The organism is Desulfobotulus sp. (genome assembly GCF_034006065.1).
In the GTDB taxonomy this organism is placed as follows: Bacteria; Desulfobacterota; Desulfobacteria; order Desulfobacterales; family ASO4-4; genus Desulfobotulus.
The window spans coordinates 1-48,973 of sequence record NZ_JAVETM010000027.1; the positions used below are offsets into that span (position 1 = coordinate 1).

Annotated in this window: 55 protein-coding genes, 1 tRNA gene and 1 rRNA gene; 17 read left to right on the forward strand and 40 right to left on the reverse strand. The window is 54.4% G+C overall.

Annotated elements, in window-relative coordinates; genetic code table 11:
• The 9 genes from RBR60_RS10780 to RBR60_RS10820 form a co-directional block, all read right to left on the reverse strand.
• Positions 1 to 118, reverse strand: a 16S ribosomal RNA gene (locus RBR60_RS10780); the annotation flags it as partial.
• A gap of 249 nt (positions 119 to 367) precedes the next feature.
• The gene (locus RBR60_RS10785; RefSeq protein WP_320356604.1) at positions 368 to 1,219 is read right to left on the reverse strand and encodes a prephenate dehydrogenase/arogenate dehydrogenase family protein; all 852 of its coding nucleotides are present in this window, start codon (positions 1,217 to 1,219) and stop codon (positions 368 to 370) included.
• Entirely contained in the window at positions 1,216 to 2,253 is a 1,038-nt protein-coding gene (gene aroC, locus RBR60_RS10790; RefSeq protein ID WP_320356606.1) for a chorismate synthase, read from the reverse strand. The genes RBR60_RS10785 and aroC overlap by 4 nt, the downstream gene beginning before the upstream one ends.
• Positions 2,254 to 2,355: 102 nt before the next feature.
• Entirely contained in the window at positions 2,356 to 2,871 is a 516-nt protein-coding gene (locus RBR60_RS10795; protein WP_320356607.1) for a shikimate kinase, read from the reverse strand.
• On the reverse strand, positions 2,868 to 4,145 hold the full coding sequence (gene aroA, locus RBR60_RS10800; RefSeq protein WP_320356609.1) for a 3-phosphoshikimate 1-carboxyvinyltransferase: 1,278 nt from the start codon (positions 4,143 to 4,145) through the stop codon (positions 2,868 to 2,870). The genes RBR60_RS10795 and aroA overlap by 4 nt, the downstream gene beginning before the upstream one ends.
• A 58-nt stretch (positions 4,146 to 4,203) precedes the next feature.
• Positions 4,204 to 5,010: a shikimate dehydrogenase gene (locus RBR60_RS10805; protein WP_320356611.1), complete on the reverse strand. Its 807-nt coding sequence runs from the start codon at positions 5,008 to 5,010 to the stop codon at positions 4,204 to 4,206.
• A gap of 10 nt (positions 5,011 to 5,020) precedes the next feature.
• Positions 5,021 to 6,118 (reverse strand): prephenate dehydratase, encoded by a 1,098-nt coding sequence (gene pheA / locus RBR60_RS10810; protein ID WP_320356613.1) that lies wholly within the window; start codon positions 6,116 to 6,118, stop codon positions 5,021 to 5,023.
• A gap of 12 nt (positions 6,119 to 6,130) precedes the next feature.
• Positions 6,131 to 7,123, reverse strand: coding sequence for a 3-dehydroquinate synthase II (locus RBR60_RS10815; RefSeq protein WP_320356615.1), 993 nt, complete (start codon positions 7,121 to 7,123; stop codon positions 6,131 to 6,133).
• Positions 7,124 to 7,233: 110 nt separating this feature from the next.
• The gene (locus RBR60_RS10820; RefSeq protein WP_320356616.1) at positions 7,234 to 8,046 is read right to left on the reverse strand and encodes a 2-amino-3,7-dideoxy-D-threo-hept-6-ulosonate synthase; all 813 of its coding nucleotides are present in this window, start codon (positions 8,044 to 8,046) and stop codon (positions 7,234 to 7,236) included.
• Positions 8,047 to 8,795: 749 nt separating this feature from the next.
• On the opposite strand from RBR60_RS10820, the gene RBR60_RS10825 reads away from it, so the two are divergent.
• The 6 genes from RBR60_RS10825 to RBR60_RS10850 all read left to right on the forward strand — a co-directional run bounded on the left by RBR60_RS10825 (position 8,796) and on the right by RBR60_RS10850 (position 13,875).
• Positions 8,796 to 9,065 (forward strand): HU family DNA-binding protein, encoded by a 270-nt coding sequence (locus RBR60_RS10825; protein WP_320356618.1) that lies wholly within the window; start codon positions 8,796 to 8,798, stop codon positions 9,063 to 9,065.
• Positions 9,066 to 9,396: 331 nt separating this feature from the next.
• Positions 9,397 to 9,663, forward strand: a complete 267-nt coding sequence (locus RBR60_RS10830; RefSeq protein WP_320356620.1) for an HPr family phosphocarrier protein — start codon at positions 9,397 to 9,399, stop codon at positions 9,661 to 9,663.
• A 3-nt stretch (positions 9,664 to 9,666) separates the two neighbouring features.
• Positions 9,667 to 11,430 carry a phosphoenolpyruvate--protein phosphotransferase gene (gene ptsP, locus RBR60_RS10835; protein WP_320356622.1) on the forward strand — a complete coding sequence of 588 codons (1,764 nt, stop codon included), beginning with the start codon at positions 9,667 to 9,669 and terminating at the stop codon, positions 11,428 to 11,430.
• Positions 11,431 to 11,514: 84 nt separating this feature from the next.
• Positions 11,515 to 11,973 carry an SsrA-binding protein SmpB gene (gene smpB, locus RBR60_RS10840; RefSeq protein WP_320356624.1) on the forward strand — a complete coding sequence of 153 codons (459 nt, stop codon included), beginning with the start codon at positions 11,515 to 11,517 and terminating at the stop codon, positions 11,971 to 11,973.
• 110 nt (positions 11,974 to 12,083) lie between these two features.
• Positions 12,084 to 12,593 (forward strand): chemotaxis protein CheD, encoded by a 510-nt coding sequence (locus tag RBR60_RS10845; protein WP_320356626.1) that lies wholly within the window; start codon positions 12,084 to 12,086, stop codon positions 12,591 to 12,593.
• 58 nt (positions 12,594 to 12,651) lie between these two features.
• Positions 12,652 to 13,875 carry an HD domain-containing phosphohydrolase gene (locus tag RBR60_RS10850; RefSeq protein WP_320356628.1) on the forward strand — a complete coding sequence of 408 codons (1,224 nt, stop codon included), beginning with the start codon at positions 12,652 to 12,654 and terminating at the stop codon, positions 13,873 to 13,875.
• Between the two features lie 41 nt (positions 13,876 to 13,916).
• Here RBR60_RS10850 and RBR60_RS10855 read toward each other — a convergent pair whose 3' ends face one another.
• Together RBR60_RS10855 and tsaA are read right to left on the reverse strand one after the other, a co-directional pair.
• Positions 13,917 to 14,996: a ParM/StbA family protein gene (locus RBR60_RS10855; RefSeq protein WP_320356630.1), complete on the reverse strand. Its 1,080-nt coding sequence runs from the start codon at positions 14,994 to 14,996 to the stop codon at positions 13,917 to 13,919.
• Between the two features lie 144 nt (positions 14,997 to 15,140).
• The gene (gene tsaA, locus RBR60_RS10860; RefSeq protein ID WP_320356713.1) at positions 15,141 to 15,863 is read right to left on the reverse strand and encodes a tRNA (N6-threonylcarbamoyladenosine(37)-N6)-methyltransferase TrmO; all 723 of its coding nucleotides are present in this window, start codon (positions 15,861 to 15,863) and stop codon (positions 15,141 to 15,143) included.
• Between the two features lie 145 nt (positions 15,864 to 16,008).
• On the opposite strand from tsaA, the gene RBR60_RS10865 reads away from it, so the two are divergent.
• A complete protein-coding gene (locus RBR60_RS10865; RefSeq protein ID WP_320356632.1) occupies positions 16,009 to 16,668 on the forward strand; it encodes a TIGR04211 family SH3 domain-containing protein in 660 nt (219 codons plus the stop codon).
• 72 nt (positions 16,669 to 16,740) lie between these two features.
• Here RBR60_RS10865 and RBR60_RS10870 read toward each other — a convergent pair whose 3' ends face one another.
• From RBR60_RS10870 to rplM, 7 genes are all read right to left on the reverse strand, one after another.
• Positions 16,741 to 17,145 (reverse strand): hypothetical protein, encoded by a 405-nt coding sequence (locus RBR60_RS10870; protein WP_320356634.1) that lies wholly within the window; start codon positions 17,143 to 17,145, stop codon positions 16,741 to 16,743.
• Between the two features lie 40 nt (positions 17,146 to 17,185).
• A complete protein-coding gene (locus RBR60_RS10875; RefSeq protein WP_320356636.1) occupies positions 17,186 to 17,956 on the reverse strand; it encodes a ParA family protein in 771 nt (256 codons plus the stop codon).
• Between the two features lie 73 nt (positions 17,957 to 18,029).
• Positions 18,030 to 18,278: a hypothetical protein gene (locus RBR60_RS10880; protein WP_320356638.1), complete on the reverse strand. Its 249-nt coding sequence runs from the start codon at positions 18,276 to 18,278 to the stop codon at positions 18,030 to 18,032.
• Between the two features lie 44 nt (positions 18,279 to 18,322).
• Positions 18,323 to 18,844 (reverse strand): hypothetical protein, encoded by a 522-nt coding sequence (locus tag RBR60_RS10885; protein ID WP_320356640.1) that lies wholly within the window; start codon positions 18,842 to 18,844, stop codon positions 18,323 to 18,325.
• A 103-nt stretch (positions 18,845 to 18,947) separates the two neighbouring features.
• Positions 18,948 to 19,973 (reverse strand): type I glyceraldehyde-3-phosphate dehydrogenase, encoded by a 1,026-nt coding sequence (locus RBR60_RS10890; protein ID WP_320356642.1) that lies wholly within the window; start codon positions 19,971 to 19,973, stop codon positions 18,948 to 18,950.
• Positions 19,974 to 20,112: 139 nt separating this feature from the next.
• Positions 20,113 to 20,505, reverse strand: a complete 393-nt coding sequence (gene rpsI / locus RBR60_RS10895) for a 30S ribosomal protein S9 (RefSeq protein WP_320356645.1) — start codon at positions 20,503 to 20,505, stop codon at positions 20,113 to 20,115.
• A 23-nt stretch (positions 20,506 to 20,528) separates the two neighbouring features.
• Entirely contained in the window at positions 20,529 to 20,966 is a 438-nt protein-coding gene (rplM, locus tag RBR60_RS10900; protein WP_320356647.1) for a 50S ribosomal protein L13, read from the reverse strand.
• 205 nt (positions 20,967 to 21,171) lie between these two features.
• Between rplM and RBR60_RS10905 the strand changes: the two genes are divergently transcribed.
• Positions 21,172 to 21,774 (forward strand): class IV adenylate cyclase, encoded by a 603-nt coding sequence (locus RBR60_RS10905; RefSeq protein WP_320356649.1) that lies wholly within the window; start codon positions 21,172 to 21,174, stop codon positions 21,772 to 21,774.
• A 30-nt stretch (positions 21,775 to 21,804) separates the two neighbouring features.
• Here the strand turns inward: RBR60_RS10905 and RBR60_RS10910 are convergent, their stop codons facing one another.
• The 17 genes from RBR60_RS10910 to RBR60_RS10990 all read right to left on the reverse strand — a co-directional run bounded on the left by RBR60_RS10910 (position 21,805) and on the right by RBR60_RS10990 (position 37,025).
• Positions 21,805 to 22,347: a polymer-forming cytoskeletal protein gene (locus tag RBR60_RS10910; protein WP_320356651.1), complete on the reverse strand. Its 543-nt coding sequence runs from the start codon at positions 22,345 to 22,347 to the stop codon at positions 21,805 to 21,807.
• 136 nt (positions 22,348 to 22,483) lie between these two features.
• Positions 22,484 to 24,073: a M14/M99 family metallopeptidase gene (locus RBR60_RS10915; RefSeq protein ID WP_320356653.1), complete on the reverse strand. Its 1,590-nt coding sequence runs from the start codon at positions 24,071 to 24,073 to the stop codon at positions 22,484 to 22,486.
• Positions 24,074 to 24,163: 90 nt separating this feature from the next.
• Positions 24,164 to 24,982, reverse strand: coding sequence for a hypothetical protein (locus RBR60_RS10920; RefSeq protein WP_320356654.1), 819 nt, complete (start codon positions 24,980 to 24,982; stop codon positions 24,164 to 24,166).
• Complete coding sequence (locus RBR60_RS10925) at positions 24,979 to 26,349, reverse strand: L,D-transpeptidase family protein (RefSeq protein WP_320356656.1); 1,371 nt, start codon at positions 26,347 to 26,349, stop codon at positions 24,979 to 24,981. The genes RBR60_RS10920 and RBR60_RS10925 overlap by 4 nt, the downstream gene beginning before the upstream one ends.
• Before the next feature lie 36 nt (positions 26,350 to 26,385).
• Positions 26,386 to 27,441 (reverse strand): Holliday junction branch migration DNA helicase RuvB, encoded by a 1,056-nt coding sequence (gene ruvB / locus RBR60_RS10930; protein ID WP_320356658.1) that lies wholly within the window; start codon positions 27,439 to 27,441, stop codon positions 26,386 to 26,388.
• Positions 27,431 to 28,075, reverse strand: a complete 645-nt coding sequence (gene ruvA, locus RBR60_RS10935) for a Holliday junction branch migration protein RuvA (RefSeq protein WP_320356660.1) — start codon at positions 28,073 to 28,075, stop codon at positions 27,431 to 27,433. The genes ruvB and ruvA overlap by 11 nt, the downstream gene beginning before the upstream one ends.
• 33 nt (positions 28,076 to 28,108) lie before the next feature.
• Positions 28,109 to 28,585, reverse strand: a complete 477-nt coding sequence (locus RBR60_RS10940) for a crossover junction endodeoxyribonuclease RuvC (RefSeq protein WP_320356662.1) — start codon at positions 28,583 to 28,585, stop codon at positions 28,109 to 28,111.
• A gap of 1 nt (position 28,586) precedes the next feature.
• Entirely contained in the window at positions 28,587 to 29,462 is an 876-nt protein-coding gene (gene ybgF / locus RBR60_RS10945; protein WP_320356664.1) for a tol-pal system protein YbgF, read from the reverse strand.
• Positions 29,463 to 29,528: 66 nt separating this feature from the next.
• Positions 29,529 to 30,131, reverse strand: a complete 603-nt coding sequence (gene pal / locus RBR60_RS10950) for a peptidoglycan-associated lipoprotein Pal (protein ID WP_320356666.1) — start codon at positions 30,129 to 30,131, stop codon at positions 29,529 to 29,531.
• 20 nt (positions 30,132 to 30,151) lie between these two features.
• Positions 30,152 to 31,417 carry a Tol-Pal system beta propeller repeat protein TolB gene (tolB, locus tag RBR60_RS10955; RefSeq protein WP_320356668.1) on the reverse strand — a complete coding sequence of 422 codons (1,266 nt, stop codon included), beginning with the start codon at positions 31,415 to 31,417 and terminating at the stop codon, positions 30,152 to 30,154.
• A 103-nt stretch (positions 31,418 to 31,520) separates the two neighbouring features.
• On the reverse strand, positions 31,521 to 32,390 hold the full coding sequence (locus RBR60_RS10960; RefSeq protein ID WP_320356670.1) for a TonB family protein: 870 nt from the start codon (positions 32,388 to 32,390) through the stop codon (positions 31,521 to 31,523).
• Between the two features lie 5 nt (positions 32,391 to 32,395).
• Positions 32,396 to 32,812, reverse strand: coding sequence for a biopolymer transporter ExbD (locus tag RBR60_RS10965; RefSeq protein WP_320356672.1), 417 nt, complete (start codon positions 32,810 to 32,812; stop codon positions 32,396 to 32,398).
• On the reverse strand, positions 32,812 to 33,510 hold the full coding sequence (gene tolQ, locus RBR60_RS10970) for a protein TolQ (RefSeq protein ID WP_320356674.1): 699 nt from the start codon (positions 33,508 to 33,510) through the stop codon (positions 32,812 to 32,814). Before tolQ ends, RBR60_RS10965 begins: the two co-directional genes overlap by 1 nt.
• A gap of 224 nt (positions 33,511 to 33,734) precedes the next feature.
• On the reverse strand, positions 33,735 to 35,378 hold the full coding sequence (gene groL, locus RBR60_RS10975) for a chaperonin GroEL (protein ID WP_320356677.1): 1,644 nt from the start codon (positions 35,376 to 35,378) through the stop codon (positions 33,735 to 33,737).
• 224 nt (positions 35,379 to 35,602) lie between these two features.
• On the reverse strand, positions 35,603 to 35,896 hold the full coding sequence (gene groES / locus RBR60_RS10980) for a co-chaperone GroES (protein WP_320356679.1): 294 nt from the start codon (positions 35,894 to 35,896) through the stop codon (positions 35,603 to 35,605).
• Between the two features lie 181 nt (positions 35,897 to 36,077).
• The gene (locus RBR60_RS10985; protein ID WP_320356681.1) at positions 36,078 to 36,317 is read right to left on the reverse strand and encodes a zinc ribbon domain-containing protein; all 240 of its coding nucleotides are present in this window, start codon (positions 36,315 to 36,317) and stop codon (positions 36,078 to 36,080) included.
• A 165-nt stretch (positions 36,318 to 36,482) separates the two neighbouring features.
• Positions 36,483 to 37,025 carry a hypothetical protein gene (locus RBR60_RS10990; RefSeq protein WP_320356683.1) on the reverse strand — a complete coding sequence of 181 codons (543 nt, stop codon included), beginning with the start codon at positions 37,023 to 37,025 and terminating at the stop codon, positions 36,483 to 36,485.
• Between the two features lie 142 nt (positions 37,026 to 37,167).
• On the opposite strand from RBR60_RS10990, the gene RBR60_RS10995 reads away from it, so the two are divergent.
• The gene (locus tag RBR60_RS10995; protein WP_139447551.1) at positions 37,168 to 37,263 is read left to right on the forward strand and encodes a 30S ribosomal protein bS22; all 96 of its coding nucleotides are present in this window, start codon (positions 37,168 to 37,170) and stop codon (positions 37,261 to 37,263) included.
• 66 nt (positions 37,264 to 37,329) lie between these two features.
• Here RBR60_RS10995 and hflC read toward each other — a convergent pair whose 3' ends face one another.
• Complete coding sequence (gene hflC, locus RBR60_RS11000; protein WP_320356689.1) at positions 37,330 to 38,322, reverse strand: protease modulator HflC; 993 nt, start codon at positions 38,320 to 38,322, stop codon at positions 37,330 to 37,332.
• Positions 38,319 to 39,368 carry an FtsH protease activity modulator HflK gene (gene hflK / locus RBR60_RS11005; RefSeq protein WP_320356691.1) on the reverse strand — a complete coding sequence of 350 codons (1,050 nt, stop codon included), beginning with the start codon at positions 39,366 to 39,368 and terminating at the stop codon, positions 38,319 to 38,321. Before hflK ends, hflC begins: the two co-directional genes overlap by 4 nt.
• A 738-nt stretch (positions 39,369 to 40,106) precedes the next feature.
• Here hflK and RBR60_RS11010 point away from each other — a divergent pair.
• From RBR60_RS11010 to RBR60_RS11040, 7 genes are all read left to right on the forward strand, one after another.
• Positions 40,107 to 40,427 carry a DUF721 domain-containing protein gene (locus RBR60_RS11010; protein WP_320356693.1) on the forward strand — a complete coding sequence of 107 codons (321 nt, stop codon included), beginning with the start codon at positions 40,107 to 40,109 and terminating at the stop codon, positions 40,425 to 40,427.
• Complete coding sequence (locus RBR60_RS11015; RefSeq protein ID WP_320356695.1) at positions 40,424 to 41,182, forward strand: tRNA1(Val) (adenine(37)-N6)-methyltransferase; 759 nt, start codon at positions 40,424 to 40,426, stop codon at positions 41,180 to 41,182. Before RBR60_RS11010 ends, RBR60_RS11015 begins: the two co-directional genes overlap by 4 nt.
• A 178-nt stretch (positions 41,183 to 41,360) precedes the next feature.
• A tRNA-Ser gene (locus RBR60_RS11020) sits at positions 41,361 to 41,452 on the forward strand.
• Positions 41,453 to 41,869: 417 nt separating this feature from the next.
• On the forward strand, positions 41,870 to 43,852 hold the full coding sequence (gene dnaX, locus RBR60_RS11025; protein WP_320356697.1) for a DNA polymerase III subunit gamma/tau: 1,983 nt from the start codon (positions 41,870 to 41,872) through the stop codon (positions 43,850 to 43,852).
• Complete coding sequence (locus RBR60_RS11030) at positions 43,849 to 44,172, forward strand: YbaB/EbfC family nucleoid-associated protein (protein ID WP_320356699.1); 324 nt, start codon at positions 43,849 to 43,851, stop codon at positions 44,170 to 44,172. Before dnaX ends, RBR60_RS11030 begins: the two co-directional genes overlap by 4 nt.
• 83 nt (positions 44,173 to 44,255) lie before the next feature.
• Positions 44,256 to 44,855, forward strand: coding sequence for a recombination mediator RecR (recR, locus tag RBR60_RS11035; RefSeq protein ID WP_320356701.1), 600 nt, complete (start codon positions 44,256 to 44,258; stop codon positions 44,853 to 44,855).
• Entirely contained in the window at positions 44,848 to 45,312 is a 465-nt protein-coding gene (locus RBR60_RS11040; RefSeq protein WP_320356703.1) for a YkgJ family cysteine cluster protein, read from the forward strand. The genes recR and RBR60_RS11040 overlap by 8 nt, the downstream gene beginning before the upstream one ends.
• Here RBR60_RS11040 and RBR60_RS11045 read toward each other — a convergent pair.
• Positions 45,248 to 45,517: a hypothetical protein gene (locus RBR60_RS11045; protein ID WP_320356705.1), complete on the reverse strand. Its 270-nt coding sequence runs from the start codon at positions 45,515 to 45,517 to the stop codon at positions 45,248 to 45,250. The two genes, RBR60_RS11040 and RBR60_RS11045, sit on opposite strands and share 65 nt — an antisense overlap.
• 35 nt (positions 45,518 to 45,552) lie before the next feature.
• Here RBR60_RS11045 and murI point away from each other — a divergent pair, with 35 nt between their 5' ends.
• Positions 45,553 to 46,377: a glutamate racemase gene (murI, locus tag RBR60_RS11050; RefSeq protein ID WP_320356707.1), complete on the forward strand. Its 825-nt coding sequence runs from the start codon at positions 45,553 to 45,555 to the stop codon at positions 46,375 to 46,377.
• Here the strand turns inward: murI and RBR60_RS11055 are convergent.
• On the reverse strand, positions 46,358 to 47,179 hold the full coding sequence (locus RBR60_RS11055; protein WP_320356709.1) for a hypothetical protein: 822 nt from the start codon (positions 47,177 to 47,179) through the stop codon (positions 46,358 to 46,360). The genes murI and RBR60_RS11055 overlap by 20 nt on opposite strands.
• On the reverse strand, positions 47,179 to 48,921 hold the full coding sequence (locus RBR60_RS11060; protein ID WP_320356711.1) for a chloride channel protein: 1,743 nt from the start codon (positions 48,919 to 48,921) through the stop codon (positions 47,179 to 47,181). Before RBR60_RS11060 ends, RBR60_RS11055 begins: the two co-directional genes overlap by 1 nt.
• Positions 48,922 to 48,973 lie beyond the last annotated feature (52 nt).

Genomic DNA, 48,973 nt, shown 5'->3' on the forward strand with positions numbered 1-48,973 from the left:
GCGTTACTCACCCGTGCGCCACTTTACTCATCCCCCGAAGGGAACTTTCTCGTTCGACTTGCATGTGTTAAGCACGCCGCCAGCGTTCATTCTGAGCCAGGATCAAACTCTCCGTTGAATCTCTGTAACGTCTCAAAAAAGAGACTTACTCAGGGGCATGTTCTTATCTTTCACTGTCCGATTTTCAAAGATCGATCTTTACTTTCCCATCCAAGCTCTATTTCCTACTGCTCTGTCCGGAGCCAAACACGCTCAAGACCCGCGCTTTCTATGCGAGACCGGCCGACATGTCAAGAACTTTTTTTAAAGCTTTTTTCAGGGTCATCTTCTTTTCTGACAAATGGCGTCCGACATTCCGGATAAAACTTCAGGATAATTCAGAAAAAACATCCAGAATGCGATTGCTTTCCCGCAGAGCCTCGCCACAGAAAGGCCCCAGAAAATCCCGCAGCTCCTCCATCCACTGCCTCCGTGAATTCCCCTCAACCGCCAACATTTTTTCCGCCGTATCCGCCAGAACCTCCGAAAAAAGACCGCTGACCTCCCGCGCATAAGGGTTTCTCGCAATGAGATCCTCATAAAGCCCCAGATCCAACGCAAACAGACGACCCACACAGTCAAGGTTCAGACGGAAAATCAGGGTAGCCACGCTTTTGGCCGTATCCGTATCCAGCCCCTCCCTTTTCATATAAGCCGCTGTGGCAATGGTAACAAGGTGGGTAACACTCTGCACAAAAGCCATATGCCGGTCATGGTCTGCGGGAGGCATCACGGAAACCCGTGCGCCGGCCTCTTCAAAGAGAATACGGAAAGGCGCTGTCCAAGTCTCTCCCCGCCCTGGGGTCAGAATCACATTCTGCCCCTGCATGGTCACCGTATATTGTCCGAACATGGGGTGAATGCCCAGCACCTCCGCAGAAGAGGCCTCCAGCATGGCGGTGATCACCTCTTCTTTCAGGGAGGAAAAATCCACAAAGAGCTGCTCTTCTGAAAAAAGGGGACCCAGCTCCCGGGCAAGGCGTACGGCTGTGGCCATGGGCGTTGACAGGATCACAATGTCCGAGCTCTGCACCAGGGCTTCGTTCGTCATCTCCGTACCCAGATCCGACACCGTCACAAAAAGCCCCCGCTCCCGGAAAAAAACCGAAAACCAGCGCCCCATGCCTCCGTTGCCACCGATAATGCCGATTCTTTTACCCTGAAAGATCTCCGGAATCATCGGATGGCCCTCCAACGCAGAAGATGATCCGCCACCACAAGCTTTGCCATGGCCTCGGCCACGGGCAGAATACGGGGAATGGCCGCCACATCATGCCGTCCACGGGTCACAATGCTTCTCGGATTCCCATGGATGTCCACGGTCTGCTGGGGAATGGTGATGGAGGGAATGGGTTTCACCGCAAGACGCAGCACCACCCGCGCACCACTACTAATACCCGCAAGAATGCCGCCGCTGTGGTTGGAAAGAAAACCCTCTGGTGTCATGGCATCATTGGACATGCTGCCCTGCATGGCGGTCACGGCAAAACCGGCCCCGATCTCCACCCCCTTGACCGCGCCAATTCCCATCATGGCTGCGGCAAGGTCTGCATCCAACTTGTCGAACACAGGATCCCCCAGACCCGCAGGAAGGCCGTCGATCCAGAGCTCCACAAGACCGCCGATGGAATCCCCCGCAGCCCGCACCTCCGCCACACGGACCTCCATGGCCGCTGCAGCATCGGGATCAGGGCACTGGTAAGCATTGGTGGCAACAGCCGCCATATCCCGCTTTTTCACCTCAACTCCTCCCAGGGCCAGAGTGAAGGCCTTGACGGAAATCCCTTCCTTTTCCAGAAGAAGTCCGGCCACAGCCCCGGCCGCCACCCTTCCAATGGTTTCGCGGGCCGAAGCCCGCCCCCCGCCCCGCCAGTCCCGGATGCCATAGCGGGCCTGATAGGTGACATCCCCATGGCCTGGACGAAAAAGATCCTGGATGGATGTATAAGCCTCGGACTTGGCATCTTTGTTCCACACCAGAATGGAAATGGGGGTGCCTGTGGTTCTGCCCTCGAACACCCCGGAAAGAATCTCGCAGAGATCCGCCTCCCTGCGGGTGGTGCTGGTTTTTGCCTGTCCGGGTTTTCTCCTGTCCAGCTCCCGCTGCACAAGGGCTTCATCCAGCGCCAACCCCGGCGGGCAGCCGTCAATCACGCACCCTACGGCCGGGCCGTGGGATTCCCCCCAGGTGGTGACACGAAACATATGACCCATGGTGCTTCCTGGCATCCCAAACCTTCCTTTTTCATAAAATGGGGCTTCTCTGCCCTGAACAGGAAACCGTTTTTTTACCCCGCCCCTTTTTTTTAAGGGGCCTCATTGCAGGGAAAGAATCTTCAGGGCCAGGGCTTCCGGTGTCAGAAGATCCGTATCCACCGTGTCATGGGCCGCCGCCGCATACAGGGTCTCCCGGGCCGCCATCACATCCCGCACCTCATCCAGGGCCGATGTTCCCGTAAGGGAGGGCCGCACAGCCCCCCTTGCCAGATCCTCCTCCATGCGCTGCACCACTGTTTCGGCAAGGGCGCTGAGACGCACCACCCGACCCGCATCCCGCATTTTCCGGATATTGTCCGGCCGGGTTACAATACCGCCGCCCGTGGCAATGACACCAAAGCCTTCCGCAATCACCTGCTCCAGAGCGAGGCTTTCCCGATCCCGGAATGCTTCCCAGCCTTCCTCCGCCACCAGGGTTCCGATGGGCCGCCCCGCGTCCTCCTCAATGCGGACATCCAGATCCACCCAGGAGCACGCGAGCATACGGGCCAGATGACGGGCCACCGTACTTTTCCCCACGCAGCGGTATCCCACAAGAAAAATACGCGATCTCATCCCATGACCCCTGAAAACACTTCAAAAAAATTCGGGAAGGATTTGGCCACACAGCCGGGATCCGTAATCTCCACACCCTGCACCTTCAGGCCCGCAACGGCAAAACACATGGCCATCCGGTGGTCATCATAGGTGTGAATTCTTGCCCCGTGCAGGGGCTGCCCCCCCGTGATTTCCAGATCATCACCCACAATACGCACCACCCCGCCCATGCGGGTAAGCTCCGTTGCCACGGCACTCAGGCGGTCACATTCCTTTTCCCGCAGATGGGCCACATTGCGGATGCGGCTTGTCCCCTCGGCAAAGGCCGCCACCACCCCAAGGGTGGGCACCATGTCCGGCATGTCTCCCATATCCACGTCAATGGCCTGCAATTTGCCGCCCTTCACCGTGATGCCCCGGATGTCACTGGCCACCGTACAGCCCATGCGCTCCAGAATGCCCAGAAGTCCCAGATCTCCCTGGGCTGAACCCAGAGAAAGTCCTTCCACGCTTACGGAACCTCCCGTAATGGCAGCGGCGGCAAAAAAATAACTGGCATTGGAAGCATCCGGTTCCACAAGATAACTTCCCGCCCTGTAGGTCTGGCCTCCGGGAACAATATAGTGGGTGTCCCCTTCCCGGCTGAAGGCAATACCCATCTTTTCGAGAATCTCCAGGGTCATGAGGATATAGGGCCTTGAGACCGGCCCACGGGTCACGGTGATGTCCAGCCCCTTTTCCAGGCAGGGTGCCATGAGCAGCAGCCCGGAAAGGTACTGACTGCTCAGATGGCAGGCAATGGAAAGGGCCCCTCCCCTGCGGCTGCCCCCGCCGATGACCACGGGCGGACAGCCCGTATCCTCAACACTGCGTGCGGGGATGTCCACCTGGGCCAGGGCATCCAGAAGATCTCCCAGAGGACGCTGGCGCATCCGCGCATTGCCATCCAGGGTGCTGGCCTTTTCTCCAAGCCCCGCCACAGCGGAAAGAAGCCGCATGGAAGTCCCTGAGTTCCCAAGAAAGACGGAACTTTCCGAACCCTGAAGCCTGCCTCCTTTTCCTTCCACAGTCATGCGGCCGTCACCATGGTCTGTGATGGGAATGCCCATCTGTCTGAGGGCCTGGGTCGTGAGCAGGGTGTCCTCACTGCGCAGACAGCCCGACACTTCCGAAGGTCCGCCCGCCAGCGCGGCTGCAATGAGGAGCCTGTGGGTGTAACTTTTGGATCCCGGAACCCGGACGCGCACACCTTCCGGACGATGGGGCCGCACCGTAAACGGAGCTTCGGACATCTTTCCTCCTTACTTTTAAAAATTCAGCCATCTGGGTTTCATGGCAGACCAAAATGTCTCACAGACTGGCCTCCACCGCCCTGCGCATCACATCCAGGGGGGCGGGCTGTCCTGTCCAGGTCTCAAACTGTAAGGCCCCCTGACGGATGAACATTTCAAGACCATCCACCACCCTGCAACCACAGGCTTCCGCAGCGGCCAGAAGCCGGGTTTTCCGGGGCGCATACACAATGTCCATCACCACCATGCCCGGATGCAGTACCCCTGCCTCCACGGGCATGGCATCAGGAAAAGGGTGCATCCCCACGGAGGTGGTGTTCACCAGCACCGCCACATCCTCTCCGGAAAAATCCGACAGAGGACAGAAAGGGGCTTCCAGTTCCCGGGCCAGGGCTTCCCCCCGCTCCCGGCTCCGGTTCACCACCAGGGGCTCTCCGCCCGCATCGCGGATACCATAGGCCACGGCCCTGCCTGCGCCTCCCGCACCAATGACGGCCACCCGCTTTCCCTCAAGGGATGTGACCGACAGGAGCGCATCCCGTGCGCCGCACCAGTCCGTGTTCATGCCGGAAATCCGGCCATCCTCCCCAAGACAGAGGGTGTTGACCGCACCCATGGCTTCCGCCATGGGATCCAGCGCATCCACAAGGGAAAGAAAGGCCTCCTTGTGGGGCAAAGTCACACTCATGCCCCGGATGCCCAGGGTGCGCATGGCTTCGGGCACGCCTTCCGGATTTTTCACATCAAAGGCAAGGTAGGCGGCATTGATGCAAAGGGCAGAAAAGGCCGCGTTGTGCATCACAGGGCTGCGGCTGTGTCCCACAGGATGTCCCAGCACTCCGAAAAGCCGGGTTCCGCTGTCCATGGCATCTCCTTTAAGAAGGGCAGCGGGCATAGGAGCCCACAATTTTCAGAAACAGACAGTTGGGCCGCATACGGGCCACAGCCTCCCGCACACCCTCATCCTCATGGTGTCCCTCCAGATCCGCAATGAAAAAATAGCTCCAGTTTTCCTGGCGGGTGGGACGGGACTCCAGTTTCACAAGGTTGATCCCCAGATCCGCAATGGGCTTCAGGCTGCTGAACAGGGCACCCGGCACATGGGCCGTCACGAACATGAGGGTGGTCTTGTCCATGCCCGTGGGCTGGGTTTCCTCCCTGCCGATCACAAGGAAACGGGTGGTGTTGCGGCCGCTGTCCTCAATGTGGGAGGCCAGCACCTGAAGGTTGTAAATGGCTGCGGCCTGATTGCCCGCCACAGCCGCTGCTCCCGGCTCCATGGCCGCCTTTCTCGCCGCCGCCGCCGTGCTGGCCATTTCCACAAGCCGCGCGTGGGGAAGGTGCTGGGCCAGCCAACCCCGGCTCTGGGCCAGGGCCTGGGGATGGGAATACACCACGGACACGGCCTTGAGATCCGTTTCCCTGGAAAGCAGATCATGGGAAATGGCAAGGCAGGTTTCCGCACAGATTTTTAAGGGAGAAAGAAAAAGCAGATCCAGGGTATGGTTCACCGCCCCTTCCAGGGAGTTTTCCACAGGCACCACCCCAAAGTCACAGCTTCCCTTTTCCACCTCCTCAAAAACCTCGGCAATGGTGGTTCTCGGAACAAACTGCCCTGCGTACTCAAAGTGCTGGAGGGCTGCGATGTGGGTGTTGGTGGCTTCCGGCCCCAGATAGGCGATGGTGCGAGAACGCTGCACCTCCCGCGTGGCCGCCATGATGGTGCCGTAAAGATGGTAGATGAGGGTATCCGACACGGCCCGGCCCGCGCTGCGGCTCACCAGGCGGTCAAAAATACTTTTTTCCCTGGATCGGTCCAGAACCTGAAGCCCCGCCGCCTCCTTGATGGCTCCGATCTCCCGGCCCAGATCCAGACGTTCGTTGAGCAGATCCAGAATGCTGTCGTCAATCGTGTCAATGCGGGTACGGAGTGCTTCCAGGGCCCGTCGAACCGCTTCCATGTCCGCTGTCATCCGGCCTCCCGCCTATTTCTCCGTTATGGTTTCTTCCACAGCATGACCGAAATGACGGCCCCCCTCTTCGAGACAGACCAGAACCCGGTCTCCGGGATTCAGGGTCACAACGGATACGGGTCTGCCTCCAGGTGCTGTCAGGCGGATGGTTTCCGCATTCTGCACAATGGTATGCACGCCCTTGCCCGCCACCTCGGCGCGGATCAGAAGAAGTGGCCTTTTTTCAATCTTCACCCGGCCCACCACAGCGGGGCTGGTATTCCCCTCGCTGTCCACCAGCATCACCGTGTCTCCGGCGCTGAGCTCCGCCAGATACCGGGTACGGCCTCCGTCCACACGGGTATAGGCGTGCACCGCCCCGGCGTTCACCCGAAAGGGTCTGGGTGCCACATAGGGATTGGACTCCGTTTCCGCATGCACAAGGAAAAGGGCCGAAGAGCTGTCCCCCACCAGCATGCCCTGCCCGGGCACCATGGAAGTGCAGGTATCCACGCAGACCCGGTCGCCCATACCCAAAGACCGAACCTCCGTGACCACAGCCTCTTCCAGTGCCTCCCTGCCGCCTTGAACCTGAAGTCCTTCCAGGGCCGCCTGAAGGACCAGAGGCTCCTGGATGTCCAGCATCACACGCCGCACCCCCACCTCGAGAATGCCAAAGGCCGTGCGGGCTGCATCCAGGCTTTTCACCACAGGCATGACATCCACTTTTTTGGCAATGAGATTTTCCAGGGGAATGATGGTCCAGTCCGTACATTCCAGCACCACAAGGCGGCTTGCGGCGAGGCCCGCCACCTCTTCCTCCTGCTTTCCGTCCGAAATCCTGAAAATCTCCGCCGTCTCTCCGGGAACATAGTCCCCGTCCGAAGCCAGTACCGGAATCCTTGCCAGCGCTTTCACCGCCTCGCCCCTGCCGTCCTCCACCCAGAGTCCCTGGGCTCCGCCCTCCAGGGCGGTGAGCACCAGTTCCTTGTTCCAGGGGGCTATCTTTACCCAGACTTCCTGCATGAATGACCTCTTTTCTTCCTTAAAAAGGGGGGTTATCCCCATTGCTGACATTCTGACTTTCTTCAAGCACGCCGCCCTTTTTCAAGCCATAAAAAAAGGGCGACCTGCCTTCAAGCCTCCCCTTTTTCCACAGCACGCATGATTTCCATGGCCGCATCCACAGAAGCCCCTTCGTTGATGATGGCCGAAAAAGCCTTCACCAGAGCTGTGGGATTTTTGTGCTGGAACACATTCCGACCCATGGAAACCCCAGCCCCCCCTGCATCCGCTGCACCTTTCACCATCTCCAACACATCCCGGTCCGAATCCATTTTAGGCCCTCCTGCGATGACCACAGGCCGGAAGCAACCTTCCACCACCTCGCGGAAACTCTCCGCAGACCCGGTGTAGGAGACTTTCACAATGTCTGCCCCCATCTCCGCCCCCACGCGGGCTGCATGCTTGATCACCTCCTTATCATATTCATTGGTGATCTTCTCCCCCCTGGGGTACATCATAGCCAGAAGTGGCATGCCCCAACTGCGGGCCTCATAGCTGATGCGGCCAAAATCATTGAGCATCTGTTTTTCGTCTCCGTTACCCAGGTTCACATGAACACTGACCGCATCTGCCCCCAGGCGGATGGCCTCCTCCACGGAACACACGATGGTTTTGGCATTGGGTTTGGGGGAAAGATTGGTGGAAGCGGAAAGGTGAATGATGAGGCCGATGTCCGGGCCGCTGCCCCGCAGCCCGTCCTCCACAAGGCCCTTGTGTTCCACAATGGCATTGGCTCCGCCTTCGGCCACCTTCTGAATGGTAGATCTCAGATTGCGGATACCGTCAATGGGACCTACGGAAATTCCATGGTCAAGGGGAACAATGATGGTTTTTCCTGTCGTCCGGTTAATAATACGTTCCATGCGAATCTGTTTGCCGATCATGACTGCCTGTCTCCCGTAACGTTTTTTCGATATAAAAAGGGCCGTGAAGAGGTCTCTCCACGGCCCTTGTCTCATCTGTTTTTTTCAGGGGGTACCGTGGGGAGTCTTTTGGCGACCCGCCCTCGGTACGTGTGCTTTTTTAAAGGTTTTGCTGTGGCGCACACGCAGGCAGGTCGATACTAAAATAATAGTACCACCAATAATAGCTGTTAAAGCTGCCTGCAAATGTGTTCTTCACTGCGCCAAACCTTTCCCAAAAAATTACAATTGAAAGAACGCTACACAATCAATGACCCAAGGTCAAGTTTTTTTTGCATCTGCACCACAGTGGGATACTTGGCCTTAGAATTCGAGGAAAAAAGTCCGGACTCCTTAAAATACGGGAAATCGTGGTTGCACAGAACTCTGCTTGCTGCTATAGATTAACGGCATAAAACAATGTTCACATTGATTTTTATGGTAAAAAATCAGACCTCTGTCTTTTCCCGATGAAAATCCGGGACGGATGTTTATACAAATTTTGCGGTAACATTTTAATTTTCAAACGGAATTTTATAAAGTTCCCCCTTGACAGCCCCCAGGCAAGCACGTAATTTGAGCGCCGTATATGCAATTCTTTTCCACCGAGGGCAACATGTTCCGGAAACACCCGGCGCCCCCCCTTTGCTGTCTTTCATACCCGCTGTATCGATTATATCATAACCCCTTCACCACAAGCTGATGATTAACATTCTTTAAGGAGGTTCTGCATGAACAAGGGTGATTTGGTCGCAGAAGTTGCAAAGGTTGTAAGCTCAAAAAAAGACGCGCAGGCTGCCGTGGACTGTGTCTTTGCCACCATCACCAAGGCGCTGGCGGACAACGAACCCGTGACCCTCGTGGGTTTTGGTACCTTCAAAGCCATGGAGCGCCAGGCCAGAAAAGGGCGCAACCCCCAGACCGGAGAAGAAATCGAAATCGGTGCCCGGAAAACTCCCAAATTCATTCCGGGAAAAGCCCTCAAAGACTCCATGAAATAGCACACGCCTTCCCCTCATGTGCCAACGGGAAGGCATGCTGCCCAAAGAACCCATGCTTTGGATCATCCGGATCAAGCGGAACCAGACAAGACACCCAGGGCGTGATGGAGCCGGAAAAACACTCACCGTCTTCCATCACGCCTTATTTCCCTGCATCTCCAAGCCCTATTCCAAAAACCCGAACCTCTGAATTTTCACCTTCCACAAAAACAACAGATTCCAAATTCGCCGTTGCAATCCACACAAAAGCGTATACAATTTATGCGTTTTAGCTTTTTTTGCTGGATGCATCCCGCAGATAACCCCCAGATACCGGCATTCGCATACGATCGTGGACCAAAAAATAGAACTCATCATTAAAAATCCCTTGGGCCTGCACGCCAGACCTGCTGCGTCCATCGCGCGTATTGCGCAGTCTGCAAAGGGGGGGATATGGATCTGTCGTGAGAAAACGGAGGTGGACGCCTCGAGTATCATTGACATCCTGACCCTGGCCTGTGAGCAGGGCAGCCGCATCACGATCTACGCAGAAGACCCCCACGACCGTCCCCTTCTCGACAGCATCGCCCAGCTCGTCGAAGGCGGATTTGGAGAATAAGCGATGCCTACGGGAGAAAAAAAAGAGACCCTCCTCCAAGGGATCAGCGGTGCCCCAGGTATCTGCATCGGCAAAGCCTACCTTGTAGATCAAGAAGGTGTGGATGTCATTCCCCAGTACGCCATTGAAGACGTCCTGCGTCCCCAGGAAGTCAGCCGTTTTAAAAGCGCCGTGCGTAAGGCCAAAAATGAACTCCTCGAAATTATCAGCGCCACACCCGAAGCGCTCAAAGAACATATTCAGATTCTGGAAACCCACCTGGTCCTTTTCAAAGACAAAATGCTCTATGGGCGCACCATTGAAACCATTGAAACCGAAGGGGTAAATGCGGAGTGGGCTCTGAAAAATGTAGTGGCCGAAGTCCGCGCCATGTTCCAGAACATTGAAGACCCCTATTTGCAGGGACGGTCCGCTGACATCGTCCATGTCTCCGAAAGAATCATGCGCAACCTGCTCGGAGCAGAAGAAGAAAACATCAGCAGCATTAACAAGCGGGTCATTCTTGTGGCCAACGACCTTTCCCCCTCCCAGACCAGCCAGATTCAGCTGGAGTGGGTCATGGGTTTTGTCACGGACCACGGAGGCTCCGCCTCCCACACCAGCATCATCGCCCGTACCCTGGGTATCCCCTGTGTTTTGGGCCTCGAAAAAGCCACAAGCGTTCTGCGCAATGATGACATCATCATTGTGGATGGCATTGCCGGAAAGGTCATCGCCAACCCCGAAGATGAAACCCTTTTGTTGTATGAAGAAAAAAAACGCCGTTTTGAAGAACACAGAGCTTCCATCTCCCGCAGCAGCCATCTGCCTTCCATCACCACAGACGGCACAGAAATTCAGGTGATGGGCAATATCGAACTGGCGGAGGAGGTCGTTTCTGTGCGAGATCATGGCGGAGACGGCATCGGACTTCTGCGCACGGAATTTCTCTACCTGAGCCGCAGAAATTTTCCCAGTGAAGCGGAGCTCTTTGACCAGTACAGGGAAGTTCTGGAGTTGATGGCTCCCGCGCCCGTGACCTTCAGAACTCTGGACATCAATGGTGACAAAGCCATTGCCTATACCCTTTCCCCAGATGAGGCCAATCCTGCCTTAGGCCTTCGCGCCATCCGTTTCTGTCTGAAAAAAAAAGAAGTTTTCAAAACCCAGCTCCGGGCCATCCTGAGGGCAGCCGCCTTTGGGAATGCCCAGATCATGTTTCCCATGATCTCCTGCATTGAGGAGGTCCGGGAAGCCCGCCAGCTTCTCACGGAAAGCGCAGGGGAACTCGCCCGGGAAAAACAACGCCATAACCCGGACATCCCCGTTGGTATCATGATTGAAGTGCCCTCCGCTGTGGTTATGGCCGATGTCCTTGCCAGGGAGGTGGATTTTTTCAGCATTGGCACAAACGATCTGGTACAGTATCTCTTAGCCATTGACAGGGGCAACCCCCAGGTGGCTCATTTGTACAACTCACTCAATCCTGCTGTGCTGCGCATGATTAAAAGGGTTGTGGACGAGGCGGAGAAAGCAGGTATTTCCGTTGCCATGTGTGGAGAAATGGCGGGAGACCCCTTCCACCTGCCCGTACTCATGGGCCTCGGAATACGGGAACTGAGCATGAATCCCCAATCCATGCCCGCCATTAAAAACACCATCCGCAACCTGGAAAACAAAGATTGTCGCCTCTTCACAGAGGAGCTTCTCCAGAAAAGCAGCACTCAGGATGTCATGCAGGCCATATCCCAGAGATACGGTAAGCTCATGGAAACAGACTTTGCCTGACACCTGAAACACTCCCACGGCGAATCTCCGGAGTTTTTCACGCCAGCTTCAGGCTTTTCAGGGATGCGAAGGAAGGAAACTCAGGTGAACAGCACCAAGACCATCACCGATAACCGCAAAGCGCGGCACAATTATACCTTTGAAGATGTCATGGAAACGGGGATTGTACTTACGGGTACGGAGGTCAAATCCTTACGGAATGGCCAGGTGAATCTGACGGACGCCTATGCCCAGATTAAAAATGGTGAAGTATTTCTCCACCATATGCATATCAGCCCCTACACCCATGCCTACTACAACAATCACGATCCCCTGCGTGTCCGCAAACTGCTTTTGCATAAGCGTGAAATCATCAAGCTAATCGGTAAGACCAAAGAAAAAGGCTACGCCCTGGTTCCTGCCAAGCTCTACTTCAAAGAGGGCAAGGTCAAGGTCGCCCTGGCGCTGGCCCGTGGCAAAAAAACTTACGACAAACGTATCACCATTAAGGAGAGGGAGGCCAAACTGGCCATGGGGCGATTGAATCGCCAGAAGCATGGGTAGCCGGTCCACACGCCGGATTCCCCCAAAGGCTCTTTACCCTTGCCTGGGATGCCTGCTGAAGATTTTCTTTCCCAAGCCCCGGAGCCTCTCCATTCCACAGGCGGTTTTTCATGGCCCATGACCCGGAACTTCTGCCCCAATACCTGCTGCGTCCAGGATTTCTCTTCATTCCCGATGAAGCCATGCAGATCTCCGCAGTACTGGGCTCCTGCGTGGCCGTTGCCCTTTTTGACCGCAGGCATCGACGGGGCGGCATGAATCATTTTCTTTATCCCTCTGCCCCTGGTCCGGAGCAGTCCACAACCCTCTATGGCAATGTGGCAACCCGGGTACTGATCCGCAGCTTTCTTGACACTCCAAGCTCTCAAAAACATCTTGAAGCCATGATCTTTGGCGGAGCGGCTCCCGAATCTATGGTGGAAACCCTGGGCATAGCCGAAAAAAATATCCATATCGCCCGCTTCCTCCTCCAGAAGGCCGGAATCCCCATCAGTGTGGAAGACGTGGGAGGAACACGGGGAAGAAAGGTTGTTTTTGATACCGCATCCGGAGAATCCATCGTATACAGGGCGGAACGCCTCCGCCAGGGGGATTGGTACCCATATGCGGGGATGCGCTGAAAATACAAAAACACCCGCATCCCGTTGGCGCTCATCCGTCGACTGAAAAGGAGGTGGCATGCACGAGCAGGAACAACGGGATCGTTTGCTGCAGATCGGGTGTGATCTCAACGCCATCCAGGATCTGGACATCCTCATGGAGCGCATTCTTACCGAAGCCCGGGATTTTGTGGATGCAGATGCAGGCTCCATCTATATTCTGGAGGATCGGACCCTGCGCTTTGCCTATACCCAGAACGACACCCTTCAGAAAAAACTTTCCCAAGGGGAAAAGCTGCTTTACAGCACTTTCACCCTGCCCGTGAATGACCGGAGCATTGCGGGCTATGTTGCCCTCTATAACCGGACCCTCTGTATTGATGACGTCTATCGTATTCCCGAGACAGCCCCCTATCGCTTCAGCCGATCCTTTGACGTGCGCTCCCAGTATCGCAGCCGCTCCATGTGTACCCTTCCCCTCACAGGCATGAACCAGAAGGTTCTCGGAGTCTTGCAGATCCTCAATGCGCTGGCTCCGGATCGATCCGTTCGGACCTTCACGGACCAGGACATCCGGATTCTTCAACATTTTGCATCCATCGCCTCCCTTGCCCTGGAACGGGCCCAGCTCACTCGCTCCATCCTTCTGCGCATGATTCAGATGGCCGAGATGCGAGATCCCAAGGAAACAGGCGCCCATGTCAATCGGGTGGGCAGTTATGCCGTTGTCCTTTACGAGACCTGGGCCAGGCGCAGGGACATTGATCCTGTCACCCTGGAGCGCCAACGGGACCGCCTCCGCATGGCCGCCATGCTGCATGATGTGGGCAAGGTCGCCATACCGGATCACATTCTCAAGAAACCCGGACGCTTCACAGAAGAAGAATTTCTCACCATGCAGCAGCATACCCTTCATGGGGCCAGGCTTTTTCTCAATCCTCTTTCGGATTTTGACCATGCAGCAGCAGAAGTCGCCCTCACCCATCATGAACGCTGGGATGGCAAAGGCTATCCCGGCTATGTCGATCCTGCAACGGGCCTTCCCCTCCCCGACAAAACCGATGATCAGGGGAGCGCCCTTCCACGAAAGGGAGAAGAAATCCCCCTTTTTGGCAGAATCGTTGCCCTGGCAGATGTCTATGACGCCCTCTCCCATCAACGGGTATATAAGGAAGCCTGGGAAGAAGAGAGAGTCCTCGGACTCATCCGCGATGGATCAGGCACACAGTTTGACCCGGAGCTGGTGGAAATTTTTTTTGAATGCCTGGATACCTTCCAGCAAATTTCCCTGCGTTTCCCCTGAATGCCATGTGCATGGCATGCAACAGAATATTGACAGAAAAGTCATACCTTTGACGTATCCTCCCCCGCAGCCTTACCCGTAGCCTGGGCCGATGGCATGGAAACCGGAGTTTTCCGCCACCGGCTCCTGCCAAAACGGAGGTAGCCTTCCACATTATAAAAACGGGCATCTGCGGTTTTACCATCTGCACCCAGGACAGGAACCTCAATCTTTGGAATCAGGTACTTGGCCAGAGCCTGACTGCCCCCCCCGGTCAAAATCACACCCTGCATATCCCACTCATCGGCCCATAAACGGGTAATTTCTCCCACAAGCTCTTCCGCCGCCCGCTCAAAAATCCTGTCTCTCAGATTGGCAATGTGGTATTCCTTGCCCCGAATCTGAATCCATCCTTTCTCCACAGCGTCATAAAGGCGGTAGAGTTCCACCTGAACTCCGGACTCCCGTTTCAATTTTTCTGCAATGGCCATAAAACTCCGAGCCATCCCCATATCCACGGTGGAGCTGCTGCGCTCCACATAGGCCATGCGGTCAAACATGAGAAAATCGGTGGTTCTGAATCCGATGTCCACCACACCGATCTTTTTTTCCGGCAGATCCCGGTTCCCGAGCCGTCCGTTTTCATCCATCAGAAGACCAAAAATGCTTCCCAGGGGCTGGGGCATAATCTGCACGGCATGGATGGAAACCTCCCGCTTCTGGCGACTACCATCGGGAAAATGGTAAACCATCTCGTGTTTTCCCGACATGGCCTTGATCATTTTCTCATAATCCTGCTTTAAAAATACCACGGGCAGACCGGACACCACATTAAGGGTAATGCCTTCTTCCGCAAAAAGCCCTGCTGCCGTCAGGGCAAGTACCGGGACAAAATTTTCCAGTAGGCGCTCTTGATCCAGGGTAAACTGCCGCACCGAAGACTGGGCGATGGCAAAATCGCCGATAAAATATTCTTTTCCATCCAAACTGACATGAAGATTTTCGGTAATATCCCTTTTCCCAAGGCCCGTTGAAAACTGAATATCCGTTGTTTCTCCAAGTACAGATTTAAAACACAGGCTTTTCCGGCCGTTGGTTGCTTTTGTGAATCCAAATCCCACATCAATACCAAGAATTTCCATGGGTAACCCTTTCCTTCCGGCCACAGATCAGAGAAAATGCTTCTCACGCACAGACTGCCGCATCGCATACATATGCGAGTCAATAATGCAAAAAAAGAGCCACAATCTCAAGCATTCCCGAAAAAGAACCCCCCCCAAAAAAAATCAATCGCCTCCCTTTTCCGGTAAAGGCCTCAGCTCTGTGACCAGCACCCCGTTTTCCGTGAAATGCCAGCGCACGTCATGCCCGCCCAATCGTGTTCCAAAAGGTCCTGTCCGTTTAGAATAGGCCGGCCTTGGGTCCATCCCCAGAATCTCACAGATCAGGGGCCTCAGATCCCTCTTTCCGGCTTGCACCTGGGCCTCACACTGGGCCATAGTTTCCGGTGTAAAGGTCACATCCAGGCATACTTCCGGGGCCTTTGCCGCAAAACCCCCCTCGGCCTGCTCGATGCTGTCGCCATAGGGAAGGTAAGGTTTGATATCCAGAACCGGTGTTCCATCCATAAAATCACCACCGGAAATCTGAAGTACCACGCCGCCGCCCTGGATACGGATTTCTTCAAGCCGCACGGCGGAAAGTCCGATGGGATTGGGCCTGAAAGGACTCCGGGTGGCATAGACCCCCATGCGCCGGTTTCCTCCTAAGCGAGGTGGCCGCACTGTTGGACGCCAGAAGGCGCCATCATTTCCATGAAAGACAAAAAGTACCCAGATATGGGAAAAATCTTCCAAACCCCGGACAGATTCCGGCGGTGCATAGTCCGGACTCAGATGTAGTTCCGCAAAGGCGGAAGGGGCCAATCCCGCCTGACGCGGAATCCCGAATTTTTCTGAAAAACAGGAGTGGATTTTTCCTATGGGAGAAAAAGAGATGTTTCCATCCATTTTCAGATTCACACAGCCTTTCTTCCATCCATCAGGCAACACCCCGACGTTTACTTTTCCAGGGATTTACGTTATGTAATTGCTTTTGCAAGCATCTTATATTTAAAAATACGAGACAAACATTACCCGGCAAGGATTCAGACCCATGCGATCTTTTCTTTTCTTCTGCCTGAGCGGCCTTCTTTTCTTCGCATCTTCCGGCATGGCCCAGGCCAGACAGGCCTATGTGACCGATAATTTTCAGATCAGCATCCGCCGCGGCCCCACCACAGAGCACCGAATTCTCCGCTTTATCTCCTCAGGCCAAGCCGTTGAGGTGCTGGAGGAAACGGACGGCTGGTCCCACATCCGGACCATTGAGCCTGCAGACCGCCAGATCACAGGTTGGGTTCTGACCCGATATCTCATCCACCGACTTCCCCATGAGTACCAAAGTCTCCTTCTTACCGAGCAAAATGAGAAACTCCAGAAACAGTCCCTGGAAGATCAAAAAGCCCGAAAACTGGCGGAAGAAGAGCTGAACAGACTCCAGAACCTTCTTTCAGAAACACAGACTCAACTCGAAAATACCCAAAGATCCCTGGACCAACTTACCGAAGATGCCTCCGACTACCTGACCCTCCGCCAAAATTGCACGGAGCAGGAAAAGGAGCATGAAAAACTTCTCAGTGAAAACATTATCTTAAGGAAACAAACACGTCACCAGAGCCTTCTCATCGGTGGCGGGCTTGTGCTTGCCGGACTTTTTCTGGGATTCATGTGGGGCCGCAGGGAAAAAAACAGATATTCCGGTCGGCTGATCTGAGAGGCTTTTGCACTTTTTGCCGCAACTCCGGGGGAGCTCACGGGGGGGGCGGAAATCGCGGCCATTGGTTTTTTAAGAAGCGCCCGGCTTGATCAGTCGCAGGTGCCCACGCACTGTGGCAATTCTTTTTTCCAGGTGATCCGGAATCCGGACATTTGCAAGGGTCATCAGCTCAGAGGCCGCCAGAAGGGGGTTTTCATTCTGGCGCTCCAGAGAGAGCCTGAACCACAGAGGCATCCGCAGTTCCACATCCTGCGTCAAAGCCTTAGCGTGAAAACGAAGCCCGTCAATGTGCATAATATCTTTCTGGCTCAGACTGTCTTTTGCCGCGCTTTTTTCCACAATCCGGAGTTCCGCTGCCAGATTGCGCTTGATTTTCCTGTATCTGAATACGGGAGAAATGATAAAATATGTAAAAATATACCCAAAACTTCCGATCAGAAAACCAGCCACAACTCCCCAGAATAAACCACCCATACTGCCTCCTCACTGAGAATGCTTCTTTTCCTTATTTCAGTCACGCCACGGCCGAAATGCAGCGGTACAAGGCCTCAAATTCCAGACTAAGCTTATGCCTGGGATCAAAAAAAGCCATGGGCTCACAGGCAAAATGGGATTCCCGTATCCGCACCGAGGAAGACACATAGGCCGGTATCACGGGAAATCCCTCTTCCTCAATCATGGCAATCAGCTTTGTCGGCAGGCTCGCCCTCGCCTGAAAATGATTGATCACAACGCCCTCTAGACGGAGATGCGGATTATGATCTGAACGGATCTCATCAATGCTTTGTGCAAGGGTATGAAGGGCATGGCGGCTGAAGGCATCACAATCAAAGGGAACAAGGCAGGTGTCTGCGGCGATTAAGGCGGAGCGACTGAAAAAATTCAAGGCCGGAGGCGTATCCACATAAATTTCATCAAAGCCTTCAAGCTTGTGCAAAGCCTCTTTGAGCTTAAACATCTTATAACGGCTTTCCAGTTTCGCCCCCATTTCCTCCAGCTCCGGACTGGCTGCTGCAAGGAAAAGGCCCTCGAAGGGTGTGGCATGAATCACAGAAGTCAGGGGCTTGGACTGAAAAAAACTCACATACAAATGGTCTTTGAAAAAATCTGTGATCCCCGTTTCAGGCATCCCCTGATTCCCGGAAATATACTGGGATGCATTGCATTGGCTATCCAGATCCACCACCAGCACCTGCTTTCCCATACGGGCTGCCATTGCCGCCAGATTGCAGGCGATGGTGGATTTTCCCACGCCACCCTTCTGATTGAAAACCACACGAATCATCCGGCCTCCTTATGTCATCTGCCCAGATCTTGCCACAATGAAAAGCCCACAGCCCCGAAACTCCTACCAGGACTCACGAAGACTGTTCTTCACGCATCCAGGCCCTGTCCGCATCCATAAAATTTTTATCCTCAACCTGCCGCCAGCGGTCATCTCTTTCAAAAAACTGCCTGTCTTTCCTGCGCCACTGGGTTTCGGGATCTCCGTCCTTTTCCAACCAGATGCGATCTTTTCTGTGGAAGGCCCTATCCTCCACCCGCCACTTCGGAGCAGCCTCCGCTGAAATGACGAAAAATCCCGCGACCAGCAGACATACGCCCATGACAGCCCACAACCCCTTTACGGCCATCGCTCCCCTCCAAACCCTCAAAACAGGCTGAGTACCCTGGCATGCTCCCTTTTCAGGGCCGCTTCCTGTTTTTCATGCAGCCAATTGGAGACTTCCTTTCCCGCATACACAATCCGGACATGTCCGCCTGGTGAAAAATCCATGTGAATATGCGTTCTCTGCGTTTCCCAAGTCCACCCACCGCCCTCTTCCGGTGCATCTGAAAGGGGGACTCCTTCTCCATATTTGTCCCTCAGCAGATCCACCAGCGTGCTGAAACCCTCCCTTCCTTTCACAGAAAAAACGTAGCGCGCCTCCACCAGTCGGTTTTCCACAAAACGGTACCGTAAAAAAACCTCGCCATCCAGCATCCATAATTTATAGGAAAGATAAGGTCCTCGTACCGGCTCTGGCGTGGCTTTCTCCGCTGCCATCACGGCAAGACGCCCCATTCCCCAGCGTACCTCACGAAAATCCCAGTCCCCTTCTCCAAAAACAAGCTGGGGCAGAAATACCCAGAGGCACACCATCCGGAAGCACCATTGCTTTTTCCCTACCATGGCCATTTCCTCCCTTGATAGGGGAAAAATCGGCAAAAAACCCCCTGAACTTGAACCAACACCTCCCAGGCTAGGATTTACGACGGGTGAAAACTTTTTTGCGCTACATTCTCTCCCCTGCCCGCATGAGAAATCCGGCCGTATCCAGCATACGGTTTGCATACCCCCACTCATTGTCAAACCAAGCCATGACCGTCAACAGGTTTTCTCCGCACACACTGGTCTGCGTTCCATCCACAATGGCAGAGCGGGTGTCGTGATTGTAATCGCAGGAAACCAAACGCTCTTCCGTGTAACCCAGAATACCGGGTTTCCGGGATGCCGCAGCCTCCAGAATGGCATTCACCTCTTGCTGGCACACGCCCCCCTTCTTTACCCTTGCCGTTAGCTGCATCAAGGAGACGTTCATGGTGGGCACGCGGAGACTCACAGCCTGAAAACACCCCCTGAGGTGGGGCAAAATTCTCTCGATACCCCGTGCAAGCCCCGTTTCCGCAGGAATGATGGAAAAACCCGAACTCCGCGTACGCCGCAGATCCCTATGATGGTAGGCATCTATGACAGGCTGGTCATTCATCATGGAATGAGTGGTGGTGATCACGCCCTCGGCAATGCCCAAGGCTTCATCCAGGGCATGGATGACATGGCAGATACAATTTGTGGTACAAGAGGCATTGGAAACCAGGGATTCCCTGCCTGTCAGGGTCGTCTCATTCAGGCCAAACACCACCGTGGCATCCATATCCGGCTCTCCGGGGCAGGAGAGCAGCACCTTCCTGGCCCCGGCAGATCTGTGTATCTCCACATCTTGTCTCCGGATCCAATGGCCTGAGCATTCCATCACAAGATCCACACCTAAATCCGCCCAAGGCAATCCGATAATTTTCTTCTGATGAAAAACCGCAATGGGATCCCCCTCAATCCAAAGGGTTCCACTGTCATGGGCAACACTTCCGGAAAAACGACCATGGGTGGAGTCATAGCGGGTCAGGTGGGCCATGGATGCAACATCCGCCGGTTCGTTGATGGCAACAATGCGCATCTCATCCCTTTTTTCAGACTCATAAAGGGCACGCAGTATGCATCGACCAATTCTCCCATATCCGTTGATGGCAAGTCTGATGGTCATGATCTCTCTGCACCAAAAAAAGTCGCATCTCCCAAGGCCGAGGAGAAGGAGTTTGAGTAAAAGATACAAGCAGATAAAAAAAGGCAGGCCATAAGGCCCGCCCTTTCATACAAAACAAACCATCTGAAAGTAAAACGGATTAGCGCTTGGAGAACTGGAAACGTGCGCGAGCAGCCCGCTGACCATACTTTTTCCGTTCCTTGGCACGGGCATCCCGGGTAATGAATCCCGCTTTTTTCAGGACGGCCCGAAGCTCAGGCTCTGCTTCCATCAAGGCTTTGGTGATACCATGGCGCACAGCGCCCGCCTGACCCGAAATACCGCCGCCCTTCACGGTTACGGTCACATCATAGCGATCCGCTCTCTCCGTGAGGCTCAGGGGCTGACCCAGCACAAGACGGTGGGTATCGATTTTGAAGTAGTTTTCCACGTCCATGCCATTTACCATAATTTTTCCGGATCCAGGACGAATCCAGGTACGGGCCATGGAAGTTTTACGTTTTCCAGTTGCGTAAAAACTGTTTTGTTCCATATGAATACTCCGGATATTTCGGGTTACTGCAGTTTAAGTTCTTCCGGCTGCTGCGCCGCATGGGGATGCGCCGGCCCGGCATATACATGTAACTTCTTGCGAAGCTTCCGGCCCAGGCTGTTTTTGGGCAGCATACCACGCACAGCAAAACGCAGCAGATCTTCCGGACGCTTTTCCCGGAGTTTTTCCGCTGTTATGGACTTGATACCGCCGGTATACCCGCTATGGCGATAATAGGTTTTCTGTCCCCACTTCTTGCCCGTCAACGCGACCTTATCCGCATTGACCACCACAATGCTGTCCCCCATATCCGAATGGGGCGTGTACAAGGGGTTATGCTTGCCGCGGATACGGGACGCCACCAAGGATGCGAGGCGGCCAAGGATCATGCCTTCCGCATCAATGACCCACCATTTTCCCTGGTTGTCTTCCTTTGTTGCACTGTAAGTATATTTTTTCACCGCTGTCACTCCCGATTAAAATAACATGGTTCCATATCCATTCTGGTGGGCCGTGTCAATGAAGAAATCCTTAAGGATTCCGGCTTCGGAAACGGGGCGATCCGAAGATTGACATCAATGCCCGCGCCCGTTACACAGGCACATAAAAAAGCAGGTCACCAACCTGCCTTCAACAACATCCATAATTCGCTTTACGGAGGACATCTTGAAAAACGACCTCGAAACCGAAGTAAAATTTTATATACCAGAGCCTTCCGCGTTCCGCAACCGGATTCTTTCAGAAAACGGCGTATCCCAGGGTCGGATTTTTGAAAAGAATATCCTATTTGACACACCGGATAAAACACTCCGGAAAAAAGGGGTGCTTTTGCGCCTGCGTCTTGCCGAAAGCTGTATTCTCACCGTAAAAACCCCTCCGGAAACACCGGATCCGGACTTCAAGGTACTGCACGAAATTGAAACCCGGATTGAGGATTGCGAGGCCGCAGCCCGCGTCTTCCGTACTCTGGGATTCACCCTGGAAACGCCCTATGAAAAATACAGAGAAACCTTCCTTCTGGAGAAGGTAGAAATCTGCCTGGATGAAATGCCCTTTGGAGTCTTTGCGGAGCTTGAGGGGGAAAAAAAAGACATCCGAAACGTAGCCCATCGTCTTGGTCTTGACTGGTCCCTGCGTCAGACCCTAAGCTACCGTGCGCTCTTCGAACTTCTGGCCCGTCACCATGGGTACGGTTTTTCCCATATCACCTTCAAAGCCTTTGAAGGCATGCCTGCGGATGTCCCAGCCATACTGCCACGCCTTGCATGAAAACCACAGCGGCCATGGACAAAGCAGATCCTACAGAACCTGGCGAATTTTTTCATCCTTGCCCGGGGTGGGCTCCGGACTGATCCTCTTGACTTGCTCCTGGGGATCTCCCTCCCGGGTGCAGGTCACTTCCGCATTGACCATGCCCCCACTTTCCACCACAAGATCTTTGCAGCTCACCGTGCCTGCGCATCGGCCCGTCGCCAGAATCACAACCCGCTCCCGGGCCTGGATATTCCCCTCAAAAATACCGCCAATGGTCATCTCCTCTACCGTCGCATCACAATAAACCCGGCCTTCCTCAGCAATCACCACAGCAGCGCCCGTAATGGTGCCTTTTACTGTACCCTTGATCACAAGGCGTCCTTTGGCATTGAGAACCCCTTCCACCCGCAGGTCACTGTCAATGATCGATAAGTTCTTCACCTTGCCCACACTCTTTCTCCTTTTATCTCCAAAAAAGGTTGGTGCTGACGAAGACAGGTCCACCTCGGAAGGTTCGGCCACACTCCCGGCACCCCCCTTTTCCGTGGCCTGGGTTCCCGAAAAAATACGACGGAATGGAAACTCCATGGACAAACTCCCTTCATACCCTTGCGCTACATTCTTTCCACCCTGCGCAGAAGGACACTCCGAAGGTGCCCGAAGATCGGACCGGCCCCCCAGAACCCGCATTCTTGACAAGCGCAAGGATCCACGCATCCTTTTTCTACAGACTTCCAGGTCTCGCATCTCCCCCAGATTGCGGTTGAAGGCGCACCTTAAAACCGCCGATTCTCTTTCCTTTAAGGGAAGTTTCCACGGGATACACAAGCCCCTTTCCGCCTTCGGAATACCGGATCCACAGATCTTTTGCCGTGTCAATGGGGTACCCCCGGTCTTCGCCGGTATTGTAGCTTGTGTTCGGTACAAAACCTTTAAAATTCACCACAAGATCCATAGGATCCGTCTGACCGGACTCCACAGCCAGAATCTCAAAAATTGCGCCCAGAGGCACATCCACCATGGCTCCATCCGGAATCCAGAACACCGTCGCATCAATGCGCACCTGATAACTGAGCCCTTCTCCTTGGGGCTGTTCTGTCCGGAATCCGGGTTTATGACTGAAATCCCGGAGAACGATGGCTACGGAACCACAGGGTTCATGATCCTTAAAAACCCGCACCCGCACATTTTCACGAAGGGTCACACTGCGGCCCAGAATATTGACGCCATCCACGCCATCCATGCGCACGGAAAGCCCCCGTGGGTAATTCGCCACCACCTGGGAGACCCGCAGAACAGACCCTTGCGGCACTTCCAGGCGCTCATTTTTTTTCACCACAAAGGGTGGATACCCTTCCACAGAAACCACCAGGTAATCAAGCACCGGGGGCGGTATCCGCAGGGCTGGAATTTCCGGAACAATATCCAGAAACTCCATAAAACCATTGATGGCGTGGATGTGATGCTGCACCTTCATCTTCAGAGGAAGACTCTTACTCGTCTCCACGCCAAAGGCAGGAATCTCCCTTTGTGTCAGTGCATAAAAAGTGGCAGAGTTGCGCTGTTCCTTGTGGAGGGAATCTTCTTCAAGGGTTCGGTGATTATTAAAATGAAAATGATGCCCTGCTTCCGGAATTTGCGCATTCATTTTCTTGACAACAAAATCCGCCATGGCCCCAAGATCCAGGATGTGCCCATCCCTTCTACCATACTGGGCAGCGTCCGCAATGAGGGATTGACCGTATCGCAGGGGATTCCGCTCTTTGGATATCCAGCGGGGTGCATAAAAACCTGAGCCCTCATGCAGGTTCAAGAGCAGATCACTCTCGCCCATCAGATCTTTTAAAACCTCAACCACCTTGCCTTCATAGTCTCCCCCAGGCCCCGCAGTTCCGAAACAGCGGTTCATATCCCTGCGGATCTGTCGTTTGCTTTCCACGATGGAGGGAAGATTGGCTCTCGGGACCACAATCAAGTTACCCCGCTTCAGGGTCAGATCCACATAATGATCCGCAGCCAGAAATCCAGCCGGTTCATCTCCCTGGATACCGCCAATAATCATGAGGGTTTTTCCCGCTTCCTCCCCACAGATTCTGTAAACATCCAGGGCATGGTCCGTATCCTCAAAATAGGTCTGATGCGTACACCGCCCCTGGCCCGTGCTTGCCGAGACAGGCCCCCCAAAAATACAAAGCAGCCAGAAGCATGAAGCCAGAACCGCCCGGAACCGGTTCCACCAGCTCCAGGGAGGTCTCAGGCCCTCCTCCCAGACGTCTGCGCCCTTTTCCCCAGCGCCCAGAATACCGCACCCCATCCGCATCTCTTTTCTGACTTCCACCTGCGCTGCAGCAGCCCTGGGAAGCGACTATTCAAATCCAAAAAAAGCAATCTTTATTTACAAAAATCAGGGCAGGGTGGAAACTTCAAAATCTTCCACGTGCAGCAGAACACCCGTTTCGTTGAAAACAAAAATCCGGTTGAGCTGAAACTGGCGGGGATCCAGGGATCCGAAACGCAACCGGACGTCCTTAAAACGACGAATGGAAAAAAACTGCCCCCGTTGCGGCTCCACAGGCCGTCCCTCCTGCACAGCCACGGAAGGGGATGCCACAGCCGCCTGATCGGGATTCTCCGGAATCAATACGGACACGATATATCCGGATACGGCCGTATCATTTACAAGATTCCGGATATTGAAGGAAACCCTGTACTCCCCTTCCCGAAAGCCAGCAGCATACCCATCCAGCGCCACTTTCTGGGCGGCAATTCCCACCTCAGGCCGCTTCGGGGGTTTCACGATGGCTGGAGGAGCCAGGGGGTTCTCACTCTTTTCTTCCTGGATTTCCCCTTCTCCATCCCCAGGGCTCATTTCCACCACCGGATCCTCGGCCTGGGTCTTTTCCTGTGCAGGGGGTAGGGTTTCGCCCAGAATAATTTCCAGGGCCGCCAATCGCGCCATCAGTCTCTGATTTTCCCTGCGCAGGGCATCCAGTTCCCCCTGAAAACGCTGCGCGCCTCCCCCCTCATAGCGCCAATCCCACCGGGAAAACTGCCATACACCTACGCCCAGTGCCGCCAGCAAAAGGCAAAATCCCAGGGCAAGCACCACGCCCCAGCCCAGATGCAGGCGTAAAAGGCGCCCCCGGTTTCCCACCAGCAGAAGACTCCAGCTCTCTTTGGGTGCTTCTTCAATGGGAGGGGATTTTGCGTGCAGACGCTTCAACCTTCCCAAGTCTCTCTGTAAATCTTCCATCGACCGCCCTCGCGTATCAGGTCTAGCCGCTTGTGACCCCGGGTTTCAAATCCGCTGGAATCGTATTTTTGCAGAAAACGCACCTCAGCTCTGTCCTTTCCACGCATCCGTATCTCAAGGGGTCCCTCGCGATCAACCCGGATATAGCTGTACTGCCGGTTCAGCCCCTCCTTATAGCGGATCCAGGCCCTGCGATCCCGTCCCTGGGAGCGGAATCCTCTGGCATAAAAAGCTGCGTAAGGCTCTATTTTCTGGCTCGCCCAAGCCGTAAGCCAGTCATCCACCATCCGCGTGATTTCCCCGTCCACGTCCAGATGGGATCCCAGCACACCAAGCCCTGCCAGAAAAGGTGCTCCGGTGGGAATGGGATTTTCCGGAGGAGCCAGCCAGGGATCGCCCACAATACGGGCCTCCCCTGAAGCATCCGTCTCCATATAAAGGAGTCTTCTTCCCAGAACCTTTTCTGCGCTTCCGGCCCTTGCCACAAGGTCAAAAATGGCTGTGGCCCTGTTTTCTACCCTGAAAATATCCAGATCCCTGATTTCAAAGGCGAGATCCTTCCATTGATTTTCAAGGGTCAAGCGTAGTTTCAGCCAGTCCGGCCACCAGGAAATATCCGGCAGAAAATCCCTTGCATAGAGGCTGAGGTAGGCATGGTAGGAATCCCCACGCAGGTTTTTCACCCAGGATCGGACCAGTCCCTGCAACTGCTCTGCCTCCAGCCCCATGGATTCTTTCTGAAAATCCAGACGATCCACCACAATCATGGGACTTCGTAACAGCCGGATCTCGCCCCGCATGGCATCCAGATTATGATTTTCAAGAGCCACGCAGCCATTGGTATCCTGGGGACGCAGCGGTTTGTTGGTGCCGTGCAACCAGATGGCATTCCCCGTTTTCCCCGCACGCAGATCCATAAAATTGGGATAATCAATGGGAAAGGCACCACTTCCATAGATGGGAGCAAGGTAGCGCTCTTCAAATTCCGTCAGAAAAAAGTAGACGCCTTCCGGAGTTTTTCTGTCCCCTGAAAGCTGCTTATCTCCTGAGGCCTCTCCCGTTGAACAGGCAAAGCTGTGCCGGACATACAAGGCCCCGTTTTCATCCTTTGCGTATACCCACAGCTGCTGCGTGGCCTTTTCCACCAGCACCGCCGTAAAAGGTCTGGATTCTGCATACACAAAAACATCCGGAATACCGCTGCCGTTGGCAAAACCCGTCTGAGGAAGAATGCAGGCCAACATGCCCACAAGAAAAACCATCACATGACGCATAAAAAAATCCGTATCTCCAGCATCCCTTGGTGATCGTCCCGACCTGCCGCCCAGTCTCAGCACGGCTGTCTCCATCCAACCTGTTCTTTTACGAATTCCCTATTTCCTACCCTCTACTTCCCTCAGACCTGAACCCAGGTGAGAAAAAGCCTGGGCTCCCAGGCGACGCCCTGCAGAAGTACGGACCACAAGCCCGGTTTTCAGCAAATAGGGCTCCACCACATCCACAAGGGTGTCGCTCTCTTCCTGTAAGGTGGCGGCAATGGCCTCTATTCCCACGGGTCCTCCACCATAAAACTCCGCAATGGTCCTCAGATAGCGTCGGTCCAGGGGCGTGAGACCCAAAGCGTCAATTCCCTCCAAGGCCAGGGCTTCATGCACGGTTTTTCCGTAAATATGCCCATCTCCCCGGACCTGGGCGTAATCCCGTACCCTTTTCAGAAGCCGGTTCACGATACGCGGGGTTCCCCGACTTCTGCGCGCCAGCACCTGAGCCCCTTCCGGATGCAGGCGAATTTCAAGCAGATCCGCCGAACGTGCTGCAATGCGCACCAGATCCGTTTCTTCGTAAAAATCAAGGCTCCGGAAAAGCCCGAATCGATCCCGCAGGGGGGCAGACAAAAGCCCCACACGGGTTGTGGCTCCCACGAGGACAAAACGATTCAGGCGGAATCGATGGCTGCGGGCATGCACACCCTTATCAAAAACAAAATCAATGGCAAAGTCTTCCATGGCCGAATAGAGAAATTCTTCCACCATCCTTGGAAGCCTGTGGATTTCATCAATAAAAAGGATATCCCCCTCGGAAAGGTGGGTCAGAATCCCCACAAGATCCCCGGCTTTTTCCAGGGCAGGCCCTGATGTCAGGGTCAGCCGCCCTCCCATCTCATGGGCAATGATATGGGCAAGGGTGGTTTTGCCAAGACCCGGAGGACCGTGAAGCAGGACATGCTCCAGGGGTTCCCCTCGTTTTTTGGCAGCTGCAATGGCGATTTCGAGGGTCTCTACGGTTTCCGATTGGCCAATGTACTCCCGCAGCGAGGAGGGACGCAGGGAAAAAAACTCTTCTGCCTGGTCTTCTGGACGGGAATGCGGTGTGGTAAGATCGCGTGTACCCGAAGAAAACAAAAGGGGGGAAGGACTTTCATCCATCATGAACGCCTCCAGGTCTCCAGCTCCGGTAGATTTCTTCAAGGAGTACTTCGGGCGTATGAATATCCGGATTTCGCGCCAAGGCTGCCTGTATCAGCTTTTCAGCCTCCGCCAACTTATGACCCATCTGCTGTACCAGGACATCCCGGACAAGCCCCACCATGTTCTGCTGAAGAGGGGAGGTCCCTTGCGGCCTTTTCTGATCTTCCATGGGCATATCCAGGAATTGCCCGGCTTTTCCACCCAGAGTGGCCACAATTTTCTGCGCTGTGCGCCTGCCGATTCCCTTAAGACCGGAAAGTCCCGCCACATCCCCGGATTCAATCCATTGCGCGATCTTCTCCACGGGCATGGTCAAGGCTTTGGCTGCTTTGATGGGGCCGATATCCTCCACAGTGAGAAAAAGCTGAAAAAAATTCTTTTCCCTTTCCCTGTGAAAACCGATAAGAATGGGCCGGGGTTGCCGTTCTGTCTGATAATAATAGATATGAAGGGCCAGCGGCGAACCCGTCTCCCTTTCTCCCAGGGCATCCATCACCACGGTCGGGAGCAGGACTTCATAGCCCACATGGTGCACAAGCAGTAAAATGCGGTCTTCTTCTTTTTTAAAAAGGCTGCCTTCAAGGTAGGCAATCATAAAACTCCCGAATCCGGATAAGGCCCCACTCTGTCACGAAAAACGATAAAGGCCTATGAGCGCTAAGGCAAGGGCGTCCGACGCATGATCCGGCCGGATGGGATCGGGATGGGCAAGAACGTGGCGTACGGCACGCTCCAGCTGCTGCTTTGAGGCCGCACCGCTCCCCGTCAATACCTTTTTCGCCTCCCGCACCGCCACTTCCCGCACAGGTACAGCGGCCTGACATCCCGCCACAAGAACCGCGCCCGTGACCTTTCCCAAAAGAATTCCGGAACGGGGGTATTTCTGAAGCGAAAACACATCCTCCACCACCATCAGATCCGGCTTTTCCTCTTTCAGAAGATTGAGAGTCTGGATATAGATTTTCTCAAGACGCTTGGCAAGGGACATTTCCCTGGATGTCTCAATACAACCAAAGGCATACCCTGTAACCTCCCCCCCCTGCCCCCGGACAATACCGATGCCGGTTCTCGCCAGGCCAGGATCCAGCCCCACAATGCTTACCATATCATAATTGCCGGAGCTTTCTCTGGCCTATCAGGGATTCACTGGATCCCGGATATTTGCGCACCAACTCTTCGAGAATCAGACGGGCATTGGCTTTTTGCCCCAATTTCTCAAAAGCCAGCCCCTGTTTCAGGAGAGCAGAGGCCACCTTGTTTCCTTTGGGATATCCATCAATGACCTTCTGGTACTCCAGGATAGCCTTTTCATACCAGTTTTCCCTGTAATAAATCTCACCGATCCAGAACTGGGCATTGTCTGCCCTGGCGGAATTCGGAAAACGCTTCAGAATTTCCTGAAAACCATCTCTCGCCCTCTCAAAGGCACCATTATCAAAAGCCTGCTTGGCCTCCGCATAAAGGGCGTCCAGATCCAGAGGAGCGGCGGACGTTTGTTCTTCTTTTTTCCCTGAACGCTTTTCATCCGGTACATGGGAGTCCACGGGCACCACCACAGCACTCTCAAGTCCCACATAATCCGATAGATGCTGGATACGGCCGGATAATTTCATCATCTCATCTTTTAAAAAGACAAGCTCATCTTTAAACGCACTGCCTTTTTCCACAGCACCCCGGGAACGAAAGGCGCTTTCCTCCATCCTGCCCTGCATTTCCTGCAGTGCAAGGCGCAGGGTATCCATTTCCGAACGCATACGTGCATAGGATGTGCGCAGATCCTGTTCATGGGCTTCTACCCGGACATCCATGGCAGCCATGCGACCACGGACTTCCTCCTGCGTTGCCATCTGATCCGCCCGCCCCTGCTCCAGGGAAAGCAGACGGATGTCCACCTCTTTCAGATCCTGTCTTGTGGCGCATCCCATGAGCCCCAAAGCTATACAGAGAAGGATACAGACCCTGCGTCCTTTTGCTTTCATCATGCAAACACATCCCCAGAAAACCGGGAATACGCCCCATCAAGACATATCCCCGGTTTTGATCAGAGGTTAGCGGATAACAAACTGCGCCCTGCGGTTTTTCGCCCAGGCCGCCTCATTCTTAGCCGTGTCCAGCGGACGCTCTTCTCCATAGCTGATGGTAGCGATCCGGTTTTCGGCAATGCCGCTGTCCACCAGATATTTTTTCGCGCTGCGGGCACGACGATCCCCCAGGGCAAGGTTGTATTCACGGGTTCCCCGCTCATCGCAGTGGCCTTCCACCATGATCTTCACATCCGGGTTCGCACGCAGCCAAACCACCTTGGCATCCAGAACCTTCATGGCTTCGGAGGTCAGGGCAAAGCTATCGAATTCAAAATGCACATGGGTGTCAAGGAAAGCGGCTTTGGCCTGCGCCTTGCGTTCTGCTTCACGGCGCTCTGCTTCGGCTTTCTCCCGTGCAAGGCGTTCTGCTTCAATGCGGGCCTTTTCTTCCTGCTTTGCCCTTTCTTCAGCCGCAACACGCTCAGCCTCTTCCAGACGCTGCTGCTCCGCAAGCTCCTGCTGGGCTGCGAGATCGCCATTGCCGGTCTTTCCCGCACAGGATGCCAGCACCATGACACAAAAAATTGCCAGTACCAATCCATAACGAACCCACATTTTTGCGGCCATACTTCCTCCTTCATCAAAATTTAAAAACGTACAGGTTTCAACGACCACCTTGGCGTTGTCTGGGCTCCGGGCATGGAAAGCAAACGACGCTGATCCGTTCCGTAAGCCGTCATGACATAAAGCCTGGATACCCCTTCACGCGAAGACGTAAAGGCAATGAGACTACCGTCCGGAGACCAGGATGGATCCTCATTGTCGCCGGAGTTATGGGTTAATTGTACAACAGTCCCTCCTCCAAGATCCATCCTGTAGATATTGATTCCCTCTCCCCTGCGCATCCCCACAAAGACCAAATGCCCGCCATCCGGAGAAAATGCGGGGGAGGTATTGTAATTCCCTTCATAGGTCAGGCGACGAATTTCCTCTGATTCCATATCCATCATGTAAATCTGGGGAGATCCTGAGCGTCTGGATACAAAGGCCATCTGCTTGCCGTCTGGGGAAAAGGCGGGAGAAACGTCAATATCCCAGCTATGGGTTAACTTTTTAATGATTTTACCATGGCCGGTCAACATGTAAATATTTTGATTCCCTTCAAAGGAAAGGGTGGCTGCAAGCTGAAAAGCTCCGGGAACCCAGGCGGGTGTGATGTTCAGGCCCGGCTTGGAAACCACAACGCCCCGCCCCCCTTCCAGGTGGCGGATGTAAAGATCGGGGTTTCCCCGAACATAGGACGTATAGGCCAGCCAATTGCCATCCGAAGACCAGGCCGGAGAAAGGGCAATGCTCTGATCTCTGGTTTCCTGGCGGATACCCGTGCCATCATAGTCACAGATATAGATTTCCTTGTGTCCAGTGCTGTCTGAGACAAAGGCCAAACGACTTTCATACAGGCCTTGCCGACCCGTCACCTGAAAAAGGACTTCACTGGCAAAAAGCCGCAACATTCTTCTGAAGTCCGATGCCGGGCCGCGGTAACGCTTGCCCATCAGAAGATTCTCCTGGATCACATCAAAGAGGCGGCACTCCATCTCCAGTTGTCCTTCGCCATCCACGGCCAGCCCCACCGTAGCCAGCAGCTCCACTCCCTGGTTTTTCCACAGGGAAAAATTTACCTTTGAAGCCACAATGCCTTCAAGCCTGGGAAAATCTGCGGTCTCCCGACCGGAAGAAACCTTAAAATACCCTGAAAAATCCACAGCATCTGCAAGATAAACCAGCCCCTGGCCGGCAATTTCATGAAGCAGGGGACCCTCGCTTCCGGGTAGAAAGGCTGGAATGGCAATGGGAATCTTGCGCAAAGAGGGTGCCTGAATATCAATGATGGGCACCGCCTCCCGCGCCATAGGCGCTCCTTGCAGCATGATGAGCCAAAAGAGCACCCCAAAAAAGATTTTGGATGCAACCCCCATCCCCCCTGTTTTCACCTGACCTCCTTGATACACCATTTTATAAGTCCACCCCTTTATCCGTAAATCGCAGCCCCATGCCAATCCGTTCAGCAGGAATGGCATCGGGAACAGGCGGAAAGGGTTCTGATTTCAAGATGGCCCGGCGGGCGGAATCATCAATGAGCCTGTTGCCAGAAGACTGCTGCAGCACAAGATCACGAACCCGCCCATCCCGGGTAATATAAAACACAACCACAGCGCCCTCTCTGGCCCGTCCTTGGCCTGCGTAAGCCCAATTCTGCTGGACCCTGTGGGCTGCCTGGGAGATGTAAAGATCCAAAGCCCTGCCTGCGGCGGCCCCTCCCTGCCGGGTTCCTTCCGCAGTCCCCACACTTCGCGGACGGGTCTGTACTTCCGTCTCAAGCCCCCTCAAGGCATCCCGAATGGCGGAAGACCGATCTTCCTCCACCCGCCTTGCAATGTCACTGAGGGCCGAAGCCACCACATCCCGGTTCACTTCTTCCGCAGGCGACCTTGTCCTCTGCGAGGCCAGAGGCCGTTTGGCGGGTATGGGAGCAGGCGCAGGCTTTTCCGAAACCACAGGTGCAGCTTCTGCCTTCACAGGCAACGGCACCTTTTCCGCAAGGGGTGTCTTTTGGGGAACGGGTGGGGGCGGTGCCTGCGATTCCACGGGAGAAGGCGTTTTGGGTCTTGGCGGCAGGGGATCCGGCGTTCTTTCCGGCAAAGTCCCTGCCGTTTCTGGCATAGGTGCCACCAGATCCACCAGCATAGGCGATACCAGGGCAGGCAGAGAAGGCTTTATCCAGACAGGCAAAAAAAGAATGAGACAGAAAAACAGGCCGTGAGCCACCAGCGACAGAAAAAAAAACAGCCCAAACCGTTCATCCAGACTGTCATTTTTTTTCACAAGCATCACCTTCGCACATCTCCAACGGGCTGGGTCAGCATCCCAAGCTGGGTGACTCCGGCTTTCCGAACAGCGTTCATAATCTCCACAACCCTACCATAGGGAACATCCGCATCGGCCTTCAGAAGCACCTGGGGATTAGCCGCTCCCCGGAGCCAGTCTGCCATGCGACTTTCCAGAAAACCCGGAGCCACACGCACATCCTGAATCCATACCCCCCCTTCCCGATCCACAACCAGGATCAGGGGATCCGCCTTTTCCTCAAGGGGCGCAGAATCCACTTGGGGCAACGCCACCTCCTCACCCTGCTGCAGCATGGGGGCTGTCACCATGAAAATAATCAAGAGAACCAGCATGACATCCACAAAGGGTGTCACATTGATGTCACTCATCATTTCATTGCTTCGTGAACTTCCCGCCATCAGGAACCTCCCTGGGCCCGATGAAGATCATGCTCCACAATATTGAGAAAATCCGAAGAAAAATTCTCAAGCTCCGAACTGAGGGTCCGGATTTTATGCAAAAATGCATTGTAAGCCACCACCGCAGGAATGGCCACGGCAAGGCCGATGGCCGTTGCAACCAGGGCTTCGGAAATCCCGGGAGCCACAACCGCAAGACTGGCCGATCCCTTCATCCCGATACCATGAAACGCATCCATGATTCCCCATACCGTTCCCAGAAGCCCGATGAAAGGCGCCGTATTCCCACAGGTCGCCAGGAATGAAACCAGCTGCCCCATGCGGGTTACTTCCGCTGCTATGGTCCGCTGCAAAGTCCGTTTCAGGGTTTCAAGTCCCACCATCCTTGCACCGAGGGTCTGACCTTCACCCGCCTTTTCCATGGCCTTGAGTTCTTTATAGCCTGCCCGGAAAAGTCGGGCCGCCGGACTTTCTCCCACATGCTTCATTTTTGCATGCACATCCGAAAGATTGGCGCTTTTCCAGAACAGAGCCTGAAATCGCAGAGATTCACGCTGGTCACGGCGCAGGGCAAAAAACTTTATGAAAATAATCGCCCAGGAAATCACAGAAAAAAGGAAAAGAACCAAAAGCACCAATTTTACCACAAGGCCTGCGGAACCCAAAACCGCAAAAACACTCAGTGAATCGTGGGGCATCCTACGCTCTCCCGAAAAAAACATCTTCATCCCATCCACGGTCAAGCCCAGACCTTCCAGGCCGCCGCTGCCCCCCCTATCTATAAGACCCCGTGCCCGGTGTCAAGGACAGCCGCCGGAGAAGCCTCCATCCCATTGGCTGAAGCATAAAAAACCCTGGTATACGAGAAAACGCACACCAGGGTCACTTTTTTTTCTGCGAATGCGGGAGAATCCCACAATTTTTACATCATACCGCCCATGCCACCCATGCCGCCCATACCAGCAGCACCCATGCCTGCACCCGCCGCTTTTTCCTCGGGCTTATCCGCAATCATGGCCTCGGTGGTCAGCATCAGGGATGCGACACTGGCAGCGTTCTGCAGAGCAAAACGCACCACCTTGGTGGGGTCAATGACACCCGCCTCAATGAGGTCTTCGTACACATCCGTCGCCGCGTTATAGCCAAAGGCTCCCTCACCCTGCTTGACCTTATCAATCACCACAGAGCCTTCCACACCGGCATTGTTGGCAATCTGACGCAGCGGTTCTTCCATGGCCCGCATGATCACACGCAGCCCAAGCTTTTCTTCCGCCTTGAACTTGGCCTTCTCCAGAGCAGCCATGCAGCGCACAAGAGCCACCCCACCACCAGGAACAATGCCTTCTTCCACAGCAGCACGGGTTGCATTCAGAGCGTCTTCCACGCGGGCTTTCTTCTCTTTCATTTCCGTTTCAGTGGCAGCCCCCACACTGATCACAGCAACCCCACCGATGAGCTTGGCAAGGCGCTCCTGAAGCTTTTCCCGGTCATAGTCAGAGGAGGTTTCCTCAATCTGTGCACGGATCTGCTTCACGCGGGCCTCAAGGGCCGTACGGGAACCCGCACCATCCACGATCGTGGTATTTTCCTTATCAATGGAAATACTCTTTGCCTTGCCCAGGTCCGTAAGCTGCATGCTTTCAAGCTTGATGCCCATATCTTCGGAAACCACCTGCCCGCCGGTGAGTACGGCAATATCTTCCAGCATGGCCTTTCTTCTGTCGCCAAAGCCAGGGGCTTTGACCGCAGCAACGCTCAAGGTTCCCCGGAGCTTATTGACCACAAGGGTGGCCAGGGCTTCTCCATCCACATCTTCAGCAATGATGACAAGGGGTTTGCCCATTTTCGCTACCTGCTCCAGAATGGGCAGAAGCTCTTTCATATTGCTGACCTTCTTTTCGCTGAGAAGGATGTAAGCATCCTGCAGCTCACAGACCATTTTTTCCGTATCGGTGACAAAATAGGGAGAAAGGTAGCCACGGTCAAACTGCATGCCTTCCACCACATCCAGGGTGGTTTCCATGGATTTTGCTTCTTCCACGGTAATAACCCCTTCTTTGCCAACCTTTTCCATGGCATCGGCAATGATGTTGCCGATGGTTTCATCACTATTGGCGGAGATGGTCCCTACCTGTGCAATTTCACGACGGTCTTTGGTGGGCTTGCTCAGCTTGACAAGTTCCTTCACAGCCACTTCCACAGCCTTGTCAATGCCACGCTTGATGGACATGGGGTTGTTGCCCGCCACCACAAGCTTCTGGCCTTCTTCATAGATGGCCCGGGCCAGAACCGTTGCCGTGGTTGTCCCATCGCCTGCCATATCGGAAGTCTTTGAAGAAACTTCCTTGACCATCTGGGCACCCATGTTTTCAAACTTATCGGCGAGCTCAATTTCCTTGGCCACGGTAACCCCATCCTTGGTTACCGTCGGGGAACCCCAGGATTTTTCGATGACCACATTACGTCCTTTGGGTCCCAGGGTCACAACCACTGCATCTGCGAGGGCTTTTACCCCCTTAAGCATTTTTGCACGTGCATCTTCGCTATAAATGATCTCTTTAGCCATGATATCTTTCTCCGTTCAGATCTGGTTAACTTTGAATATCCTGTAACAGAATTTCACCCAATCAATGCGAGGTTGAATGAAGCCCTTTTTCTGACCGCCCAATGGATGAGCAGTCTCTTCCCGGTCGAAATCCTGATCTTCCTCTCCAGCAAGTACGATTTTTCCTTGATTCGGAGGTCCAGGCCTTTTCTTCTCGGGACAAAAGGGGTTTCAAGTCTCGCCAATCAGGCCTCATTCACAACGGCATAGATATCATCCTGAGACATAATCAGGAATTCCTCGCCGCCCATTTTCACCTCATTGCCGCCATACTTGCTGAAAAGAACCCGATCCCCCACCTTGATATCCATGGGAATACGCTCACCCTTATCATTCATGCGGCCTGCACCCACGGCGATCACAGTACCTTCTGCGGGTTTTTCCTTGGCTGTATCGGGAATGATAATACCACCTTTGGTTGTAGTCGCTTCTTCGGTGCGCTTGACAACAATCCGGTCAAACAAAGGTCTGATGTTCATTGCAACAACTCTCCTTTTTTAAAAATGGGCAAAAAGTATGATTCTTTGGATTGCTCCGGAATCGGTCGATACGATAATCACAACCGCGCACTTGTAAAGTGCTTCAGTCATTTTTTATTGTTGCTGAGATCAAAGGGAGGTTCTGCAAAAAAGGACAAAAACCCGCACGAAACGATCCGGTTCAATCCGAGGAAGAATCTCCGGAGCCTCCGCTCGAAGACGCTGGCGATGCAGGTGCCTTGTTACCGCCATAATCCGTCACATACCACCCGCCACCCTTCAGGTGAAAGGTGGTTTGAGACATCACCTTTCGCACAGCCCCGCCACAGAACTGACACTGCGTCATGGGCGGATCCGAAATTTTCTGCAACACATCCATCGTTTTTCCACATTTGGCACACTCATACTCATAGATCGGCATGAAACCCTCTCCTGATCTGAAAAAAATACGGAAATACTCCCAACAACGCATTCATTTTCAAAACGTGGTAAAGATAGTCAGTCCTTTGCCCTTGTCAAGAATCCGCAATGCCCGAAAGCCCTTCAAAAAATCTTGCCCTCCTTGCCCAGGGCTTCCGACTTACCATTAAAAAAGATCCACACCAAGTCCCCCGGAATCCGAAAAAAAGGATCGGACCGCATCCATTCCGGCAATGGTAATTTTACGGGCAAGACTGTCTGTGATTTCCTGTACCCGCAACTCTTCCCGAATCCGCGCCTCAATGGATGCATCAAACAGCTGAAGGTGTTTGGAAAAACGCACCACATGCACCAGCTCATGGACCAGGATAAAGGTTAAAAAAGGCAGGGACAGAAGCCGCTCATCTTCCCGCATACGCTGCAAGATGGCCTTATCCTGAAGGCAGATTCGATAAACAGTAAAGGCAGAAGCCGAGGTGCTGCACTGCCAGGGCATGGCCACATACCGCATGACCTGGGCGTAAGCGCCCTTCACATGCTCATGGTCAAAGAGCAAAGCAGCCGTCTTGACATCGTAGCGGAGACGCCCCCAGCGGGATGTACTCATTTTATAGAAATCCGCAACACTTTCCTCGGCAACGGGCAAGGCTTCATCCAGAATTCCCAGCATCTCCTTTGAAAAAAAATCTTCTTTCGATAAAAGATCCAATCCCGACCTCCCTTTATCAGGGCTTTTTCCACGGAAAATGGTGTGGACAATGGGAGCACCTGCATGCTACTAAAGGAACTTATCGATTTACCTGAAAGATCGATGAACCGGTAATCTTTCCTTTCAAACTGGAGGTGGTATTTTGGGCAGCGTCATCAAAAAACGCAGAAAAAAAATGCGGCGTCACAAACACCGGAAACTCCTGGCGCGCACGCGCCATCAGCGCAGAAAAAAGTAAGACCGCTGTTTTTTCCGGCAACAAAAAAGCACCCGCTTCCGGGTGCTTTTTTGTTTGCTTTTTTTCTTACCTTTTCCCTGGCCCCTGTCTTTTCAGATAGCGCATGAAATCGGATTCCGTTGAAAAGACCACATGGCTGCCCTGCAGGGCATCTCTGTAGGTTTCAAGGGTTTGCTGGAAAGTATAGAATTCCGGATCCACCCCATAGGCATCCCCAAGGAGCTTCACCACCTTGGCATCCGCTTCACCCCGGATTTTCTGGGCTGCCCGGTAAGCTTCGGATTCAATACGCTGCAATTCCCTTTCCTTGTCCCCGCGGATCTTCCGCGCTTCTCCCACACCCTCGGAACGATACTTTTCCGCAATCTGCCGACGCTCTGCAATCATCCTCTTATATACAGATTCCCGCACCTGCTCCACATAATTGATCCGCTTCACCTTTACATCCACAAGCTCAATACCGAATACATCCAGCCTGGGCTGGGCCTGTTCAAGGATCATCTGGGTGATACGCTCACGCCCCACACGGATATGACGTGTCTGGGCCGAATCCCGCTGGGAAAGGGCTGTTCTGTCCCGCTCTTCCTCAATGGTTTCCACATCTCCAAAAGCATCCAGCTCCACCCAGGGATCCATCTCCCGGTTAGTCCAGCGTACGGATTCCACAAGGGCGTTGGAGGTGACAAGGTTGCGGATGGCAGGATCGATGATTTCATCCAGACGCCCCTTGGCCAGATGGAAACTGCCGATGGACTGGAAGAAACGGACAGGGTCCACAATGCGCCAGCGCGCAAAGGCATCCACATAGATATAAGTTTTATCCAGAGTGGGAATCTGACCCGGATCCCCATCCCAGGCCTGAAGATTTTTCGGAAAAAAGGTCACCATCTGCACAAAGGGAACCTTAAACTTCAGACCTGGCTCCACAATGGGCTTTCCAACAATCCTGCCGAACTGCGTGACCACCGCCTGTTCCGTTTCATCCACAATAAAAGCCGCAGAGTATGCCAGAAGCACAAGCACCGCAAGAATGGCGCCCAAAAGACCTTTTATTTTCATTGCTTCACCCCGAGTTCTTTTCCAAGGTTCAGAAAGGGCAGCACATTCCCCTGATCCGAGTCGATGATATATTTCTCTTTCAGATTCGGCAGGAGATCGCGCATCATTTCAAGATACATACGCCGTTCCGTTACATCCTTGGCCCCCACATACTGAGAGTAGATGCTCCTGAAGCGGGCAGCATCACCCTCGGCCCGGTTGACACGGTTCATGGCATAACCTTCCGCCTCAAGGATGACACGCTGGGCTTCCCCTCTGGCTGCAGGAACGGCCTTATTATACTCTTCCTTGGCCTTGTAAATCATCTGCTCCCTTTCCTGCACAGCCTGGTTCACTTCGTTGAAGGAGGGCTGAACAGGCTCGGGAACGTTGGTGCGCTTCATCTCGATGGTGACAATATGGATGCCTGATTCGGCCTTATCCAGCTCGCGCTGCAGAATTTCCTGGGCGGCAATGGCAATATCCTCACGGGAGCTGATGACTTCATTGATACTTCTGTCACCCACCACAAGACGCATACAGGCTTCGGAAAGGTCCCGCAGAAGCTGACGCGGATCCTGTACCTTGAACATAAAGCTGTACGGATCCCGGATCTGGTACTGCACAATCCAGGGGACAAGGGCCACGTTCAGGTCTCCGGTCAGCATCAGCGCCGCATTCTCCATATCGCTGCCCGCAAAACGCGTCCTCGCATCCATGTTTTCCCGGAAACCGAACTCCTCTTTGTACACAAGACGAACCTTTACCTTGGTGACCGTCTCAATACCTGCCGGAAGCTTGAAGTTCAGACCAGGGTCCGTAATTCTTGAAAATTTTCCGAACCTCTGTACAACACCCACCTCAGAAACGCCTACGGTATAAAACATGGTCGATCCCATGAGTACCGCAATGGCCACCAGCACAATGAGCCAGAAGCTACCCGGCACTTTCAGGTTTTTAAGCTGATCCACCACCTCGTCCATCTGCGGCGGTGTGCCACTGCCGCCTCCGCCTCGACGACCATTCCGCTGCTGCTGATCTCTGAGCTTATCCCAGTCCCAATTCATGTGTGCATCTTCCTTCCAAAAGGTTCAAAAAGCCCGGAAACGGGAAAGTTCCTTAGCCATACCTCAAACATACGCGCAGAAACCTGAAATGACCGACCCCTTCGGCCTTCCCCATCTCTGCCTTCCATAGCGCCTGCCGCATCCCTGGCAGACATGGTTACCATAAATCACATACCCCCCCTCTGACAACAAGATCCGTTTTTTTTCTTGCTTTCTCCGCCAGATCCCGTAGATACTCACCCGATAAAGTTGTTTCGAATATCCGCCATGCAAAAGACGGACATCCTTAAAACGCGGATCCACCCCCGCTTTATTTTCAAAATCAAAACAATCTTGTGCCTTTTCCCATGAATCATTCAAAACGATGCCGCATGTTTAATATATATGAAACAAACCAGCCAATCAGGTGTTTGCAGGATTTTTATCCATAGGGAAGCCTAATGGACGCGATGGGGTGGGGACTCCATGGTGGCTGGAACAATCTTAAAGATTTCTTACGCTCTGAATAAAATTCGCTGTTTTTATCTCAAAAATCCAAACAAAAAAGTAAAAGACAGATTTTTGCAAAATAAAATGCATGGATCTCCAAGTCAAGGAAAATACAAAAACAACCCTGCAGCCCAGATCCAAAACCTTCCCCTCCCCCCACAAAAAAATGGCGACCAAGGCCCGCAACCGGGCCACCAGAGAGTACCCAGGCAGACAGGGCAGACCTTCAGAATCAGAGTGAACCGCACCATGGCATCCCAAAGACCCCAGAACAAACGTTTCACCCATATCAGCACCGCACTGGACCAGACACTGGAGCCTTTTCGCTCTCGCTACGGCAAAGGCGACTTCAGAGAAATCTGGCGCTGCTGGGAGACCACCGTAGGCCCCGAGATCGCCAAAAATGCAAAACCCGTATCCTTCAGAAATGGATGTCTCACGGTTTCCGTAACCCATTCGGCCTGGATGCAACATCTCCAGTACCTGAAAAATGACATGATGGAACGCATCAACCTCACGCTCGGCTCTCCCCTCATCCAGGACATCCGCCTGCGCATCGGGACTCCGTGAACGCCATCAGTTCCGATACCCTCGGCTCCCTCCGGATACGCCAGCCCCAAAACGGTTACCGTTTTTCCATCGACCCCCTCCTTCTGGCCCATCAACTGGCTCCCCGTTCCGGAGAACGCATCCTGGACTTAGGCACAGGGTGCGGCATCATCGCCCTGCTCCTTGCCCTGAAAAACCCTGAAGCCCGGATTCTGGCCGTTGAAATCCAGCCCGACCTTGCGAGCTTGGCTCGACAGAATGTGAGCCTGAACGGCATGGACTGCAGCATCCAGGTTCTGGAAACCGACATGCGTCTTCTTGACCAGGCGAGAATACGGGGCCCTGTGGACAGCATTGCCATCAACCCGCCTTACTACAAACTTAAAAGCGGCCGCATGAATCCTCAGGACGAAAAAGCTGTCGCCCGACATGAGATTCACCTCACACTGAAGGAATGGATACTTACGGCAAAACGTCTTCTAAAAACCGGGGGCCGTCTTCATGTCGTCTTTCCCGCAGACCGAAGCGCAGAATTACTCCATGCCATGTCCCAGAACAACATCACGCCCAAACGCCTGCGAAGTGTCCACTCCCTACCCCACACCCCGGCCCGTCTCGTCCTTGTGGAGGGTATTCTTGCAGCAGGTTCCGGCATCCACCTTCCCCCTCCCCTTTTCCTCTACAAAGCCCCAGGCCTTTATACCCCTGAGGTCCTGGACATTCTCTCGCCCGGCGACCCTCTGCCGACAGAAGGACCGGACGTCCAAGGGGCCTGATCCCAAAGGCATTACAGAGCAAAGCGTTGTTCAGCCCCCCATGGATTTTAGCACCAGGGGAGCAGAATCTTTTTTTACTTCCCCTGAGGCAAGTTTTTCCAAATCTTCTGTTGACAGGCAGGACAAAAACGACTAGATACTTTTTCCTGTTTGGCACATATTGCCATATTGAAAATGCGGAGAGGTGACCGAGCTGGCTGAAGGTGCACGCCTGGAAAGCGTGTGTACGTCAAAAGCGTACCGGGGGTTCGAATCCCCCCTTCTCCGCCATTTTTCAAAAACAGTCTTTGAGCATACAAACCGCTTTTCAGCGGTTTTTTTGTTTCTGTCCCAATCAATTCCCTCCCCCTTGCTGCTCCGGAAACCTCCGCAAATTCCCATCCCACCCAAAGAGGGCTATGGCAAGGCCCGACCGAGTATGCTATGAACGAACACTGGAACGGCCAGCCCCCTCCCTCTCGCCCCAGGAACACCCCTGGTGTTGATGAAGCGCTTTTCCCGTAAAGGCCACTCTGCATGCAGGCCGATACGAATCTTCGCCGCCTTCCAAGGGATCAGACTTTTTTTCGTATTTTCGGCAGATTTCACCCATCTTCTGCCTGCCCGCCATTCCGGGCAAAATAAGAATCACCTGCGGCCCAGCTTTCCCCCAATGCCCCTTTCAAAACCAAAGGCAAGGAGCCCATCATGTCTTACCTGGTACTGGCGCGCAAATACCGTTCCCAGTCCTTTTCAGAAATTGTTGCCCAGGAACATGTCACCCAGACCCTGCAGAACGCCATTCTTGCCGGACGGCTGGCCCATGCCATTCTCTTCTGCGGTCCCAGGGGAACAGGCAAAACCTCCATTGCCCGTATTCTGGCCAAAGCCATGAACTGTGCCCAAGGCCCTTCGCCAACGCCCTGCAACCAGTGCCGTTCCTGCAGGGAAATCACCGCAGGCAATGGCGTGGATGTCATGGAAATTGACGGTGCTTCCAACAACTCCGTGGATCAGGTCCGGGACCTGCGGGACAGCCTGGGTTATATGCCCGCGCACAGCCGTCACCGAATCTACATCATTGATGAAGTTCACATGCTTTCCACCGCAGCCTTCAACGCCCTGCTCAAAACCCTGGAAGAGCCCCCTGCCCATGTTCTCTTTTTCTTTGCCACCACAGAACCCCATAAGATTCCCCTCACTATTCTCTCCCGCTGCCAACGCCATGATCTGCGCCGCGTGGGAACCCAGGCCCTGACGGCCCACCTGTCCAGCCTCTGTCAGGCGGAATCCGTTTTCATGGAAGAAGAGGCCCTGGACATGATCGCCCGCGAGGCAGACGGTTCTGTACGGGATTCCTTAAGTCTTCTGGACCGTGTCATCTCAAGCCTTGAAGGGGAGCCTGGAACACCTGACAAGGTGGCCCGTATCCTGGGACTTGCCGCCCGAAGCCGGGCTTTTCAGATCGCAGACGCCCTTTTCCGGGGAGATACCGCCAGAGTCCTTTCCATCATCCGGGATCTCCATGATGCAGGGGTGGATCTCAGAAAATTCCACGGCGACCTTGCCACCCACATCCGCAACCTGCTCATTGCAAAGGTGGCCCCCAAGGGCTGCGCAGAATTCCTGGATCTTCCCGATGCCCTGCTCCGGGATCTCCTGACCCAGGCCGCCCCCCTCACGGAGCACTACCTTTCACGGCTTCTTGATCTTCTCATGGGAGAAGACGCGGGCATGCGCCATGCAAGCCACCCTCGCCTTGCCATGGAAACCATGCTGTTGCGCTGTCTTCGCATCCAGCCAGCTCTCTCCATTGATCGACTTGTGGAAAGACTGGAAGCCCTGCGCCAGGATATCCTGTCTTCTCCGGAATCCTCCGGAGAGGCTCCCTCCCCTGGTCCTGAAGCCATGGCGCCTGTGGCGGCGTCCCCTTCTTCTGCTCCCCTTTTGCCCGAAAAGCCCCAGCCCCCTTTTCTGGCACCCTTTCCCGCGGAAAAACCAAAACCGCATTCAGCTCCTCCCCTTGCCACGCCTGCCCCCCAAAGCGTCCCTCCCTCCATGGGAAAAACCCGGGAGCCGCTGCCCATGGATATGCATTTTACGGATGACAACACAGAAGTCCCTGACCACTACAAACCCATGGAACCCAAAACGCCTTCCCCGGCTCAACCTCCCACGGCTCCGGCAAGGCAGGCAGGACTTCAGCGAGATGGCAAAACGGACACGCCAATCCGGCACTCTCCTCCTGAAAAAGATTCCAGGCAGTCGGCCCAGGCCCCTCCCCTCTCCCTCCCTTCGGCCAGGGGACAGGAAAAACTCTGGGCCACGCTCATTGCCCGCCTGCGTCAGGCAAGCCCCTCTCTGGGCGAGCTGTTTGCGACCAAAACAGCCTTGAAAAAGCTCTCTGATCAGAGTATTGAAATTGAGGTTCAGGGCTCGGGTTTTTCCATGGCGCGTTTCACCCATGAAAAAACCAGGCAGCTTGTGGAAACCCTTGCTGCGGAAATTTTCGGACGTTCCCTTTCCCTTGTGATCCGCGCCACAGAAGAAAAGGATTCTGTGGTTCTCCGCAGCCAGTCCGAAAAAGAACTTTTACGAAACGATGCCACAACCCATGCCCTGGTGCAGGATGCCCTGGAAATCTTCAAGGGCCGGGTTGCGGATGTCACTTTTCTGAAGGAGGCGCAATGAAAGGCATGGGAGGCAACATGGGCCAGATGATGAAGCAGGCCCAGAAGCTCCAGCAGCAGATGGCAAAGATGCAGGCGGAAATGGCCGATAAAACCGTGGAAGCTTCCGCAGGCGGTGGCATGGTACGCGTCACGGCCAATGGCCAGCAACAGATCCTTTCCATACGAATTGAAAAGGAAGTTGTTGACCCAGAAGATGTTGAAATGCTTCAAGATCTTTTGCTTGCAGCCGTCAACGACGCCCTGCAGAAGTCCCAGGAAATGATGTCTTCCGCCATGGGACAGCTCACCGGTGGCATGAAAATTCCAGGGCTTTTCTAAAAAAGTCGGGGCAATCCATCCTTATGCGGTGTCCGTTGCGACAAACCACGCAACGGACATTTTTCTTTCTCTGAAGGACAGCCATGCAGCACTACCCCCCTTCGGTGGTCCAGGTTATCCGACGCCTTGCAACCCTTCCCGGCATTGGTCCCAAAACAGCCGAACGGCTGGCCCTGCACCTCCTCAAGGCTTCCGCAGAGGACGTACGCGGTCTGGCCCAGAGCATTCTCGCCCTTAAGGAAAATGTGCGGCTCTGCCAGCGCTGTTTTGCCTTGAGCGAGGGCAATCTCTGTCCCGTATGCCGGGACACGGAGCGGGATGCAGGGCTGATCTGCGTGGTGGAGCGGCCTGCGGACATGATGGCCGTAGAAGCTTCCGGAGGATTCCGCGGGGTCTATCACATCCTTCAGGGGGTGCTGTCGCCCATGGACGGCATTGGCCCGGATGACATCCGCATCCGGGAGCTTTTGCTGCGCATCCGGAGAGAAGAGGTCCGCGAGGTGATTCTCGCCACCGGCACCGCTGTGGAAGGAGAAGCAACGGCCGCTTATATTGCCGGGCAGCTGTCCGGGTACCCTGTCCGGGTCACCCGCATTGCCTCGGGCATTCCCATGGGCGGAGACCTTAAATATATTGACCAAGTCACCCTGAAACGGGCCCTGGAGTCACGACGCCATGTATGATGATGCGCTTGTCTTTGATTGTCAGCAATGCGGGGAATGCTGTGTGGGATTCGGTGGTACCTATGTGAGCGCAGAGGATATCCGCGCCATCGCCTCCTTCATGGATATCTCTGAAACCCAGATGCGCAAGAATTTCTGTCAGCAATCCGACCAAGGGGTGGTGCTTGCCATCAGCCGGGAAGGCCGCTGTGTTTTTCAGAAAAATAACATCTGCGCCATCCATCCTGTCAAACCGAGAATGTGCCGGGAATGGCCCTTTATCCCCGCCGTAATCCGGCAACCCGGTAACTGGCGTCTCATGGCCCAGGCCTGTCCTGGCATACGACCGGAGGCTTCTTCCGAAGCTGTACGTGCCTGCACCCTGGCCTCCCTTGCCAAGACACGCCCGGGTTTTACACCGGATTCAGCCAAAAACGAGGCGGATGCACCTGATAAAACAGCTCCCCTTCCTGTTTAAAAGTGGTGATGATGTTGCGGGCCTCCAGAATTTCCATGGCCGCATTCAGGGCCTCTTCTCCCTGATTCCAGACATGGAGCAGACGACTTCTGGATACCTCTCCTTCCGCAGCAATGCCGCAGCAGCAGAGATAGGCGGAAATGGCTCCCACATCCAGGCCCAGATTAAAGATCTCCTGGTGCATGGGGTTACTGTCAAAATTCATTTTCCTACACCCTTTCCAGCCCCGTTTTCCGGACCATGGGTATCGGCGGCGGGGCCAATGAAAGCCATATTCCCATGATCGGTATTTTTGATTCCGGCATCGGCGGCCTTACCACGGTACGGGCCATCATGCAGAAGCTTCCCGGTTACGACATTCTCTACTATGGCGATACCGCCCGCATGCCCTATGGCTCCAAAAGCCCTGAAACGGTACGGCAGTACGCCCTGGAAAACACCCGTTTCCTTGTGGAGCGGGGGGCCAGAATCATCGTCATCGCATGCAATTCCGCGGCCAGTACGGCCATGGACGCCGTCACCCAGACCTTTGATCTGCCCGTTTTCGAGGTGGTGAACCCTGCCGTGGAAGCCGCCATCGCAGCTCCCCTTCCCCCGCGTATTGGGGTCATCGGCACACGCGCCACCATTGCATCGGGCGTGTATGAGGCCAGAATCAAGGCCCTGCAACCCAACGCCACCGTACATTCCGTCCCCTGCCCTCTTCTGGTACCCCTGGTGGAGGAAGGCTGGCTTGACACTCCGGAAACCACCCGGATCGTAAAAAAGTATCTGCATCCTCTCAAAACCAAACAGATCCGCACCCTCATTCTGGGATGCACCCATTACCCCATCCTCAAGGAGCTGATCCAGAAAAAAATCGGTAAAAGCGTCCGTATCATTGATTCAGGCAGCTGTGTGGCCGATACGGTGGTCCGTTATCTGGCACAAAACCCGCAAATGGATGCCCGCCTTGAAAAAAACGGAGAACACCGTTTTTTTGTTTCCGATATCACCGCGCAATTCCAGCGCAGCGCCCGCACCATGCTCCAGGGTCCCATACACCTCACCCATGTGAGGATGTAATCTCTCCTGCCGCCTGCGGTCCCACAAAAAGCATGGGAGAAGGGAGCCTTCGTCTCAGATCCTTTTTAAAAGAAGGAAGAAGGGCCTCCCGAATCCAGCTCCCTCCCCATGCGGCCAGTACAATCAGGGCATCCGCAGGCACCTCCATCCATGGATTTCCTTTTCCCTTCTCCAGCCACAGAAAATGACGAATGCCCTTCGGTGTTTTTTGCAAGGACGCATCCAGAATCTCCCTGGCCCCCAGACCCAAAAGATCCAGAGGGAGGTCCATTTCCCGGGCAAGATTCTGGGCCAGGGAAAAAACCGCCGCTGCTGATTTTGTTCCCCCATGGCAGCACAGGATACTCTTCCAGGGTCTGGACACAACTGCGGGTATGAAAATGGGAAAGGGTGCCACTGCCGGAAGTTTTCGCATGCCCAGATCCGAGTACAGCCAGAGTCTCGTATCCAGGGGCACCGGGCAGGCCATATAATCATAATCCACAGGTATATCCGGCAAGGCCGGGGTGGTTCTGTGCCGGACTTCCAGAAACCGTGCATCCAGACCGACGTCAGCGAGAATCTCCGCCGCCCGTGCGGCTGCCGCAGAACGGCCAGCCCTTCCCCAGTCCTCTTCCCCAAGATCCACCTGCACAACACGGTTTTCAAAATACATGAGAAAACGGGGGGCTTCCGGTACATAAACCACAGGTGCGGCACCCAGCATGCGACAGAAAAAGGCGCTCTGCATCAGCGCTTCCCGACCCCTCGGAGAATCCTGATACACATGAAAAAAACGGGGATGCAACTCCAGGCTTTCCATCACATTTCTCCCGTCTGCACCCGCAGCTCCCTGCGGTAATGGTCCAGAAGCGTGGCCCTCGAAATCATCCCCATAAAACGGTGATTGGCCACAACCGGCATGCTGAACACCCCCCTTTCATCCATAATATCCAGCACCTCTTGCAATTCATCGTCCGGATGCACCACAGGTACATCCCTTTGCATCAGCTGCTCCATGAAAACCGTGTCATAGAGCATATCATCCAGCAGATAAGGCCGCACATCATCCAGATGCACCATGCCCACAAAACGGCCTGTGGCCTCATCCTCCACCGGAAAATAATTTCGCTTCGAGTGTTTCTGTAAATGCACAAAATCCCGCAACAGGAGGTTCCTTCGTATGGGAATGCAATCCCTTTCCATTATTTCCGGTATCCTCAGATCAAGAAGCACCCGCCGGTCCGTTCCCGGTCGTAAAAGCTCTCCCCTTGCCACAAGGTCCCTCAGATAGATGGAAGCCGGTTCTCCGAAACGGCACAGGATGGTGGAGAGGGCGGAGACCACCATCAGAGGCAGCATCACCTCATATCCCCCGGTAATTTCAAAAATCAGAAAAATAGCCGTCAGAGGGGCCTGAAGAACGCCCGCGAGCAATCCCGCCATACCCAGAAGGGCAAAACACCCCTCCCCCACCCACGCCACCCCAGGAAAAAGAAAAACCAGGATACGGTGATAAAGGAGTCCCGCCAGAGCGCCCATCACAAGGCTGGGGGCAAAAATCCCCCCAACCCCTCCCCAGCCCAGGGTGAAACTCGTTGCCAGCATCTTGGCCAGAAGGGCCAGAAGAACCAGCAGAATGCCCGTCCCGTACTGGCCTGCAATCATGGTACGGACCGCCTGGTATCCTTCCCCCAGCACCACGGGAAAAAAGATCCCGATTCCTCCCACAAAAAGCCCTCCCAGGGCGGCTTTGGTCCACAGGGAAAGCCCCATCCGCAACGCCGCCTGGCCGGAGAATGCATGCATGGCCCGCAGCCCCCGCATGATGGCGATGGCCACAATTGCGGTGATGATCGCAAGACCCGCTGCGGCCAGGGTATCATGAAGATGGACGCTGAAGGCCTGGCTTTCAAAGGGAATCTGATTGCCGTGCATCCTGCGGCTGACTTCCGTTCCCGCCACAGCCGCCAGCGTGATGGGAACAAGGTGGGTACTCCGCCATTGCCCGAGCAATACCTCCATGGTAAAAACCATGCCCGCCAAAGGTGCGTTGAAAATAGACCCAATGGCACTGGCTGCTCCACAGCCCACCAGAACCACGCGCTCTTTCTCATTTAATCTCAAAAACCTGCCGATGTTGGAGCCAATGGCGGATCCGGCCATGACCACAGGCGCTTCCGGCCCCGCAGATCCGCCGCTGCCAATGGTCATACTGCTGGCAAAAATCCTCGAAAAGGTGGAACGCAGACGGATCAGGCCCCCATGGCGACTCACTGCGTAAATCACCTCCGGAACCCCGTGCCCCCCGCCTTCCCGCACAATTTTTTCCATAAAAAAAACGGATACCCCGGCTCCCAGGGCAGGCAGCAGAAAGGCCCAGGGTGCTTTCCGGTATCCGGCGGCAAGGGAGGAAAATCCTTCTATGAGATGGTGCAGCGCCACAGCGGCCAACCCTCCGGCCACTCCCACGCCAATGGCCAGCAGGATCAAAAAAAGCTCAGGATCCATGCGGGTCCGAAACCCAATCCAGCCCGCAGTCACCCAACGTCCCAGGCTTCTCATGGGCTCTCGCTCCTACCCATCATATTCTTTTCCAGCTCCCGCACCGCTCCAA

Bases quoted from the DNA above. Each gene is read 5' to 3' on its own strand.
- tolQ (WP_320356674.1), bottom strand. From the start codon at position 33,510: ATGCCCCACGATTCACTGAGTGTTTTTGCGGTTTTGGGTTCCGCAGGC.
- aroA (WP_320356609.1), bottom strand. From the start codon at position 4,145: ATGTCCGAAGCTCCGTTTACGGTGCGGCCCCATCGTCCGGAAGGTGTG.
- pheA (WP_320356613.1), bottom strand. From the start codon at position 6,118: ATGACAGCGGACATGGAAGCGGTTCGACGGGCCCTGGAAGCACTCCGT.
- aroC (WP_320356606.1), bottom strand. From the start codon at position 2,253: ATGGGTCATATGTTTCGTGTCACCACCTGGGGGGAATCCCACGGCCCG.
- RBR60_RS10985 (WP_320356681.1), bottom strand. From the start codon at position 36,317: ATGCCGATCTATGAGTATGAGTGTGCCAAATGTGGAAAAACGATGGAT.
- RBR60_RS11055 (WP_320356709.1), bottom strand. From the start codon at position 47,179: ATGGAAAGCCTGGAGTTGCATCCCCGTTTTTTTCATGTGTATCAGGAT.
- RBR60_RS10940 (WP_320356662.1), bottom strand. From the start codon at position 28,585: ATGGTAAGCATTGTGGGGCTGGATCCTGGCCTGGCGAGAACCGGCATC.
- ptsP (WP_320356622.1), top strand. From the start codon at position 9,667: ATGCCTACGGGAGAAAAAAAAGAGACCCTCCTCCAAGGGATCAGCGGT.
- RBR60_RS10965 (WP_320356672.1), bottom strand. From the start codon at position 32,812: ATGGCGGGAAGTTCACGAAGCAATGAAATGATGAGTGACATCAATGTG.
- RBR60_RS10805 (WP_320356611.1), bottom strand. From the start codon at position 5,010: ATGGACAGCGGAACCCGGCTTTTCGGAGTGCTGGGACATCCTGTGGGA.
- RBR60_RS10825 (WP_320356618.1), top strand. From the start codon at position 8,796: ATGAACAAGGGTGATTTGGTCGCAGAAGTTGCAAAGGTTGTAAGCTCA.
- ruvB (WP_320356658.1), bottom strand. From the start codon at position 27,441: ATGATGGATGAAAGTCCTTCCCCCCTTTTGTTTTCTTCGGGTACACGC.
- dnaX (WP_320356697.1), top strand. From the start codon at position 41,870: ATGTCTTACCTGGTACTGGCGCGCAAATACCGTTCCCAGTCCTTTTCA.
- RBR60_RS10870 (WP_320356634.1), bottom strand. From the start codon at position 17,145: ATGGGTGGTTTATTCTGGGGAGTTGTGGCTGGTTTTCTGATCGGAAGT.
- RBR60_RS10865 (WP_320356632.1), top strand. From the start codon at position 16,009: ATGCGATCTTTTCTTTTCTTCTGCCTGAGCGGCCTTCTTTTCTTCGCA.
- groES (WP_320356679.1), bottom strand. From the start codon at position 35,896: ATGAACATCAGACCTTTGTTTGACCGGATTGTTGTCAAGCGCACCGAA.
- recR (WP_320356701.1), top strand. From the start codon at position 44,256: ATGCAGCACTACCCCCCTTCGGTGGTCCAGGTTATCCGACGCCTTGCA.
- murI (WP_320356707.1), top strand. From the start codon at position 45,553: ATGGGTATCGGCGGCGGGGCCAATGAAAGCCATATTCCCATGATCGGT.
- RBR60_RS10820 (WP_320356616.1), bottom strand. From the start codon at position 8,046: ATGATCGGCAAACAGATTCGCATGGAACGTATTATTAACCGGACGACA.
- RBR60_RS10815 (WP_320356615.1), bottom strand. From the start codon at position 7,123: ATGCAGGAAGTCTGGGTAAAGATAGCCCCCTGGAACAAGGAACTGGTG.
- RBR60_RS10890 (WP_320356642.1), bottom strand. From the start codon at position 19,973: ATGACCATCAGACTTGCCATCAACGGATATGGGAGAATTGGTCGATGC.
- RBR60_RS10845 (WP_320356626.1), top strand. From the start codon at position 12,084: ATGGCCCATGACCCGGAACTTCTGCCCCAATACCTGCTGCGTCCAGGA.
- RBR60_RS10910 (WP_320356651.1), bottom strand. From the start codon at position 22,347: ATGGAGTTTCCATTCCGTCGTATTTTTTCGGGAACCCAGGCCACGGAA.
- RBR60_RS10850 (WP_320356628.1), top strand. From the start codon at position 12,652: ATGCACGAGCAGGAACAACGGGATCGTTTGCTGCAGATCGGGTGTGAT.
- RBR60_RS11010 (WP_320356693.1), top strand. From the start codon at position 40,107: ATGGCATCCCAAAGACCCCAGAACAAACGTTTCACCCATATCAGCACC.
- RBR60_RS10915 (WP_320356653.1), bottom strand. From the start codon at position 24,073: ATGGGGTGCGGTATTCTGGGCGCTGGGGAAAAGGGCGCAGACGTCTGG.
- rpsI (WP_320356645.1), bottom strand. From the start codon at position 20,505: ATGGAACAAAACAGTTTTTACGCAACTGGAAAACGTAAAACTTCCATG.
- RBR60_RS10855 (WP_320356630.1), bottom strand. From the start codon at position 14,996: ATGGAAATTCTTGGTATTGATGTGGGATTTGGATTCACAAAAGCAACC.
- groL (WP_320356677.1), bottom strand. From the start codon at position 35,378: ATGGCTAAAGAGATCATTTATAGCGAAGATGCACGTGCAAAAATGCTT.
- RBR60_RS10795 (WP_320356607.1), bottom strand. From the start codon at position 2,871: ATGAGATCGCGTATTTTTCTTGTGGGATACCGCTGCGTGGGGAAAAGT.
- pal (WP_320356666.1), bottom strand. From the start codon at position 30,131: ATGGCCGCAAAAATGTGGGTTCGTTATGGATTGGTACTGGCAATTTTT.
- RBR60_RS10880 (WP_320356638.1), bottom strand. From the start codon at position 18,278: ATGGGCGTATGTCTGCTGGTCGCGGGATTTTTCGTCATTTCAGCGGAG.
- RBR60_RS11040 (WP_320356703.1), top strand. From the start codon at position 44,848: ATGTATGATGATGCGCTTGTCTTTGATTGTCAGCAATGCGGGGAATGC.
- RBR60_RS11045 (WP_320356705.1), bottom strand. From the start codon at position 45,517: ATGAATTTTGACAGTAACCCCATGCACCAGGAGATCTTTAATCTGGGC.
- tsaA (WP_320356713.1), bottom strand. From the start codon at position 15,863: ATGGATGGAAACATCTCTTTTTCTCCCATAGGAAAAATCCACTCCTGT.
- tolB (WP_320356668.1), bottom strand. From the start codon at position 31,417: ATGGCGCGGGAGGCGGTGCCCATCATTGATATTCAGGCACCCTCTTTG.
- RBR60_RS10785 (WP_320356604.1), bottom strand. From the start codon at position 1,219: ATGATTCCGGAGATCTTTCAGGGTAAAAGAATCGGCATTATCGGTGGC.
- ybgF (WP_320356664.1), bottom strand. From the start codon at position 29,462: ATGATGAAAGCAAAAGGACGCAGGGTCTGTATCCTTCTCTGTATAGCT.
- hflC (WP_320356689.1), bottom strand. From the start codon at position 38,322: ATGAAAATAAAAGGTCTTTTGGGCGCCATTCTTGCGGTGCTTGTGCTT.
- hflK (WP_320356691.1), bottom strand. From the start codon at position 39,368: ATGAATTGGGACTGGGATAAGCTCAGAGATCAGCAGCAGCGGAATGGT.
- RBR60_RS10885 (WP_320356640.1), bottom strand. From the start codon at position 18,844: ATGGTAGGGAAAAAGCAATGGTGCTTCCGGATGGTGTGCCTCTGGGTA.
- RBR60_RS11030 (WP_320356699.1), top strand. From the start codon at position 43,849: ATGAAAGGCATGGGAGGCAACATGGGCCAGATGATGAAGCAGGCCCAG.
- RBR60_RS11060 (WP_320356711.1), bottom strand. From the start codon at position 48,921: ATGAGAAGCCTGGGACGTTGGGTGACTGCGGGCTGGATTGGGTTTCGG.
- ruvA (WP_320356660.1), bottom strand. From the start codon at position 28,075: ATGATTGCCTACCTTGAAGGCAGCCTTTTTAAAAAAGAAGAAGACCGC.
- RBR60_RS10875 (WP_320356636.1), bottom strand. From the start codon at position 17,956: ATGATTCGTGTGGTTTTCAATCAGAAGGGTGGCGTGGGAAAATCCACC.